The sequence below is a fragment of the Photobacterium sp. 53610 genome, assembly GCF_036409375.1.
GTDB lineage: Bacteria > Pseudomonadota > Gammaproteobacteria > Enterobacterales > Vibrionaceae > Photobacterium.
The window spans coordinates 115,343-169,605 of the sequence record NZ_JAXOFS010000006.1; the positions used below are offsets into that span (position 1 = coordinate 115,343).

Here is a 54,263-nt window from a genome sequence, read left to right on the forward strand (position 1 = left end):
TGGATATCCAGTCCACGGGCAGCAACTTCTGTGGCAACCATCACCCGGGCCTTGCCTGTGGTGAATTCTTCCAGTGCACGGCGGCGGGCACTTTGCGCTTTATCCCCATGGCAAATCACGGCTTTGATGCCGTCCAGTTTCAGTTCCTGGACCAGCTCATTGGCTGTTTCTTTGTAGTTGACGAAAACCAGAACCTGCTGCCAGTTCTTTTTACCGATCAGTTCAGACAGTAATTCGCGTTTCCGATCTTCATCAACCGGGTAGACAACATGCGCAACGGTTTCTGCGGTTGAGTTTTCCGGAGTCACCGAAATACGTTTTGGCTTTTGCAGAATTTCTCCGGCCAGCTTGTTCATCATGCCGGAGAAGGTCGCGGAGAATAGCATCGTTTGCGGATGTCCCTGGATGCCGCTCATCATGGTGCGAATATCGCCGATAAAGCCCATATCCAGCATCCGGTCGGCTTCGTCGAACACCAGAAACTCCAGGTTCGCCAGAGACACATTACCCAGCTCGATATGTTCCAGCAGGCGGCCAGGTGTGGCAACCAGGATATCGACACCAGTTTCCAGCTGTTTTTCCTGACTGGACATTTTTTTTCCGCCAAAAACAGCAAGTACTTTTAAGTCGAGGTACTGACTGTAATCAGAAATATTGCGTGCAATCTGTTCTGCCAGTTCACGGGTTGGCGCAAGCACCAGTGCCCGGGTACTGAATCCTTTACGTGGTTTCGGCTGGTCCGCAATGCGCTGAATGATTGGCAGAGAAAAGGCAGCCGTTTTGCCCGTACCAGTCTGGGCATTCGCCAGAATATCTTCGCCGCGACGGGCAGCAGGAATCGCTTTCTGCTGAATAGGGGTCATTTTTTCATAACCGCACTCATCCAGTGCGCGAACAATTTCCGGAGCAAAATTTTGTGAAGCAAAAGACATCTTAGATTCCTACAGACGGTATACCGAACGAAACAACCTTCAGGTTAGATGATTCCGTTTGGTATGACAGACCAAAACCGGGGATTATAGAGCAATAATTATCGTCTGTGGCAGCAGATTTGCGTATTGGCTGAAAATTTAAGCGGAAGTCGTGAAAACTGGCCGGGCATCCCCCGGCCATCATCAGGCTTGCAGCAGCAGAGGAGGATTGTCTGTAATGATGATATCAACGCCCCATTGATAAAACTGATCAACGAGCTCTGGCTGATTCATGGTCCAGATATGCAGATCCAGCCCCGCTTGTTTAATCTGGTTCGCCAGCGGAGCATTCAGTAAATGGTAATCCAGATGCACGCTGAAGAGTTCAAGCTGATCGGCTAAAGCAAAGAGATTCTTGGGCAGCTTCTCGCAAATCAATCCTCTGCGAATATGCGGCATCAGTTTCTGACAATGTGATACGGCATCTGCAGAAAAACTGGAAAGCACCAGTTCATCGGCTGAAATACCATTGCTGGCAATGGTATGTGCGACTTGCTGAACCAGAAGTTCAGTTTCATGGTCGTCGTGAACTTTGATTTCAAGGTTCAGATTCAACCCGTACTCATGGCAGGCATTGAGCGCTTCGTCCAGCGTCAGAATCCGCTCATGGGTAAACTGAGGTCCAAACCAGCTGCCGGCATCCAGCGCTTTCAGTTGGGCAAGATCGAGTTCCCGCACTTTTCCGCGGCCATCGGTGCAGCGGTTTACTTTTGCGTCATGGAACATGACCGGAATAAGGTCAGCACACAGTTGGGTATCCATTTCAACCCACTGAATGTGACTTCTGGCTGCTTCCTGCAGCCCGGCAAGTGTATTTTCTGGAGCCAGCGCAGCGGCTCCGCGATGTCCGGAAATCATAAGTATTCTGTACCGTTGAAATCAATAAGGCCGGAGAAACAGGATCATTGAACCTGAAGTATGCGCCTGAAATATAACAGTTCGATGACGAAATGGAAGTGCGTGTCTCAGCGCCCGACCGTGGCGCTGCCCACATAGCTTCCCAGTTTGACAAAGTATCGCTGGTTACAACTGCTGCACTGAAATTTGTGGCTGTTTTTGTGGACAATTTTGTCGAAAAAAGACCGGCGAATTCGCTGAGGCACACTTTTGCTTTTGCAGTGAGGGCACATAAGCATCACCTTTTTTATGAAACGATGGTCGCATTTTAGGTGACCAATTGAGATTTTCTGAGAGATGAATCACAAAACATTATTGCATATTAAGCATGATGTTATTTAAATACCTGCATACCGAGCAACAACGAGCAACAAATAGTATTCAGGTTGTCAAAAGAGCGTCAGGCATTATCAAGATCTGTGAAAGCGAGTCAGGAAGTGTGATACGATGCGCCCACTTGATGACTGCGGCAGCCTGCACCCTGTGAACAGCGGTTCCCCGGCTTGCGCAATAATGATGAAAAAAAGAGGAATTTCAGTATGAAGCTGACTGTGCTGGATCAGGCATTGTTTGACCACTTGTATCGTGACATTCGAGAGTTTCGCACGACGTTTGATCTGGACATTGAGAGCCCGTCGACTCTGAATGAGCAAATGGATCAGCTGCATACTTCACTGGCAGTGGAAGAGCTGACCGAACTTGCGGAAGCCGATTCTCTGGTTGAGCAGGCTGATGCAATTGTGGATTCAGTTTATGTACTGATGGGTCGTCTGGTGCATCTGGGCCATGCACAGCTCGAAGAAAACCTCGGTGTCAGTTATATGATTGATTTGCTGCTTCAGATTGCACAGCGTCTGAATATTGCATTTGTACCATGCTGGGATGAAGTTCATGCCAGTAACATGAGTAAAGTCTGCCGGAATGAGCAGGAATTTTCTGAAACTCAGGCTTACTATGCCAAGCAGGGCGTTGAGATTACGGGCAGTCAGAAAGGGGATTACATCATTGCGAAGTGCGCAAAAGATGTTGAACTTGAAGATAAAGTGATCAGAAAAGGTAAGGTATTGAAATCTGTATACTATCGCCCGGCTGATCTGGTGAAAATTGTAACTAACTAATCACACTTTTTCATTATTCCTTGATCCCTGCGGCATTGCGGGGATCGTCTGAAAGACTCCTGCTGGACAGGCTTCGCACTGTTGACCGAACGCTTTACACTACCTTTTTTAATCTGATGAATGTTGCTTATGCTCCGACGAAATGCCGCTGATCCTCAGCACTCAGGCGCGCTGTCGCGACAGCTTTTTTCCATGACCTGGCCGATGATGTTCGGCGTCCTTTCCCTGATGAGTTTTCAGCTTGTCGACAGTGCCTTTATCGGCCAGTTAGGCGTTCTGCCACTGGCGGCTCAGGGTTTCACTCTGCCGATGCAGATGATCATCATCGGCCTTCAGGTCGGATTGGGCATTGCGACAACAGCGGTGATTTCCCGGGTGCACGGCAGCGGGGATGAGAGACGTGCCCGGCAACTGGGCGGTCTGGTTGTCCTGACTGGCGCTGCCATTGTTGCTTTGATAGGGGTTTGCATCTGGCTGTTGCGTGGCCCGATTCTGACACTACTGAGCGCCCCAAGTGATGTATGGCCTTTGATTGACGCCTACTGGCCCTCATGGCTGATCAGCAGCTGGTTTGGCGCCATGGTGTATTTTGCATACAGTTTGTGCCGGGCGAATGGCAATACTGTGCTGCCCGGTATCATGATGGTTGTGACCAGTGTGCTGAATATGATTCTGGATCCCATTTTCATTTTCACCCTGGATTTGGGGCTGGTCGGAGCGGCACTGGCAACGATCGTGGCATTTGGGATCGGCATGCTGGTGATGTTTCCGGCTGTGATTCGCCGTCATTGGATGACGTTCAACTGGTGCGGGCTGAATATTCTCAGTTCCGTCAAAGAACTCATTCACATTATGGCACCGGCCATGCTCAGCCAGTTGATGCCGCCACTGGCTTCCATGCTGGCGACAAAACTGGTGGCTGGTTTTGGAGCCGCGGCGGTTGCTGCCTGGGCTCTGGGCTCCCGACTGGAATTCTTTTCGATTGTTGTGGTTCTGGCGTTAACCATGTCTTTGCCGCCCATGGTTGGCAGGTCTCTGGGTCGTCAGGATATGCCTGCCATCACCACGCTGATCAGACTGGCGGTGAAGTTCGTCTTCATCTGGCAGCTAGGGATTGCAGCTGTTCTCCTTGCCCTGTGTTTCTGGTTACCGACATTACTCAGCAGTGACCCATCAGTCCGTGAAATACTTACGCTTCATCTTCAGTGGGTGCCCGTGAGTTTGGGGCCTCTGGGGGTCTGTATGCTGATGGTTTCCGTCAGTAATGCGCTGGGCATGCCAATGCGTGCGCTGGTGATTTCCTGCCTGCGGCTGTTTGCCTGTTTTCTGCCGTTGATCTGGCTGGGAGCATCAATGGGCGGTATCAAAGGTCTGTTTATTGGTGCGATGTTTGGTAATCTTGCCGCCGGTATTATGGCCTGGCTCTGCTTCCAGCAGGGCATGCAGCGGGTGGTGGCGAAGTTCACACCGCGGGTGATGGCAGAATCAAACGGATAAAAACGAATCTAACCTGGAGTAATCATGAGCGGTATTTTTCCGGCAAACAGACAGCGTTTTCAAGGGATCAGTTATCTGGATATCGGACAGGGGCCAGTGCTGGTTCTGGGGCATGCTTTTCTTTGGGACAGCGGGATGTGGGCACATCAGCTCGAGCGTCTCAGCCAGCATTTCCGCTGTATTGTGCCGGACTTTTGGGGGCATGGTGAGTCAGAACCGGCGCCTGCGGCCAGTGCGACTTTAGCCGGTTATGCGCAGGTGGTGTGCGGGCTGCTGGATCATCTTGAAATTGAAACGGTTGGTTTGATTGGCCACTCAATGGGTGGCGGCTGGGCCATTGAACTTGGTGTTCAGGTACCGGCCAGAGTCAGGGCACTCGTCCTGATGGACAGTTTCGCCGGCCTGGAACCGGAAGTCGCGAACCTGAGATATCAGGCGATGCTGCGTGAGGCCGGGGACAATTTAAGTTTCAGTTCCGCAATGATTGATACATGGACATCATTGCAGTTCGGTCATGATGCAGAAAATTTACATCCAGAGCTTGTTGCATCGTTTCGCCGCAGGCTGGAAAGCTGTCAGGGAGCGCAGGTGACTGCTTTAGCGCAGGCGGGGAGAATGTGGTTTGGCCGCCGGGACAGCTTTGAGGATGCAGAAATGTTTGCGCTCCCTTGCCTGCTGATGGTCGGAGCTGAAGATCGCATTCGCACTGTGCTGGAGTCTAATCTCATGCATGACGGAATGACAGGCAGTCAGCTTCAGGTCATTCCCCGTGCCGGGCATTTATGTCCGCTGGAGCAGCCTGAAATCGTGACAGAAGGGCTGTTGAACTTTTGTCAGAAAGTCATGGCATAACAAGATCATACAAAGGAATGAACATGCTAGGGATGGTCATCCGGCTTTTTCCGCTTTGGGCCGTTTTGTTGTCGGGATATGCCATGGTATATCCGGCTTTTTTTATTGAGATGAAAACGGCAATTGTGCCCTTGCTGACGGTTGTGATGCTGACCATGGGGTTAACGCTGAAGCCGTCAGACTTTCTGGATGTGGTGAAGAAAAAGCGGGCGGTGAGTGTCGGTGTGTTGCTTCAGTTCACTGTCATGCCCATGGTGGCTATCGTGGTCAGTCTGGCGCTAGGGTTTAATCCTGAACAGACCGTGGGCATGGTGCTGGTGGGCAGTGTTGCCGGGGGAACCGCATCCAATGTTATCTGCTATCTTGCGAAAGGCGATGTCGCGCTTTCGATCTCCATGACCGCGATTTCAACTTTACTGGGGGTGTTTCTGACGCCTGTGCTGACCGGCGCTCTGGCCGGGCTGAGTGTTGAAGTTCCCATGGGGGCGATGCTGCTGAGTCTGGTGAAAATTGTCCTTTTGCCTGTTTTGGGCGGGGTGCTGCTGAACCGTTATGCTTCAGGTGTCACGACCCGGCTGGCTCCGGCGCTTCCTTTGCTGTCTGTATTTGCAATTGTGGTGATTATTGCGATTGTGGTGGCACTGAATGCAGGCAGTCTGGTACATGTCGGACCGGTGATGGCACTGGCTGTCGTTCTTCACAACAGCATTGGTCTCGCTGCTGGTTATTTCGCTTGCCGCCTGCTGGGTTTTAATGAAACCATCAGCCGGACGATTGCGATTGAAGTGGGGCTACAGAATTCTGGTCTGGCAACAGCATTGGCCATGAAGTTTTTCAGTCCGGTTGCAGCGATTCCGGGAACCCTGTTCTCTATCTGGCACAATATTTCCGGTTCTCTGCTGGCGGCATACTGGTCGAAAAGCAGGGCGGATAAATCTGCCGGGCAACTCGCAGGTTAAAATTGCGGGATAAAAGAAGACGGGCATCGCGGATAATGTGGCAAATGGCAGGATAAATCTCTCCGTTGTGCACTGACATCGTCAGTGCACTCTGTTTCCTTTCTCGTACTGTTCGTCATTTCGTTATTCGCAATGCTTTCCAGCCATGAATTCCGCCTTCTATTTTATGTTGTGATGTACGAATGCGTACAGATGACAGCTGGTACTCTGAAATCAGATAGGGTAGAAAGACATCCTGTATCGATAATCTATGTGACAGTGTCACTATTCAATGTGGGGAAGATCTGGAAATGCAATCGACACATCGCGCTCTGATGGTTCAGGGGACAACTTCAGATGCAGGAAAAAGTGTATTGGTTGCCGGTTTATGCCGGGTTCTGGCCAGAAAAGGGATTCAGGTCGCGCCATTCAAACCACAGAATATGGCGCTGAACAGCGCTGTGACGGCTGATGGCGGGGAAATTGGCCGAGCGCAGGCGGTACAGGCGTTTGCCTGTGGGATTGAGCCTACGGTGGATATGAATCCGGTCCTGTTGAAACCAAACACGGATACCGGCGCCCAGGTCATTGTTCAGGGCAAAGCCGTACAAGACATGGATGCTATCGGCTATCAGGGTTACAAAAAGTTTGTGCTTCCCTCGATTCTCGATTCGTTTTCCCGTTTACAGCAAGATTTTGACACCGTCCTGATTGAGGGGGCGGGCAGTCCGGCAGAAATTAATCTGCGTGAAAATGATGTGGCAAACATGGGGTTTGCTGAAGTGGCGGATGTGCCAGTCATCATTGTGGCGGATATTGATCGCGGCGGGGTTTTCGCGCATTTGTACGGGACGCTGGCATTGCTATCTGGGTCAGAACAGGCGCGGGTGAAAGGCTTCGTGATTAACCGCTTCCGGGGGGATATTTCGCTGCTGCAGTCCGGACTGGACTGGCTGGAGGAGAAGACCGGGAAACCGGTGCTGGGTGTTTTACCTTATTTACACGGTTTAATGCTTGAAGCTGAAGATGCCATTACGGTCGAACAGGTGACTAAGGTTGCCAGGCCGTTGCAGGTTGTTGTTCCGGTACTGACTCGGATCAGCAACCATACTGATTTTGATGTGCTGCGGATGCACCCGCAGGTGAATGTGCATCTGGTGGGCAAAGGGCAGCCTTTACCAGCGGCTGATCTGATAATTCTTCCCGGCACAAAAAGTGTCCGGAGTGATCTGGCTTACCTGCGTGAACAGGGCTGGGATCGGCAGATTGAACGCCATTTGCGTCTGGGCGGCAAAGTAATGGGGATCTGCGGGGGTTATCAGATGCTGGGTAAACTGGTTGCAGATCCCAACGGACTTGAAGGCGATGCGGGTCAGAGCCCGGGGCTGGGGTATTTACCGGTTCAGACAGTGCTGGAGCCGGAAAAACAGCTGAAGCAATCCCGGGGAACGTTAACGTTGCCGGGGCAGGCGCCGGTTCGAGTGTGTGGTTACGAGATTCATGCCGGGGTAACTTCGGGTGTCAGCGCTGATGCTGCCCCTGTCCTGCTGGAGACGCAATCAGGACCTGTGAATGAGGGGGCTGTGGGTCTACAGGGACAGGTCTTCGGAACTTATCTGCATGGCGTATTTGATTTGCCGGAAGCCTGCAATGCGATCCTGACCTGGGCCGGGCTGTCTGACAGCCAGACACCGGATATGGCGCAAATCAAGGCAGAGAATATTGAAAGGCTGGCTGATGCCATTGAATCGCATATGAATTTGGCCGCAATCTGGCCGGAGTGGCAATCTGTTTTTGAATCAGCAGAAAAGTAAATTAAATCAATCTGCTGCATATGCGTGAAAGCTTAGTAAATCATGAGGATGAACAGAGAAAAATCTGCACAGAATTCCAGGTTTGTATGATCAGTCGTCTGGGACATACAAAATCAGGCTGAAAGTCAGCGACTCAGGCTGTAATTCATTTTCAATTACCGTTTGCACATGCCGGTTGAAGGCGATAAGTTAAATGGCTGTTGGAGTAGATGATCGGCCTGATACTGACCATATCAGGCCAGCACATGTTAATTGGAAGTAAGCAGTATGCATAAAACAGACGACGTAAGAATTAAAGAAATTAAAGAATTATTACCGCCAGTGGCTGTGCTGGAGAAATATCCGGCAACTGAAAATGCGTCTGAGACCGTATTTCAGGCCCGTCGAGCGATTCATGATATTTTGAATGACGAAGATGACCGCCTGCTTGTCGTTGTCGGTCCGTGTTCAATTCACGATCCAAAAGCTGCGCTTGAATATGGCTCCCGCCTGAAGGAACTTCGCGAAGAACTGAAAGATCGTCTGGAAATTGTGATGCGGGTTTATTTTGAAAAACCACGCACCACGGTCGGCTGGAAAGGTTTAATCAACGACCCATACATGGATGACAGCTTCCAGCTGAACGATGGCCTGCGGATGGGACGTAAACTGCTGCTTGATCTGACCGATATGGGCATGCCGACGGCGGGTGAGTTTCTGGATATGATCACGCCACAGTATATGGGCGACCTTATCAGCTGGGGTGCGATTGGTGCCCGGACGACTGAGTCTCAGGTGCACCGCGAGCTGGCTTCTGGTCTTTCCTGTCCGGTTGGCTTCAAGAACGGAACGGACGGAAATATTAAAATTGCCACGGATGCGATTGGCTCTGCCAGCGCGCCGCACCATTTCCTGTCAGTGACGAAGTTTGGCCACTCTGCGATTGTTTCAACAGCTGGTAATGAAGATTGCCATATTATTCTGCGGGGCGGGAAAGAACCGAATTACAGCGCATCGCATGTTAATGCTGTGATTGAACAGTTGGAACAGGCAGGTCACCGCCAGAAAGTGATGATCGATTTCAGCCATGCCAACAGCCTGAAACAATACAAACGTCAGATGCTGGTTGCTGAAGATGTCGGCGAGCAAATTGCTCAGGGTAATCAGGCAATCTTCGGCGTCATGATTGAAAGCCATCTGGTGGAAGGTCGTCAGGATATTGTTGACGGAAAAGTCGAGACTTACGGCCAGAGTATTACCGATGCCTGTATTGGCTGGGAAGATACTGAGCAAGTTCTGCGTGAACTGGCTGATAAAGTGGCGCAGCGTCGTCAGAGAGCCTGATCTGATTTTGTGATTGTAAAGCGAGGAATTGACCGGTTCCTCGCTTTTTTATTGTTGTCAGCCCCGCGATGGCGGGTATTGTGCAAACATTTCTCCGACCTGTTCCTGAATAAAACTCTGCCGTGCTGACGGCGTCATGCTTTCTGACAGTTGCCGACGGGAAATCGAACGCCAGATCACTTTATTTGTTTTATTATCAATCAGCTCGACGATCAGTTTGCCGTAGGTATATTCACGAAAACGTACCGGCGTTGAATAGGCAATACTGCTGTATCGGTAACCCACACCAAATCCGACGGATGTGCCGTATGAATCGAAATCCGTCATTTCCCGGATGTAAGGATTTACGGTCAGATCAGCCTTTCCCTCACCCTCAGCGGGTTGCAATCCTTTATAACGTAACTCTCGTTTGATGGTTTCTTCCAGTCGATCCTTATCAAGGCTGACAATCGAGGATTGAGGCACTTCGGCGAACTGATAAGTGTGATACTGGCTGAAGTCCACGCTGGCATTGTAATCAGTCGCAACTTTAGCGCTGCATCCGCCCAGCAGAATCAGGAAACAGGGAACAAGGCTCAGTAAGGCTCGCATATCATTTGTCCTCGTTGTCCGAAGGTTATTTGAACGGTACCCGCCGGATATCCGTACAGTTATCGTTTGTTTTGAGTATAGCGTTTCCGCCGATTCTATAATCAAGGCACTGAGACAGTCGTGACAGGAGTAACGCATGAGATGCGCTTTCGTTTGCCTTGGCGTGGCACTGTTCATGGCTGGGATACTGGCGCATCAGCTGTTTGCGGCTGATGAACGGCACCATCACCCGTCGATGGATATCATCAGCCTTTCCCGTGATTTCATCCGGCAGACGACTGTCATACAGCTAAGTTCCCCAAAAGAGTCACCACAAGAATCCATGCGAGAGTCCTGGCGAGAGTCACTCCGGGCAGATGCGCCCGAAGATTCCCTCATCCCTGGAGTGCTGATTCATCCGGTGGAGGGTTATATTGAGTTTGAGCGTGCCTGGTGTTTTTCAACGCGATACTCAGATGAAGACTATCAGGCGCAGATAAGCGTACTCTGCCATCGGCTGGATGGGCGAATGCGAGGGGAGTGGTGTGCGGAAAACGTATCAGAGAATGCGCTTTTCAGTGCATCGTTCGGGACAGAGGGCTCAGCGTGTCAGGCTGGCGGCATCATTGCTGTGATTCATGCGTATCGGCCATTGTACTCATCACAGGACAAAAAATGGCAGTCATTTGCAACCATCATGGGTTATCAATAATCGCATTGGGCTCAGAAGCTGAGTTTGTGAAATACCGGGATGTTTTTTTTCATTCTGTCTGTACACTTAACTGGACTGACCAGACATTTCACAAGGATGTAACATGACAAACTGGCAACGCCTGAAAATCACAGAAAGTGAGGGGATTGTAACGGTAGCACTGAACCGGCCGGAAAAGCTGAATGCACTGGATATTCTGATGTTCCAGGAGCTGGATAAAGTCAGCCGCTTGCTTCGGACACGCAAAGACATCCGGGCCGTGATTTTGACCGGAGAAGGCGGAAATTTCAGCAGCGGGCTGGATGTGAAAAGTGTGGCAACTTCGCCGAAAAAGGTACTTGGTTTGCTGAAAAAATGGCTGCCGGGGAATGCGAACCTTGCGCAGCGTGTGTCCAGAAACTGGCGATTGATTCCTGTGCCGGTTATTGCGGTGATTGAAGGACGTTGTTATGGGGGCGGTACACAGATTGTACTGGGAGCCGATTTTCGGTTCACGACCCCGGACGCAGAGCTTTCGATTATGGAAGTCCGCTGGGGGCTGGTGCCCGACATGGCCGGTTTGTTGTCGCTGCGTGAACTGGTTGCCAAGGATGTCGCCATGAAGCTGACCATGACCGGAGAAATTATTTCCGGGGAACGGGCACAGCAGTTAGGTCTGGTGACAGAAATCCACAATGATCCCTTGAGTGCAGCGCAGACATTTGCGTATCAGCTGTGTCAGGCATCCCCGGATGCCATTGCAGCCATTAAGTCCACGACAAACAAGAGCTGGGTCCGGAGCGAACGAGCTTTGCTTGCCAAAGAAACCTTCAGTCAGCTACGGCTGATCCTGGGGAAAAATTTCAAAATTGCCGGTATTCGTCAGCGCAATAATCCTGACAGGGCTTATCAGAAGCGCCAGTCTTTTTGGTAAATCAACAACTTTTCCTTATCTTGTGATATCAACAGGCTTATACTTTTTAAATGAAGATATGGAGGAAAGCCTGTTGGATCAAAGTGATAAAGATGCCATCAATTTTATTGGCGCTGTCGTTGTTGTCTGTTTTGTTGTACATGTCCTGAATATGCTGATGGGCGGATATCTGATGGATTACGGTCTTCTGCCCAGACATGTCACACATTCTATTGGTCTGGTGGCTTATCCGTTCATTCATGGTTCCTGGGCGCATTTATTCAGCAATATTGTATCTTTTGCGGCGCTGGGATATCTGGTGTCGCGTTCAGGTGTTTCCCGGTTAATGGCCGTATTTCTGATCAGCTGGGCCATCAGCGGAGCCGGCGTCTGGTTATTCGGACGAATGCACTATCATATTGGTTTAAGTGGCATTATTTACGGGCTCTGGGCTTATTTACTGGTGTACGCATTATTACGCCGAAGCATTAAGTCGATTGTCATTGCGATCATTGTGATGTTTTTTTACGGTTCGATGCTCGCGGGGATCATTCCGGCACACAGCTGGATCAGTTACGAAAGCCACTTGTTTGGTGTGATCGGTGGTGCATTTGCAGGTTATGTGTTTGCCAGACGTGATAAACAACGTGCGCTGGCAAATGTAGAACAATGAGGGGAAAAGATATGTTGATTACTTTTCACAGCAAAGCCAGTGCCAACATTACGATGTTTGGTCATGTCGCGAAACAGCTGCTGCATATGATGGGGTATTGCGAAAACGTCCCGGGCATTATTGATGTCGAAGACGTGCCCAAAGCCCTTGAAAACCTGCAGAAATCGCTGGTGGTGGCAAAGGCACAGGAAGACGCGCAACATGCCGCGGAAGCGGACAAAGAAAAGGATCCCTGGGATGATGCTGAGCCTGATATCAGTATGCTGACACGGGCGAGACCTCTGATCGAAATGCTCGAGGCAGCGATCGAGGAAGAATGCACTGTGATGTGGGAATCAGACAGCTAAGCGATTCAGTGGCTAAGCATTCAACGGCTAAGCATTTAACGGTATAGCTACTCAATGACATAGCTACTCAACGACATGAAGCGGAGCAAAGGGATCGTCATCCGGATCATTTCGCCAGAGATATTCGGCATCGATTGCCACTTTCCGGGCCGCTTCTTCGCCAACGAGGAAAGTGATCAGTCCCAGCGTCATATCAAGTCCTGCCGCCGTACCGGATGAAGTAAAGGTATTTTCATCCTGTACCCATCGGGCGACAGGGCGCCAGAGTACACGGCTGTTCAGTTCACTTACCCAGTGATACTGATGTTTATTTGTCGTTGCTGATTTCCCATCCAGTAATCCAGTCTGTGCCAGCAGCGCGGAGCCGGTACAGACAGCACAATGGATCCGGGTCTTTCTGCCCTGATGCCGCAGCCACTGAATGAGCTGCGCATTTCCCAGCCCGGCTTTGACACCACTTCCGCCCGGCACCAGGAGCACATCACAGAACATGTCATCTTTGAAGCTGGCATCCGCAACGACTTGTACCCCTTGCTGACTGGCAACAGCTAAACCATTTTGTGAGATCAGGGTAATACTGACATCATCTTCAAGTCCGCATAACAGGGTAATCGGCCCACTGACATCAAGCAGGTTAAAACCGGGAAATAAGGGAATCACTATACTGAGTTCGCGCTGTTTGTCAGGGGCAAGGGCTTTTGTCATTACTTTGCTTCTTTCATTCAGGGTTTACTTACCGTAAAGCATAGTTCTTCAGCCGCTTATTCAAAAAATTCGGTTCGTGAACCGCGTGATATTCGTTAAGCTGAGACTGACTTTTGAGCCAACTATACAGAAGACGAAGATGGTCCGACTCTCGATTCGAAGCTATTCTCTGGAAATGCGTGCTCACGCGCATGACTATCATCAGCTGGTGTTTCCTCTGGCAGGAAACATCACCATGGAAATGTCTGATTTCAGGGGAAAGGTTGGGCCAGGGCAGTGTATTGTCATTCCGGCAACAAGTCGCCACGGGTTTAAAGCGGATGAAAAAAGCCGTTTTCTGGTGGCAGACACAGAGCGCCTGCCAGCAGAGATGTTGCAATTGCCAAGACCGCTTTTTACGGTTTCTCCGGAGTTAGCCGCGTATTGTCATTTTCTGGATTTACAACTGTCTCGGTCTGCACAGCCGGAACTGGTGCAAAGTCTGTCGGTCTTGTTTACCGGCTTATTGGCGGATCAGAAGATGAATGTCGTTCGTGACCTTCGTATTGCCCGGGTTGTTGAAGCGCTGAACCGGGATATCAGTCTGTCTCCGCCACTGAGCGAACTGGCTGCTTTGGCCTGCCTGAGCCTGAGTCAGTATAAGGCATTGTTTAAGGCACAGCTCGGGATGACAACGGGTCAGTATCTGCAACAGCAACGGATGCAGAAAGCCAGAGCACTGTTGTCTCATTCTGATTTGCCTGTTTCGCATATCGCAGAGCAGGTTGGCTTCAGCGACCTGTCTGCGTTCAGCCGCCGCTTTTCTGCGCACTGGGGCGAGACACCGCGACAGATCCGTCACCGTTAGGCCTGCAGATACTTCTGATTCAACTCCGGCTTTTCAAAAGAGTGAATCGGCTTTTGGGCAAAACCTGAAATACCTGTCTGCGTTATGCTGTTGGCAGTTAACAACATAGAAATCAATACGGAGTGGTGATGTTGATTGAATGGCAGGATTTTGAAAAAGTCGATTTACGGGTAGGGCAGATCGTCGCAGTAGAAGCATTCCCTGAAGCCAGAAGGCCCGCATATAAGCTTTTTCTGGACTTCGGTCCGGATATTGGTCAGCGAAAAAGCAGTGCTCAGATTACAGACTTGTATGAGGCAAACGAATTGATTGGCAAGAAAGTCATGGCAGTCGTGAATTTTCCGGCCAAGCAGATTGGCCCGTTTATGTCGGAATGTCTGGTCACCGGTTTTTATCGGGACGATGGTGCTGTGGTTCTGGCAGTGCCGGATCAGGACATTCCGGTTGGCGCGCGGCTGGGCTGATGTGCGTTGCCGTTCGGCGGGCAAAGCTGCCCGCTGATGGTGGAAACTTACTGAGAATGAATATGGCCAAGGTAAAGCTGTGTGTCGTATTCAAATGCGATGCGCCCGTTGACCTGATAAGTCTGATGTAATTGAGTGAGTGAACGGATAAGTTGAGTGTAATGGGCGGAGCCTTCCTGAGGGCAGTATGAAACCGAACGGACCCGGCCAATCAGTGCCTCCAGATCCATGCTTTGGCTGTTGTCAAAGGAAAGGCGTTTCATTTCACCCGCCGCAAAGAACTGACTGATACCGTTATCGCTCAGGCTCATGTGGTTCACCCGGGCATAATCTGGACTGAATTGCCGAAGCATGGCGTCGTATTCTTGCTGAAGTGGTGATGTCAGCCGACGCCTGTTCCAGATCAGAGCCAGATAAGCATTCGGTTTTGCAATGCGCTGAAATTCAAGCCGGGTTTCTTCGTTACAAAACCAGTGAAAGGATTGGGCGGCAGTAATGAGGTCAACCGAGTGATCCGGTAAGCTGATTTGTTCCGCTGGCGCTTTGAGGCTGGTGTAACCGGGTTCTCCGGACAATAACTCGTCCGCAGCCTGTCGCATGGCATCATTGGGTTCAACAGCACAGACCTGAAGCCCCCTGTCCAGTAAGAGGCGGGTGAGGATCCCTGTACCGGCTCCGATATCTGTAACTGTAGACCGTTGTTCTACCCCTGTGATTGTCAGAAGTGCTGTGATCATCTCCTGAGGATATCCGGGGCGGTACTTCTGGTAATCGTCTGCTCTGTCTGAAAAGCGTTCTGTCGGTTGCGTCATTCTTCTCGTCCCTGATTGATTCTCATGTTACTGATTCAACTGTAGTATTTGCTCCGGACGGTCAAACAGATATTCAGGGTGTTCGAGTTCCAGTTCTTTCTGCGAGCCATAACCCCAGAGTACCCCGGCCGATTGCAGGCCATTGTGATGGGCTGCGCTCATATCTACGGCCCGGTCACCAATCATGACGGCGTGCTGGGTAATGGTGTACCGCTGCCGCAGCCCTTCCAGTTGTTGCCACTTTTCAATGCCGATATCACCGCCGTTAATGAATTCGAAACAGCTGTCCAGTTCAAATAACGTCAGGATTTTTTTTGCAAAGTCGGCACGCTTGGAAGTACAGATCCCCATTCGGACGCCCTGATCGTGCAGGGTCAGCAGCGTTTCTTTGACGCCGTCATAGAGGGTATTTTCGGCATATCCCATGTCTGCGTACCGCTCACGATATTTAGCGACCAGGCTGGCGATAAATGGTTTCTCGTGCGTTTGCGTCAGTGCGATGAAGGTTTTATCCAGCGGCGGGCCAATGTGAGCCGCAATTGTTGCTTCCGGCAGCTCGGGCAGATCATGATGGGATAAGGCGTAATTGAATGATTTGACGATTCCCTCCCTGGGGTCACTGATCGTACCGTCCAGGTCGAACACCAGATGGTCGTGTTTCATGTTCATCTCCTTGATAGGTCTGTTAAGAACCGGATGTATTTAGTCCCAACATGAGGGTCAGGCCAAATAAGGTCCAGTCATTGATAATATGAGCGCCTGTGGATACCCAAATACTTTTGGTTTTTATGTAAGCCAGTGATAAACAGAGTCTGGCTGTTCCAATCACCAGCAGACACTGTACGAGATTCCAGTCATAGGTTGGTAAATGGGCCAGACCAAAGCACACCGCAGTGATAAACCATGCCAGGATCACGGACTGGCTCCGCGATAGTGCGCCATGCGTGTAAAAGGCATACATCAGCGCAAGAAAAGGCAGGATGGTAAAAACTTCTTCTCCAAACAACTGGGGCAGCGTTTTGAGAAAAAACAGAAATCGTTCAAAGGTGCCGGCATCTGCCAGGTGAGTCATCGCCTGATTGGGGTTGGCACCGTAGAGTTTCAGCACAAGCAGCCCAACCACCACACTGACGATGACGTTGAGGAAGCCGATGAGGAGCATCCACTTCAGATGATTACGGGTCACAGGCCGGAAAATAGCACGCCAGTGCGTTGGTGTGATTTTGGACAGACAGAACAGAGGTATGGCGAAAAACAGGATTGCAGGGATAAATTGTCCGAAGGGTGTCGAGAATAAAGGCAAAGGCGCGATGAGCACAGCAAAACCGGCTAACACGGACAGTAGGATCATCCCCCATAATACCGGCCGGATCGCTGTCGGCTGGTTATTGTAAAAAGGAAAATCATCTTTGGATGAGCCATTGAAAGCCTGATTCATCGCTGTCCTTCTTATGAGTTTGAGTGCGCATGATTGTAGATGAAAAGAGAATACTGGTCATGAATCCGTGTAATGGGCTACAGTGGCAATACATTTGATTCATCAGGATATTCTCATGCCTCTTCTCGACTGCGTGGAAGTGAACCCCAGAGTAAAACCAACAGCGTCGGTCATCTGGTTACACGGGCTCGGCTCGAACGGACACGATTTTGAAGCCATACTGCCTGAATTAAAGTTACCTGCAAATGCACCGGTTCGCTTTATTTTTCCACATGCCCCTTCAATGCCTGTGACAGTGAACGGCGGCATGGTGATGCCTGCCTGGTACGATATTCTGGAAATGGGCATCGGTCGTAAACTGGACAAAGCCCAGTTGCTTGAATCATCACAAAAGATAGCCGGATTGATTGATCGCGAGCGTGCCCGTGGGATTGCCAGTAACAGAATCATCCTGGCCGGATTTTCTCAGGGCGGCGCAGTGGCATATCAGACCGCGTTGACGTATCCGCACCCGCTGGCAGGTCTGCTGGCTCTGTCGACGTATTTCCCAACGTCCAGACGCATTGAAGTTTCACCTGCCAATCAGCATCTGCCTATCGAAGTGATGCATGGCAGTTATGATCCGGTTGTATTGCCGTCGTTAGGGAAAGATGCAGTTGATGATTTGGAAGCGCTTGGATTTCATCCGCACTGGCGTCTGTACCCGATGGAGCATCAGGTATGCATGCAGCAAGTCAAAGACATCGCGGCCTGGCTGAAGCATACCCTGCAGATTCAATAAAGATTGATGTAGCACCGGCTGTCGCTATGGCAGCCGGATTATTTTCCTGCCACTTTGCCAGCCAGTAATCCTTGCAGCTTGTAGATGTTGGTTTTGCTGCCAAATTCCATACCTAATGGCTCATGCTGGCCCGAGACCCAGATTTTCAGCTCTGCATCCAAATCAAAATTCCCGGTTGATTCCACCAGGAACATGGTGATGGATTTGTACGGAATTGAACGGTACTCCACTTTCCGGCCTGTCATCCCTTGTTTATCGATCAGGATCAGGCGTCGGTCAGTCAGGATCAGCATGTCCCGAATTAGTTTATAGGCCAGCTCGATCTCCTCACCGGGGCCGAGGATGGCACTGAGTTCTTCAGTGGCTTCCTGATTTTCCATTTCACCTGCATTACCAAGTAGCTTATCCAGAAGTCCCATGTCATTTTCCTTAAATATCAGTGTGCTCACGCGAGGTGAGGAATATGTGACGTGGTTTAAACAATACGCGCCTTTGTCAGAAGATGCCAGAGTTGCGAATTGACAGAAAGGCATTTGACTGTATATTTAAACAGTATTTTAGTGCTTGGATTTGACGTTTCATGGAGGAGGCTCATTGGCTGATTTTTCGGTTTCGATGCTCTCGGTGCTGGGCCTGAGCAGCATCGCGATTCTGACCTCAGTGATCGCCGCCATCCTGGGTTTTGGCGGTGGGATGCTGCTGATTGCGTTTATGCCGCTGTTTCTGCCGGCTGCTGCAGTCATTCCGGTCCATGGTGTCACGCAAATGGTCAGCAACGTCAGCCGGGCTGTTTTCTCCTGGCGTGAAGTTGCATGGTATTTGTTGCCGGCCTACTTCATTGGTGCAGCAACAGGTACCTTGCTGGTTGGGTTGACTGTGGTGCATTTAGCCACCAATTACCTGCCGCTGTTTATCGGCAGTTATATTTTGCTCAATGTCTGGCACAAAGGATTCATGGGCTGGATCAGCCGGTTTGAGTCTATGTTTATGGCAGGTTTTGTCTTGAGCGCTTTGGGGTTGCTGGTTGGGGCTCCCGGGCCTGTGTTTCATCCGATGGTGATGAAAAAACTCGGGAATAAGCATCAGCTGGTGGCAACGACGGCCATGATGATGACTATTGCGCATGGCCTGAAACTGCTGATGTTTGGCTGGATTGGATTTGCTTATCTTGAGCAGTGGCCATTGCTGCTCGTCCTGATGCTTTCGGCCATTCTGGGTTCCTGGCTGGGAACCCATGTTCGCCGACGAACAGATGATGAGATGTGGATTGTTGCCATGAAAATCTTACTGAGTGCACTGGCAGTCCACATGATGATCTCAGTGGCTACTGAGCTCTGATCACAAGCAGTGACTGCAAGTTGATGACATAAACTTGGAATGACATGAATAAGGGAGAGAACACATGGAAAAGGAAACTTTGGCTGCCGCCTGGCTGGCCTATGTTGAGGTGACGGGTCCGTATGGCGAGAATTATGAGCCGGCTTTACAGACCCTGTTTTCCTGGACAGGTCAGCACGGAGTTGAAGACGGTCAGTGTATTTTTGTTTATCTGGATGACGTCGAAACGACCCCTGCGCAGAAATGCCGGACCCGGGTGGGGATGACTGTTCCTGAAGGAACGGTAACGGGTGGTGCAGTTGCGCTGATGCATTTACCGGGGGGTGAATATGCAACCCTGCGGGAAAAAGTCACAGATAAGTCTCAGTACGGCGCTTACTGGCAGCAACTGAATCAGGAATTAGCGGCTGTTTCCTCGCTGAGTTTTGATGGAGAAAGACCTTGCTTTGAGCTTTATCACAGTGTGGATGAAGAAAAGGATATCTGTGATACCAGCTTTTGCATGCCGGTGAAATAGAATTCGCAGCAAACAGACTCTTATGTTGTGCCTGTATTCAGTCTGTTTGCTGCAAAGGTAGTGCGAGGTTAATCCTCTGATAAATCAAGATATTCCTGTAACTCTGAGAGCTGCCGGATGCGTTCGGCAGCTAATATCCCAAGCCAGTCTTCCTGCGTCAGGTTTGGATTCAGTGATGTCAGCAAAGCTGCCGTCTGATCGCGATAACTACGCCAGGCTCGCTGCACGCTCTCAAGATCTTCAGCGCTGACCTCAAGATTGATATCTTCAATGGGTTCAGCTTTTAATCGTTGCGTCAGGTTGCTGAAAGTCTGTTCCAGCGTTAAATCTGCTTCCTCCAGGGCCGGAATATCTTCAGGTTCTGAACCAGACAGTGTGTCGATAATTTGTGAGAGATACCTGTCATTTTGTACAGAAACGGACTCAATCCGAAAAGCGGAATGGCTGCTCCCGCTGTGTAATTCTTCATGCCTTGCTTTGTGTTCAAAAAAATCATTCGCCATTTGAACCGCATTTTTGATGGCAGTTTGTTGCGAAGGTGAAAGGTGGCGGATGGCCCCTTCCTGACGATTATTTCTGGCCAGTTGTTGTTCGCCGGCAAAGCGATTGGTACAAAAGGCGGTGCCAACTCCGCTGGTCACGTACTGACATAAGTCGAATTGAAACGGTTTCTGATGCTGCCAGTGATCGTAGGCATCCAGAACGGCATATTTCACTTCAGCCGGGGCAAAACCGCCCTGACAGATCAATTGCAGTGTCTGTTCATTTTTTGGTTGTTGCAGGTATCGGGTATTGCGGGATATCTGTTCCGCCACTTCCCATATCTGATAAAGCGAATCGTCTGAAACAGCTTTGTTGTAGGCCATTCTGTCGGCTTCTGTCAGGTTTTCTGGTTTCAGATTTCCGGCTTGTGCGCACAGTTGTTTCGTGCCGGGATCGAGATTGACATTTACCGGCGACTGATTGGCCAGAGAAATAAATAGTGTGATCAGGGAAAGGGCTGAAGCCTTCACAGAGAAACCTTTAATGGCGTGTCCTGACATAGTCGGGTGTATGGTGAATCGGAAAGTGTGCCGATACGATCGCAGGTTGTTCGTGAAAGAACAAGGGGTATGAAGCAATAATCCGGCCTGTTGCGAGTTATCTCGTCAAAGATAGCTGAAACAGGCCAGAAGCCCAATTGTTAGCGTGGCTGAGTCAGCAGTCGCTCAATGCTCTGAGTCAGTTTTTTATCGTCCGGTTTGGTGGTGCTGGCGAAGACGGTCACGACTTTGCCCTGACGATCGACCAGATATTTATAGAAATTCCATTTTGGTGTGACACCTGAGTCTTCGGCGAGTTGCCGGAAGACCGGATTCGCGTCACTGCCACGCACTGCGCTCCGGGTCATCATCGGAAAAGTAACGCCGTAGTCCAGGTAGCATACTTTGGCGGTATTTTTTTCAGTGCCTCTGTCCTGAAAAAAGTCATTGGAAGGAAAGCCGATGACAGCAAACCCTTGATCTTTATAGGTCTTGTAAAGTGCTTCTAAACCTTCAAATTGCGGCGTGAATCCACATTGACTGGCCGTGTTGACCAGAAGTAATACCTGTCCCTGATATTGCTGACACAAGTTAACGGTATCCGTACTGTTGAGTTTGCCAATTTCATAATTCAGCAACGGGGGGCAGTCTGAACGAGCTGCCTGAGCCGGAACAACGGCCATCAGTGACGAGGCGAAAAGCGTTGCTTTAATGAGATATCTGGCAATTGAGCGTTGCATATGCATTTCCTGTCCATAGCGGCCAATTCAGATTGATGACCATTCATATCAGTATTGTGTTCAATTTAAGCACTGAATGATAGTCACGGAGTAAATTCAGCAGATTTTTCTGATGTGGCTGTCTGATTCACAGGCAGTTTGTGCGTGATTCACTGTGAAGCGGGTGTGCCTTGACTGCGCCAAGAATGAAGACTGGTATTTTTCGTGTAAGGGACTCATACGGAATGTCTACGCTGTTCGGGGACATAAAATTCTCACTTTGTGCTCAATGCAGATGAAATTTATCGATTTTTTTGTTTAAAACGACGCTTGTGTTTTAATCCGCCTCTAAACAAAAGTTTAGCTCATTCAATAAAACAGAATTCCTTTTAAAGGTGCGCATTAGCGCACTTTTTTGCTTTTAATTTGTTAAAGATTGTCATGATATTGATCAATTTATTTAACATTTGTATGTAAAAAAATGCTCGAGTTGGCAAATACTCAAGGCGTGCAATGAGGCGTAATGCACATCATGTTTCCCAAATTGAGCAGATGAATAATTAAGAAGAATGACGATGATGAAGAAACATCCAATCTACCTTTCGTTGGCAGCAGTCCTCATGACAGGCTCTGCGCAAGCGGCACTAAACGATTATGCCATTGTACTGGTGCATGGCTTCCAGCCTGACCAGTTAAAATCGAAACCCGACCGGGATCAGGTTGGTGTGGAAGGTGCAGAATACTGGCAGGATTTTTGGCTTGCCCATGCAGATGCCCGGATCGACTGGCCGTCTCATGAGCGGATCGAAGGGAAAATTGCCACCGATTACCTGTGGCCGAAACTTAAGGAACTCTCACAAAAAGGGACGTGTAAGCCCGGGTGTGTTTTTGTCACCCATTCCACGGGTGATCTGGTTACACGCTATTTAATTGATAATCAGGCGAACTGGCTGACAAATGCGGGGCTGGAACCTTTAAATATTGTTGCAACGTATGACTTTGCCGGTGCCGGCGGCGGCTCTGAGTTAGGTGACCTGGTCGTGAATGTCGCCGAAGGCGGCGGAGCCTGGAACACAACGCTACGCTATGCGCTCTCGCTCTGGCTTGGTGAGTTACCGGACAGTCAAAATACCGGGGTGCTCAACGATCTGCGTGTTGCAAATGCCCGTCAGCTTGCAGCACTCCCCGACAGCCGGGTGCCGCGATTACGTTTTGCAGGGGACAGCAGTGACTACCTGGGGGCGACATCAGGTTTCCTGCCGGGCAATGATGATGGCGTGGTTGCCAGCCATTCGTCCTGCGGAGCCAGCGAAGCCGGGGATTTCAGCAGCTGTTCAGTGCATGTGGCCTACAGCGGCAAGCTGGCAACCCAGTCGAAAGGCGTGAGCCGTTTCATGCCTTATCACTATCCGCTGCTTATGGGTGAGGACTACAGTCATCGGGGAGTGATCAGTTCTCAGCATGAGGGGGAGGTAACGACCGCCGCAGCTCAGGCCACTTTATTGGACGGCAAAGAGATTCGGGTGAACTCGACGGATGAATGGTACTGGCTCAATGGCCACTACTATCGTTACGTCGATGGTTCAGACTCGAAAACGATCTCTGAAATTGCATACAACTTTTAATCATGTCTTTTTCTGGCTTTGGTTCTGACCAAAGCCTTTTTTCGTGAATCGTGACTATGAAGAAAAGGAAAATCGCTGCCGCACTGACCGGGGGCTGCGTGCTGTTATGGGGAGCTGCGGCGTTGTGGCCGGAAAAACAATTTCAGACTCAGATCACTCCGGATGAAACACCTGAGCGTACGCCGGAAAAGATGAAGCAGGAAGCAGGACCCCAGGGGGAAACCATGAACCGGGGTGCGATTTCGGAGAATCATGAACACAGCGAATTGAGCACTGAACCAGAGTTGCGGTTGCCGGTTGAAATGAAAACCCAGTTTGCGGTCTTATCGAAGGTTTATGCGGCTGAGCTGGCCTATCCGGCATATTCCCGGCCGATCACGGCGCAAGACAAACAATGGCTGGAACCCAACCGGTATATGCCGGTGAAGGCTCCGGTGCTGGACGGCGAGGATTCAGCGGCAATAGTGCTGAAAAAGTACCGGCATTTTTTTCCTGAGGATATCCGGCTCAGTATTCAGAGTGGTTTACCTGTGGCCGCCATGACGGTGGAACTGTTTGATCTGCAGACACATCAGCGGTTGACCGGGAAGAAGACTTTGGGGAATCAGGTTGTTTTTCCGTCTGAGGAGCACTGGCCGAATGAAATCAGAGCGAAAGCCACCGTGGATTTTTCGACCGGGACAGACATTCTGACCGCAGACTTTCAATTTTTTGTGCCCGTTGCTGAAGTGACCCAGGTGGCCAAGCCTGTCATTTCCGGGGCCAACGTCGAAATTCCTGTCATGTTAACCGTGAAGAAAGCCGGGATTTACCGGATTCGGGCCAACCTGTTTACGGCCAGCGGTCAGCCGGTTGCTGTGTTAACAGCAAAGCAAATACTGGCTGTAGGGGAACAGACAATGACTCTGCAGGCTTATCATCAGGTGTTTGCAAGTGCTGATGAATTTGAGCTTCGGACGTTTCAGGTCGAAAAAATGTCCGGTTTTCCCGGTGAGAAAAGCCAGTATGGTATCAGTCAGCAGCCGGGCTGGCCTTTGGGCTACATTGACACCTCGCTGCTGTCGGATGAGCCTTATGTACCAACAAAAGCAGAACAGCAGCGGATGAGTTTTCTGGAAAGTGCTGCGTCAGGTTAATGCCTGTTGTGACACATCACTGAGTATCCAGTCGAACAGTAGCGTCAGGGAAGGGTTCGGTGCGGTGTTTGGCCGAACCAGATAATAACACTTTCCTGACGGTACACGCTGCGGGTAAGGCAGGATCAACCGGCCTGCATTCAGGTCCTGCTGCGCCAGCGTCACATCACCCACCGCAATGCCAAATCCCTGGATTGCGGCACTGACGGCCAGATCGAGCGTAGCGAAACGCTGGTTCTGGACCGCAACTTGTCCCTGATACCCGATATGTTCGAGCCACAATTTCCAGTCAGAGTGCTGAGGGGTTGCATGCAGCCAGGTGTATTTGTGCAATGCGTCCAGTTCGACGGGGAGTGACTCCCGGCCGAACAGCGAAGGGGAGCACATGGGGGATAAATACTCATCAAAGAGTCTGAATGCTTTCGTGTCTTTCTGCGGGGGCTGCTCTGCATAACAGATCGCCGCGTCAAAAGGCTCAGAGGCAAAACTGACACTGTGCATGATGGCGGAAGTCAGCTCCACATCAATCTCCGGATGCGCCTGCTGGAATGACATCAGTTTGGGTAACAGCCAGGCGGTGATACAGCTTGGTGCTTTGAGCTTGATCTGTTGCTTCTCATTCGAGACCTGATCAACGGCTTTTTGCAATTGAGTCAGGACTTGCTGGACCAGCGGCAGAAATTCAAGTCCTTTGGGCGTCAGGGTGAGGCCGCGGGCATGCCGCTGAAAAAGGCGGACTCTGAGCTGTTCTTCCAGGGTCTGGATCTGTCTGCTGACCGCACCCTGAGTTACGTTCAGGTGTTTTGCCGCCGCAGTAAAGTTTAAGTGTTCTGCTGTGATCAGAAAGGCGTGGAGCTCTCGGGTTGAAGGCAATCTCATCGGTGACACCATTTTCGGTTGAGCCATGCATTTTTATCATGGCTAGTATGCCGACTTTTCGATTCTTATTTCAAATTATTTTGTTTAATTTATGTAAAAGAAAGATATAAAGATGCTCAGGTTGAATTTTTAATCAAAATAAAGCACTTGAGTTTGCTATTCATGCATTACGAAGAGGTGTGCTGTGATGTCGTTAGCTACGAAACTAGTTCCAGAGGTGGTAAAAAATCTCATACCCTATCAATCTGCAAGACGCATTGGCGGTCAGGGACATATCTGGTTGAATGCCAATGAACTCGAGCAGAGTGAGCGCTATGGTGAATCAGCAAGTTACAATCGTTACCCTGATTTTCTGCCTCAGATCATTGAGCAGGCTTACCTGGAATATAGTGACAGCGCTTTCTTCGGCGCCCCTGCGTTGCAGTGTGAAACGCTGGCCGTGCGCGGGGCGGATGAAGCCATTGATTTACTGATTCGTACTTTTTGTCAGCCGGGACACGATCAAATCGTGATATGTCCGCCGACTTATGCCATGTATGAGTTTTGTGCGGATTCAATTGCGGTGAAGACGGTGAAGGTACCGCTGACGGATGATTTTGGTCTGGACGTGGCAGCCGTTCAACCGCACCTGAAAAACAGTAAAATTCTGTTTCTGTGTTCACCGAATAATCCAACAGGTAATGTAATCCCGCAGGAAGACATTGTCGCTCTGCTTGAAGCTGGCAAGGACTCCACGCTGGTGGTCGTTGATGAGGCATATATCGAGTTTGCCCCTCAGACCAGTGTGTCGCACCTGATTGCAGACTATCCCAATCTGATTGTGATTCGTACACTGTCAAAAGCTTTTGGTCTGGCATCGATTCGGGTCGGTTTTGTGCTGGCAGACAAGAGTGTGATGGATTATGTGGCCCGGTTAATTCCGCCATATCCGATTGCGGATCCAAGTGCCCTGATTGCCAGAAAAGCGTTGCAGGAAGAGGGTCTTGCAGCCATGTGCAGACAGGCCGACACCTTGATTACAACAAGAAACTGGTTTGCAGAAGCCGTATCTGCCTTACCTTTTGTGGCGCAGGTTTATCCGTCTTCGACCAACTTTGTGTTGGTCAGGTTTAACACGGATGACTGCCTTTACGATTATTTGCTGCAAAAGGGCATTGTGACACGTAATCAGGCTCATGATCCACGATTGGCTCGCTGTGTGCGGATTTCAATCGGAACGCAGGCCAGTATGGCGGAAACACTTCAGGCGTTAAAAGATTATCCATTTGATCCAACAAAGATAACGACGGTGTAAGAGGGAATGAGAATGAAAAAACAACTGGGAATGGGCCTGATCCTGGCGACAGCGCTGATCAGCAATGTTCAGGCAGCAGACAGACCCGTGCGTCTGGCATCTGACTTTACTTATCCGCCATTTAACTACAAAGACGAGCAAGGTACACCGAAAGGGTTTGATATCGAAATCGCGGATGCACTGTGTCAGGAAGCGCAGCTGGAATGTGTGTGGGTGTCACAAAGCTGGGATGGATTGATTCCTTCATTACTGGCCCGTAAGTCAGATGCCATCATGGCTTCAATGCGCATTACGGAAGAGCGTAAAAAGCGCGTCCTGTTTACCGATAAGTATTACCAGACACCTGCCCGTTTTGTGGCCAGACAAGATGCGGCACTCCGTATTGATAAAGCCGGGCTGGACGGGAAACGGATCGGGGTTCAGTTAGGGACGATTCACGATCGTTACGTGACTGATATGTACGGCGATGTTGCGAAAATTCAGCGATATACCGGACAGGATGAAGTCTATTTAGATCTGGCGTCGGGCCGGTTGGATGCCGCTTTTGGTAATTCCGATCAGTTGGCACTGGCGTTTCTGGATAAGGAGCAAGGGAAAGGCTTCGAATTTGTGGGCGCCGCTGTGACGGATAAAGCTTATATCGGTGAAGGGACGGCACTGGCATTACGGAAAACCGATAAACAGCTGGCCGAGAAATTTAACAAAGCGATTCAGACGATTCGTGAGAACGGAACCTATGATCGGATTGCCGGCAAATACTTTAAATTCGACATTTATGGCGAATAATCGATCAGGCTGATTGTCTTTTTTATACCGGAGCAGATACGCGGGTCAGATGACCGGCGTTTCTGCTTTCTGTGCTTCACTGCTGTTCACACAGCGCAGTGTCCGGAAAACTTGCCATTGTCTTTATCTGAGCTGTTCGTACTCAGCGTTGAATCTGCTTGATTTATTTTTTTGATGTCGTAGTGTTGCTCCCTCTGTTTCATATTGTTTTGTGAGGTCTCATGCATTACCCATCTCCATTGCAACCCGGCAGTACGGTTGCGGTGACAGCATTCTCCGCGGGTGTTCCGGCAGCTTGTCATGAACGTTTGGATCTGGTGATTCAGGGCCTGCGGGACCGCGGGTTTAAAGTGCTGGAGGGGCAATGCCTGCGTGACAGTGACGAGCATGTCAGTGCGCCTGCAGCAGTCCGTGCGAATGAGTTCATGAACTTTTTACTGGATGACCGGGTCGATGCGATTTTTCCGCCCTGGGGCGGGGAACTGGCGATGGAGATTCTGCCGCTGCTGGACTGGGATCTGCTGCGACACGCCAAACCCAAATGGCTCGTCGGATTTTCAGATATCAGCACCATTTCTGCAGTACTGACGGCCCGGTGCGGCTGGGCCAGTTTGCACAGTGCTAATCTGATGCAGCTTCATCCGACGCAGGATGACGTGCTGAACAGTGCGGTTTTTTCGTTGCTGGGCTTACCTGCAGGAGAATCCCTTACCTTAACTCAGTCAGATTACTATGAGGCCGCCGCACCAGATTATTCGAAGGTGCCAGACGCGACACTGTCACTGACCCAACCGACACGATGGCAGGTATTGTCGTCAGGACAGACTGCAGGGGCGGTGCAATTCTCCGGGCGCTTGATCGGCGGATGCCTGGATACATTCGGTCTGCTGTCCGGCACGTCTTATCTGGATATCCAACAGATGAAATCAGCGTATGCTCATGACGGACTGATCCTGTTTCTGGAAAATGGTGAATTGTCCCCGACGGCGATGGCCCGGTTGTTGTTATCCATGAAATTCAATGGCGTCTTTGATGCGGTTGACGGCGTGCTGTTTGGACGGGACGGTCTGGCTCAGGCGCATGATAAAGCGATTTCACACGCCCAGGTCATTGCCAAAGTGCTGGGGGATTTACCGGTGCCGATCTTGACGGATACGGATATTGGACATGTGGCACCGAACTTGCCGCTGGTGAATGGGGCGTACGCCGAAGTGATGCTGTCTGACGGAAAGGGGCAGGTCATTCAAACATTCAGGTAACTCATACTGTGGCAAGTGATTGATACGAATTGGCTTGCCAGAACGTCTATACTCTCAGGAAATGCGCCTCGGCGACCGCAATCGCTTCGGATAAGTACTGAGTTATGAGAGATGACAATACGGCAGTGCTGTATCAGCATGTGCGTTCAGCGCTGTCAGATGAGCAAGGCTATGCCCGTCACCTGGATGAGAAAGCGGCACATCTGCTGGCGTTGCACTCTGCTGTGATTGCGGGCTTCACCATTCTGGTTTTCATGGCATCTTCACTCTTTCTGCCGCCACAACATGCGATTGGCTGGTTGGCCGGCATCTTCGTTTTGCTGACTTATGTGGGGTTGATATCCGCCTGGAGCCTCCTTTTTCGTCTGCTTCGGCCATCCGACGCCTACGGTGTTGAATTGCCGGAAACCTGGCTTGAAGACATGAAACAGCAGGGGGCGAATCAGAATGCACATCTGGCAATCGTTCGGTGTTACTCCGTCTGGCAAAAGCTGAATCAGAACAATCAGCAGAAAAATGCGCTGCTGAAAAAGGCATATCATGAGATTGTTTTCTCCGCCTGGTTAATTGCAATCGCGCTGTTGTTTCTGCTGGCAGCAAAATACTTAGGAACGGACTGATAAACACGCGGGTTGAGTGAAATGTTTTCGATCCTCAGGCGGCGCCTTAGTGATACAGTGTGCGAATGTGACAGATTGTGTGAGCATCAGGAGGGAAGATGCAATTCGTTCACTGTTCTTTTGAAAGACACGGCGCAGCCATTCAGGCAATTTTCAACGATGCGATTTGTAATACCACGGCTTTATATGAATATCAGCCTCGCTCCATGGAAGTCATTCAGACTTGGTTTGCGACTAAAACAGCGAATGAATTTCCGGTGATCGGAATAGAAAATGAAACCGGTGAACTCATGGGATTTGCTAGCTACGGTACATTCAGGGCCTGGGCAGCTTTTAAATATTCTGTTGAACACTCGGTTTATATTCATCCGGAACATCAGGGGAAAGGATTAGGCAAAATGCTGATGGAAGCGTTAATCCAATCTGCCCGGGCACAGAATTATCATGTCATGGTTGGCGGCATTGACGCCTCGAATACAGGCAGTATTGCTTTACACAAGAAATTAGGCTTTGAATATTCAGGTACCATCAAGCAGGCAGCCTATAAATTTGACCGTTGGCTGGATTTGGATTTTTATCAGCTGACGCTCGACACTCCGCTTAAACCAGTTTCTGGTTGATGTAATTTTTGGGAAGGACATTGGATGTTATTTAATAACCCTTACAGCTTAGAAAAGGCCGAGCGCCTGATTCATATTTTAAACCTCACGCCAGACAGTAAAGTGCTTGATATCGGATGCGGTGATGGTGAATTTCTGCTCCGTTTGAGTCAGGCGACAGGGGCCCAATGTTTCGGGGTAGATATTTCCGGTGAAAATATTGCGGCGGCAGCAGCCAAAGCAACTCAGTTAGGCCTGACTGAGCGTGTTCGTTTTGAAGTTGCAGATGTGAACCAGCGTCAGTTTGGCGCTGAGTTCGACGTCATTATTTGTCTAGGGGCTGTCTATGCGTTTGCTTCAGGTCAGGCAGCTTACCCGGAAGCATTGACTCAAATGCAACGCTGGCTGAAACCCCATGGTCAGATTCTTGTCGGTGAAGGCTACTGGAAAAAAACACCAGCTCAGGCTTATCTGGACTTTATTGGTGAGCCCGTGGGCATTTATCACAGCCATCAGGGTAATGTTGAAGTGGCAGAGTCTCACGGTTTCATCGTGACCTATACTGCCACCAGTAATCAGGATGAATGGGATCATTTTGAAGGCAGTTTTCGTGTAAAAGCAGAGCGTGCTGCCATGGCCAATCCGGAAGATAAAGAAGCAATAAAAAAGCGTGATGCGGTGAGAGCATGGAATACTTATTACCATCGCTATGGCCGTGAAACGATGGGTTTTGGTTTTTACCTGATGTTCAAAGTTCAGGATGAAAGGTGAGGCGTGAGCAACCTGCCAGACTTTGGATATGCTGCATTTTGAACTGAATGCAATGAGATGGCCGCCGTGAGGCGGTCTTCATCGTTTCGAGATAGGAAGTGGCTTGATCGAACGTGAAGTGAAAACGGTGATAAGGAGACTGTCATGGAACACAAAGGCACGAAACGCGCTCTGGTGGTCGAAGGTGGTGCGATGCGCGGGATATTTGCGACGGGTGTGCTGGATGGGTTTCTGGAAAAAGGTTACCGGCCGTTTGATTTCTGCATTGGTGTTTCAGCCGGTTCAACGAATCTGGCTGCGTGGCTGGCAAACCAGCATGGACGTAATTATCGGGTGATTACCGACTATTCCTGCCGACCTGAGTTTATCAGTCTGCGCAGGTTCGTACGGGGCGGGCACTGGCTGGATCTGGACTGGCTGTGGAAGATTACCATCAACGAAATTCGTTTGGATCTGGATGCGTTCGCGGCACAGCCTGTCCCGTTATATGTGGTGACCACTCAAGTCACAACGGGTGAAGCGGTTTATACCCGGGCAACTGCGGGAAATCTGGAGCAGCTCCTAAAGGCGTCTTGTTCGGTGCCGGTTGCCTATCGGGATTTTCCTGAACTGAATGGTATTGCCATGACCGATGGCGGTGTGGCTGATTCGATTCCAGTCATGAAAGCTTATGAGATGGGTGCCCGCGAGATTACCGTGATCCTGTCACGTCCACTTGGATACAGAAAGAAAGCCAGTAAGGCCTCCTGGCTGGTGCGTCGCATGCTGGCTGATACGCCGCATCTGGCTCACGTAATGATGAATCGTGCTGAAAGTTATAATCAGGCCATTGATTTTATCGAGAACCCGCCGGCTGATTGTAAAATCCGGGTGATCGCTCCGCCTGCAGAATTTGATGTCGGGCGAATCACAACGGATAAGAAGCGGCTGGATGCCGGTTATCAGATGGGACTGGCTGCAACGGCTGTGGTGGAATCCGCCTGAGTTTATCTGGCTTCAATGAAGTGAAGGCGTTGAATCAACAGGGAAGACAATGATTTTTGAAAATTTTGCACCGGCAACGCTGGCTCAGCAATTCAGCCTGACACCGCAGGCAGCGGAATGTCTGTCCGCTTATCTGGTGTCATTGCCGGAGGCTCAGATTCCGCTGATCCCAAGTGTGAGTGCTGATTACTTTTGTGCGGATAAAGAAAATGCCGACATCTGTGCCGAACTGGTTCGGATGGGTCAGAAACAAGCGACGTGCAGTATGAAATACTGGTACCTCACCGGAGATGAACAGGGCCCTGAGCCGATGCCTCAGACAGGCCATTTACTGGTGGTGACGAACTGGGATGGAGAGCCGGTCGCAATTACTCAGGTTACCTCAGTGTCAGAAGCCAGGTTTAAAGATGTCACCGCTGACTTTGCGGCCGCAGAAGGCGAGGGCGATCAGTCATTAAGCTGGTGGCGGAAGGCGCACTGGCAGTTTTTCAGTACAGAATGTGAAGCTTTTGGCATCGAGATGTCGGAAGAGATCCCTCTGGTGCTGGAACGGTTTAAGACCGTTTGGGCGAAAGCGGCAGCCTGAATGCGATGAAAATGAATTGAGGCATTTCTCTTGCCATTTTTCATTTGTCTTGTTGTCATCTGACCTGATTTCAGGGACTTGAGCGCCTGCTCTGCTATCTTTAATCACATTGACGATTCAGTGATGGCAGAGCGGGACATGAAAACATACTGGCTCAATCGCTGGGAAACAATCCGAAACAGCTTTTGGTTTGTTCCGGCGATGCTTCTGGTGATCGCTGTCGGTTTGGCCCGCATTGCCGTGACGCTGGATCACCAACTGACTCAATTTCCTTTTGCTTTTCCCGATATTGGTTTTACCGGCGGGGCAGAAGGTGCCCGGAGTGTGCTGTCAACGATCGCCGGTTCCATGGTGACTGTCGCCGGGGTAGCGTTTTCGATCACCATTGTTGCCCTGACACTGGCGTCTTCTCAGTTTGGTCCCAGACTGTTGAGGAACTTTATGCGCGATCCCGGGAATCAGTATGTGCTGGGTACTTTTATTGCGACCTTCATCTATTGCCTGCTGGTCCTGAGCAGCGTCACCAGTAATCACGATAATGCCTTTGTTCCCCGGCTGGCGGTCAACATCTCACTGTTGCTGGCTTTGCTGAATGTGGGGGTTCTGATTTTTTTCATCCATCATGTCGCGACATCAATTCAGGCGGATCATGTAGTGAATGGTGTTTATGAAGAACTGAATCAGCATATCGCACAGTTTTTCCCGGATGAACTGGGTGCGCACCCGGCACGTGATCAGACAACAGGCCAACCGTTGACCGGTCTGTTTCACCGGATCGTCCCGGCTAATCATGAAGGTTATTTACAGGCGGTGGACAGAGCATCACTGCGCCGTTTGTCTGAACAGCTGGACTGTCAGATTGCCCTGAGTCATCGTGCCGGAAGTTTTGTGATCAAAGGCAGTTCACTGGCTGTCGTGTTGTCGGATACGGAACTGGACGAGTCGCTGGATTCGGAGCTGCAGTCGTGTTTCATCATCGGCAAACTCAGAACGCCGGAACAGGATCCGGAATTTGCCATCCATCAACTGGTGGAAGTCGCCGTCCGGGCGTTATCACCGGGGATAAATGATCCCTTTACCGCGATGACCTGTATCGATCGGTTAAGTGCTGTGCTCTGCACGCTGACCGGGCGCGCTTTTCATCCTGTCAGCTGGTATCGCGATGACGGGCGGCTGCAGCTGGTGGAACAGCCACTGGACTATTCCGGTATGCTGAATGCGTCTTTTGATCAAATCAGACAGCACAGTCAGACCGATGTTGCTGTGTCTATCCGTTTGCTGGAAGGTCTGTCCCGGATTGCCAGTCACTGCCGGACAGCTGAACAGCAAGAAGCTGTTCTGCGTCAGGCGGATATGATTGTCCGGACACGCCGGGAAAGTCTCTCCGAAGCTGAAGATATCGCTGATGTGGAGCAGCGATATCAGGCCCTGAAAGATGAATTGCGTCAGCTTGGCTGAAGGCTGACATCTTTATATTCTTGATTCGTCCTGATGATTCGTCAGCGTTGACCGGGAAGTGAAAGTTTTCCGGATGAGCTTGTTGTTCGTGGTGAGGTAGAAAGTAGCCCGAGAGGATAAACTCGAACTATATATCTTTCTAAAAAGATACTTGATAAAGAGCATGTGCAGCGCTATATTATCTTTTATGAAAGATATTTTCTTGAAAGTCACCTGAGGGAAGGGAAATGAATTATCTGATTGCGCTATCCGTTCCAATGCTATGGGGCAGTACCTATGCCGCCGTCGGTCTGTTTCTGCAGGATATGTCACCTTATTGGGTGGCTGTCTGGCGTGCATTGCCTGCAGGTTTAGTCCTGCTCATGCTTCGTCCGAAGCTGCCGCCACTCAACTGGGGCCGCATGACACTCCTGAGCTTTTGCAATATTGCTGCTTTTTTTGTTCTGCTTTTTATTGCAGCCTATCGCCTGCCAGGCTCGGTGGCCGGTACTTTGGGCGCCACAATGCCACTGCAGCTGATGTTGTTACAGTGGGTTGGAGAAGGAAAAAGACCTGATCCCCGTTCTGTTTTGCTGGCAGTGGTGGGTCTGATTGGGGTGGGTTTGTTGCTGAATCCGTCTGCTGATCTGGACCCGATTGGGACCCTCGCAGCCTTAGCCGGGACGGCACTGGTGGCTCAGTCGGCTATCTGGATGAAGCGATGGCCAGTCAATGACGCCTTGAGTTTTGCTGCATGGCAGCTTGTGCTGGGAGGCATCATGCTCATTCCTTTCGCTTGGTTTGTTGCTGGCGCACCGGTGGCTTTGTCTGTAGACGCGCTCCCCGGACTGTTATGGCTGGTTTTGCTGAATACCGCATTTGGTTACTGGGCTTGGGTCCGCTCCGTGAAAATACTGGGTCCGAATGTGATGTCGATGCTCTCACTGGTGAATCCGGTTACTGCCGTCATGCTGGGAATCGGTCTGGTCGGTGAAAGTTTAGGGCTTTTGCAATGGGCAGGGATTGGCTTGATTCTGGTCGCACTGTTGCTGATGAAAAAAACGTCCGGCAAGGGCCGGAAAATGAACCATGAAATGAATCATCAAGAAGGAATTGATCTGAATGAGCAAAGCAAAAATTCTGTTTCTGTCCGGTAGCAGCCGAAAGGGCTCACTGAATCAGCAACTGGCCAGACAGGCATACCGGATGGCCGCTGAAATGGATGCTGAGGTGACGCTGATTGATTTAGCCGATTATCCGATGCCACTCTATGACGGCGATCTGGAGTCTGCTGAGGGGATTCCTGGGACAGTCAAAGCGCTTCGGGACATTTTTATGGCACACAACGGAATATGTATTGCATCACCGGAATATAACGGCAGTTTTTCTCCGTTACTGAAAAATACCATCGACTGGCTTTCCCGCCCGGATGGGGATGTGCCGGCACTGGCAGCCTATCATTCGAAAACGGCTTATCTGCTCAGTACGTCGCCGGGTTCACTGGGGGGAATCCGGGGGCTGGTGATGTTGCGCATGCTGTTGAGCAATATCGGGGTGATGGTGATGCCGGATCAGCTGGCGATTCCAGCTGCGAATCAGGCCTTCAATGGGCAGGGTGAACTGACAGATAACCGTCAGGCAGAACTGCTTCAGACGCAACTCAGAAGGTTCGTGGCCCATCTGAACCGATAAAGAGAAGAAGATGAATTTGAAAAAAGCGGCTGTTGCCGCTTTTTTCAGTTGAGTCCGAGCTGTCTTCTGAACTCTGATTCCGTGGCATAATCCTGAGAGTCAGCACGGTCCAGAAAGACAATGCCATTGAGGTGGTCAAATTCATGCTGGAAGATCCGGGCAATGAAACCGGTCAATTCACATTGTATTTTCTGGCCGTCCAGTTGCTCATATCCCACTTTGATTGTGGTCGAGCGGGGCACCAGTGCCCGCATGCCCGGAATACTCAGGCAACCTTCCCAGTCTTTTTCAATGTCCTCACTCATCCAGTAAATTTCCGGATTCAGCATGAGGGTGGGTTCCATCGCGGGGGCGAGCGGATAGCGTGCATTGGGCGAGGAAGCCACAATAAAGGCACGAACGGATTCACTGACCTGAGGCGCTGCGATCCCCACGCCCTGATGAGACAGCATCAGGTCCTGCAGTTCGCTGAAAAAGGGAGCATATTCTTTCCACTGAGCCGAAGTTAACGCTTTGGCCTGCTGGCGTAAAATTGGATTTCCGAGCTGTGCAATCTTCATCCTGTGTCTCCCTTTTGTGCTGATATGGGCGTTATATCGCTAATGGTCAGTCACTGCAAGCGGCTACTCACTGACTTTTTTCAGCGCAACGGCATTCATACAATATCTTAAGCCGCTGGGAGCTGGTCCGTCAGGGAAAACATGACCCAGATGGGCATCGCAGACAGAGCAGGTTGTCTCAATACGTTGCATCCCATGCGACGTGTCCAGATGATAGCTGATGGCATTTGCTTTGACGGGTTGGGTAAAGGAAGGCCAGCCTGAGCCAGAGTCAAATTTTTCACCGGCATCGAACAGCATGTTCCCGCAACAGACGCAGGCATACTCACCCGGTTCAAACAGTTCACACATTTCTGAGCCAAATGGCCGCTCCGTTCCTTTCAGGCGGGTGACATAATACGCGTCTTCGCTGAGTATCTGACGCCATTCTTCCTCGCTTTTTTCAACACGGCGGTCAGCGGGCAGATTACCTTTTGCCGCATGTTCAATGACGTTTTCCCAAGTGAGCATGGTGTTCTCCGAATAACAGGGTTTGGTTATACATAGGGGGGAATGCCCGGAATTTCAAGCATTGTGTTTCATTTGGAACAGACCGGCCCCCGGGCTGAAAATAACCTTGTTTTTCCTGTGTGTTTCACGGCGGAAGTCTTCGCTATAATGCCGCGCTCAATGATCTAAGCTCTTATCACAATGCTCTGGATTTACGATCCAGCCCGCACTGAGGAAAAACGATGTCTCAATATGTAGTTTGTGCAATGTACAAGTTTGTTGCACTGGAAGATTTTGAAGCCCTGCGCCAGCCGCTGCAGAATCTGATGGAAGAAAAAGAAATCCGCGGAACCCTGCTGCTGGCAAGAGAAGGGATCAATGGTACGGTTGCCGCCAAGCGTGAAGCCATTGATGCACTGCTGGCCTGGTTCAAAGCAGATGGCCGTCTCGCAGACATCGTCTATAAAGAATCTTTTGACGAACATCAGCCATTCAATCGTTCAAAAGTGAAGCTGAAGAAAGAAATCGTCACCATGGGTGTTGAAGGGATTGACCCGCGCCACGTGGTGGGCACTTATGTAAAACCCCAAGACTGGAACGACCTGATTGCTGATCCTGAAGTCTTTGTGGTCGATACCCGCAATGACTATGAGATCGAAGTCGGCACGTTCAAGCATGCGGTGAACCCGAAAACTGAAACGTTCCGTGAGTTTCCGGATTACGTGAAAGAGAACATGGACCCAGCCAAACACAAGAAAGTTGCCATGTTCTGTACTGGGGGGATTCGTTGTGAAAAATCAACGGCCTATATGAAAGAACAAGGCTTCGAAGAGGTTTACCACCTGGAAGGCGGTATTCTGAAGTATCTGGAAGAAGTGCCGGCTGAAGAAAGCCTGTGGGAAGGTGAGTGCTACGTCTTTGACGGCCGGGTCACCGTGAACCACCAGCTTGAAAAAGGCTCTTATGACCTGTGTAATGCCTGCCGTCTGCCTATCACTGAACAGGACAAGCAAAGTGCACTCTTCGAGCAAGGCGTGAGTTGTCCGAAATGTTTTGACAAACATACGGAAGAACAGAAAGCCCGTTTCCGTGAGCGTGAAAAGCAGGTTCAGCTGGCTCAGGAGCGTGGTGAAGAGCACGTAGGTGGTGATGCGATGAAAACCATCGAATCACGCCGCCAGCAAAAGCTTGAGCGGAAGAAGCAGCAACGCGAACAGCGTTAATTCGCTGTCACTGTCTTTCGTCTGAAAACAAGAACATCCCTGGTCAGTCTGGCCGGGGATTTTTTTCGCCTGCGTTTGCTGTCTTTGTTCGTTCTGCGTTCTCTGCTGCCTGAAATTTCAAATGGCTATCTCGGTTCAGTCCGGTGAATGGCTGAAATTCCGGCGGGGCACGAAACCTTTCTTCCGCCGTGTGGGTCCAACTGATTAAACAGCGGAGGAGATGTCGGATGGAATCAGTCGGCTTAGGCGGAAGTTGCCATTGGTGCACGGAGGCAATTTTCCGGTCATTGAAGGGCGTTCGTGAGGTGGAGCAGGGCTGGTTGTCTGCGCAGGGGCTGGAAGGGATGTCAGAAGGTATCCTGGTCCGTTTTGAGCCTGCAAGTATCGACCTGTATACCCTGATCCAAATTCATCTGCATACCCATAGCTGTACCTCGGATCATGCGCTACGTCACCGGTACCGTTCCGCAATTTATGCGTTCAGCCCTGAGCAGCAGCGCGCCTCGCAGATTTGCCTGAAAGCACTTCAGTCTGAATTTGACCAGCATGTTCTGACGGAGGCTTTACGTATCGACACATTTGAACCTTCGCGGCAGGCACTGCAGGATTACTTTTACCGCAATCCGCAGCGGCCATTTTGTCAGGCACGTATCAGTCCCAAGCTGAACTATTTGCTGAAACAGTTTGGTGCCTATGTTGATGGCAATAAACGGGATGTCATTCAGCAGTCGACGATTGATCCGGATTCTGAGCTGGCTGTCAGTCCAGATACTTCGTCAGCAACTGACTGAGCCAGTCCATGAAAATCTGGACCCTTTTCGCCATGTGGCGGCGGTGCGGGTAAAGCAAATAGACTGGTAACGGCGCAGAGCTGTGCTGGGAAAGTACCTGAACCAGTCTGCCCTGTTCTGTCAGATGCCGTACGCCCATAGCGGGAACCTGGATCAGACCGATGCCGGCAAGACAAGCGGCAGTATACGACTCTGCATTGTTCACGGTTAAAGCCCCTTTCATACTGACTTCCCGGGTGATTCCGTTTTCCTCATATTCCCAGCAGTCCGTCTCACTGCCGATAACCTGATGGTAGTGGATCAGCTGGTGGTGGCTGAGATCCCCGACCTGTCGGGGAATCCCATGTTTTTTCAGATAAGCCGGGCTGGCGCAGGTGATGAGGGGCATTTCCCCCAGCTTTCGGGCGATGAGCGAAGAGTCTTCGAGTTTTCCCGCACGTAACACGCAGTCAAAGCCTTCTCTGATGATATCAACCCGGCGATCGGTGCTGCTCAGTTCCAGCGAGATGCCCGGATGACTTGCCAGGAAATCTGGCAAATGCGGGATCACCACGTTTTTGGCGGTGCCCGTCGGCATATCCACCCGAATACGGCCAGAAAGCTGTTCCCCGGTCTGACGGAACAGGTTGTCCAGTTCATCAAACTCTGACAACAGGTCGAGACACCGTTCGTAGTAGACCTTTCCGTCCTGAGTCAGAGTGACTTTGCGCGTTGTACGATGAAGCAGTCGTGTTCCAGACTGCGTTTCAAGCAGCCGGATATAGTTGGAAACACTGGCTTTGGGTAAATGCAGTTCATCTGCCGCACGGGTGAAGCTGGCAAGTTCAGCGACGCGGATGAAGGCACGCATGGCACTGAGTCGGTCCATGGTGTATCCCTATTGTTCGTATTTAATAAACAGTGTAATCATTTTTATCATGTTTATCTCTTTCTGAATGACTAATAGACTGAGTTCAGACATTCAAATACTGAGTTCAGAGCAACTGAAAGAGGATGGAAAGATGGCACAACGTATCGCAATCATCACAGGCGGCAGTCGGGGGCTGGGAAAAAATACGGCGTTAGCGATGGCGCGAAAGGGGATCGATATCATTGTGACTTACCGGAACAAGGAGAGTGAGGCTGCATCTGTCGTCAGCGAAATCCAGGCACTGGGTCGTAATGCTGTCGCACTGCAGCTGGATGTGGAACGCAGTCAGGATTTCCCTGCTTTTGCAGAGCAGGTGAAAGGAACCCTGAATCAGCACTGGCAGCGTGATAGCTTCGATATTCTGGTGAATAATGCCGGAATTGGCATTCATGCTTCATTGATGGAAACGACCGAAGCTCAGTTTGATCAGTTATTCAATATTCATCTGAAAGGGGTCTTTTTTCTGACGCAGGCTCTTGTGCCTCTGCTCGAAGACGACAGCCGGGTCGTGAATATTTCAACCGGGCTGACGCGGTTTTGTATTTCGGGCTACGGTGCCTATTCAGCGATGAAAGGTGCAATTGAAGTCTACACCCGCTATCTGGCCAAAGAGCTGGGTTCCCGGGGGATTCGCGTGAATGTTGTTGCTCCGGGAGCCATTGAGACTGATTTTGGCGGGGGAACGGTTCGTGATGTCAGTGAGGTCAATGATTATCTGGCGGCACAGACGGCTCTGGGCAGAGTGGGACTGCCAGATGATATTGGCGGGATGATTGCTATGCTGGTTGAAGAGGAAAATGGCTGGGTCACAGCGCAACGTATTGAAGCATCCGGCGGCATGTTTTTGTAAAGCGGAGTCATTCAGAGGGCGGGGCTTTGTCTCCGCTTTCGAACATTTTGATAAATAATTAAATAAACGATTGACCTCAAGCTAAGTTGAGGTTTTATCGTGGCGCCATGAACTTCGGATTATGGAGCAAAGCAATGGAAAAATTAGTTCATCAGTACCTGAAGACCCTGGATCTGCCCTCACCGCAACATACCCTGGCGTGGGTACAGTCGTTGCAGTCAGCTCATCTGGCACGGTATCCGTTCTCCAGCACCAATGTCATTCTGGGCCGGGAGCTCAGCCTGGAACCTGAAGCGTTATTTGAACGACTTGTGACAGAACGCCGTGGCGGTTATTGCTTCGAGCACAACAAACTGATTTACCTGACCCTGAAACAGCTGGGGTTTGATGTCCGGCCGCTGATTGGCCGGGTGATGCTGAATGGAAATCCTGAGAATGGCCGTTCACACCGTCTGACTTTGCTGACGCTGAACGACGGTCGGTATCTGATTGATGGCGGGTTTGGGGTGATGACGCCGCGCCGGATCATTTCGCTGGATGAATACGAGGCTCAGCCGGGTGTGCGCTATGACTACTATCTGGAACGGGATGGCCGGGGTGGCCTGATGGTCCTTGCCAAAAGCGGTGAGGAAACTCAGATTCTGTATCGCTTTGACTTTGCTGAATACCTGGAATCAGACTGTAATATCAGTCATTTTTACAGTCACCAGGCCCCGGATGCCGCATTTGTGAATCATCTGGTGGTGTCACGCATTCTGGAAGGACGCCGCTACCTGATTCGTAACCTGACCTTTTTTGAATACGATGATGTAACCCGCGATGACAAAGAAGTTAGTATCAGTGACGGCACCATGCTGCACCATTTACTGACGACTCAGTTTAAGCTGCCGGTGTCTGAGCAGGAAGCGGCAACCTTATATGCACATCAGTCCGTAAAATTACGTCAGTTGCAGCGATAAAGCGGAGCTGGAGAAGGAAACCGGATTCGGTGCTGGTTTTCCAATACAGAATATTTAGAATGATCGTTTATAAATATTCATCACGAAAACCAGGAGATATTCTGTGGATGCAATTCTCTACTACGTGCACGATCCCATGTGCAGCTGGTGCTGGGGTTATCGGCCTGCCTTCCAGCGATTGAGGGCGCAATTACCACAGCATATTGAGGTGAGGTTTGTATTGGGCGGACTGGCACCAGACAGTGATCAGCCCATGCCGGAAGAGATGCAGCAGATGCTGCAACACACCTGGCGCCGCATCGAAGGGCAACTGGGTACTCCATTTAACCATGACTTCTGGACGCATTGTCGGCCCCGGCGTTCGACCTATCCGGCTTGCCGGGCGGTGATCGCGGCTGAGCTGCAAGGGCAGGGGGAAGCCATGACTGAGGCGATTCAAAAAGCCTATTATCTCCGGGCTATGAATCCTTCCGATGTGGACACGCATGAGCAGCTTGCGGAAGAACTGGGATTAAATACCGCCAAGTTTGCTCAGGACCTGACCAGTGAAGCCGTCCAGGCATTACTGGAACAGCAGCTCGCGCTGACCGCAGCACTGGGTGTCTCAGGTTTTCCCTCGTTGGTGTTGGAAGTGAATGGTCAGCGCTGGCCGGTTGCTTTGGCCTATCAAAATGAACTGACCACACTCAATGACATCAGCGCTAAGCTGCATTGGGTAAAAACGAAAGCAACCATAGCTGGATGGTTTTCTCAATAGTCTGATGCAAGCGGGATGCAGGGGGGATATCCCCCCAATCGTTTCAGAATCGGTAAGCCATTCCGAGGGTGTAGAGGGTTTGGGTTTCGTCGTAAAAGTCGATATTTGAAGACTGTTCATCAACCCCGGCCCTGGCGATGATACTGGCATTCCGCCACTGGAAGGGAGCCAGATAGATCATGGCTGCTGACAGACCATAGCGATTATCTTCCCGGGTTTTGGCAAAGATCGGATGCGTGTCTTCATAATCCACTTTGGCGGTACTGGCACCCAGCATAAAGATAAAACGCTGAAAACGATGTTTGGCAGACAGTTCAACACCATAGCGATTGTTCGCGACAGCTTGGCCTTCAGCTTTGTCTTTGATGTAATGCAATTTCCAGTCAATGCCGAACCCGCTGTTGAAATCAATGCTCTGACTGAGTGCGGTATAATACAGATCTCCCTCGCGCTTTAATGCTTCCTTCGTGGCAGCATCATACGCCGATCCGCTTTGCTCGTTCTCGACCCGGCGTTTTCCGCCTGCAAACTCAAACGACACATTGCTGCCGCCGATATGGTTGTACTCGAACACACCTCCCCGAATCGTCCGGTCGGTTTCAGTTCGGGGAGAACCGGTCAGGAATGGATCTTCCCAGACTTCGTTCTCCAGAAAACCCGGAATGACACCCAGTCCGATGCTGGAACCATCATTCAGGTAATAATTGACGCCGGCCTGCAGGTAGAAACTGCTGGCCATACCGCCCAGTGCGGTCTTGAAGTAGAGGGCGGTGGCAGGAGACAGGCCCAATTGCAGATCCCACATGGGCAAAGGCAGTGTCTTTTCTTCTTTCGTACCCGAATCATTCAGTGAGTTCAGCACGGAGGGCTGTTCTGTGCTCAGGTTAGAGTCATTTTGCATCCAGGTGAGGTGGAGACTGACATTGCCTGAGAATCCAGGCTGGACTGCTTGCTTTGCTGAAGCCGAAAATGCAGCCAGCGCTCCCAGCATGAGCGCTGCCTGACAAAATGTACGTTGCATCGTCACTTCCTGTGATAAGTCTCAGTGATTGTTACTTATTTTTTTTCGTTTTTTGGGCTTTTTCATTTTGTACAGATCAAGCCGACGGTGCTTTAGGTTAGTGACAGAGCCTTCGTTATGCAATAGTTTTAGCTTGGACAGATCAACATCTGCGAAGATAATCATCTCAGTGTTCGCATCGGCTTCCGTGATGATGGCATCGTGGGGGAAATAGACGTCAGAAGGGGAAAATACCGCTGACTGTGCATACTGGATGTCGACATTGTCGACCCGGGGCAGGTTACCCACACTACCGCCCAGCGCCACGTAACACTCGTTTTCGATCGCTCTGGCCTGACCGCAGATTCGCACGCGCAGATAACCGTTTTTGGTATCCGTCCAAAAGGGAACGAACAGAATCTGTACACCCTGATCCGCCAGAAGCCGGCCCAGTTCAGGGAATTCTACGTCGTAGCAAATCAGGATTCCGATCCGTCCGGCATCAGTTTCAAAGACTTTGACTTTATCGCCCCCGTCAATCACCCAGTCTCTGACTTCATGCGGAGTAATATGGATTTTATACTGCTCATCAATATCTCCGTCCCGGTGCAGCAGATAGGAGATGTTGTAGAGCTTGTCGTTTTTCAGACAGGGCATACTGCCTGCAATGATGTTGATGTTATAGGTGACAGCCAGTTGTGAAAACCGGTGACGAATTTCATCCGAAAACTGACTGAGGAAACGAATGGCCTCGACAGAATCTTTGTCTCTAGCCAGTCCCATGAGCGGTGCATTAAAAAACTCCGGGAACAGGGCGAAATCCGATTGGTATTTCGACAGCGAAGACACAAAAAATTCAGCCTGATTCATCAGGTCGTCGACCGAAACGACCCGACGCATGTGCCACTGCACAATCCCCAGGCGGATCAGTGTTTTTTCCGTCTGATGCACGGAGATATCTTCTTCGTAGAAGATATTGTCCCACTCCAGCAATGTTGCGTAGCCTCTGGACTTGGCATCTTCCGGAAGATAACGGTTCATCAGACGTTTGACATCAAAATCATTTGCCAGCTGAAAAGAGAGGATGGGATCGTGAATTTCCCGCCGTTTTACCTTCTCAATATATTCAGACACGGGCATATCGTCTGAATATTTGTGGTATCCGGGAATGCGGCCGCCCGCCAGAATTGCTTTCAGGTTATTGGCCCTGCACAGTTCTTTCCGGGCTTCATATAAACGACGTCCTAATCTCAGTCCCCGGTAATCCGGGTGCACAAACACATCCAGTCCGTATAAAGCATCACCATTGGGGTTGTGGCAGGCCACATCGTTGGCATCCACAATATCGAGGTACGTATGATTGAGCGAATAGCGGTTATAACTGACTTTGATTGTCAGAGCGGCGGCAATCAGCCTGCCTTTGTCTTCAATACAGATTTGCCCGTCAGGAAACTGTTTGATGAGCTGCTGAATGGTGGACTTGGGCCAAGCACCCCCGACATCCGGAAAGACCAGATCCATGAGTGTCGCCAGCTCTTTGTAGTCGGTGAGTTCTATCGGACGAAGGTTCAGTAATGTTGTATTATTCTCTTCCATAACTGATTGTTTTTCATTGTTGAAACCAATGCTATAAAGTATGGAACAATCATTGCGATTCGCCAGAAAACACATGATTGACACAATCTGAACAGAGTTTGATTGATCGACCTGGTTCATTCGATCAGACTTTTACTGATGACATAAGGCTTGGAGGAAATATGAAAGCCCGTATGATTCAACGTTACGCTTCTGTCGCTGCATTCTTCTTGTTCCTGGGATTGGCTCCGGTCTCAGTGAGTGCCGCTGAGCAAGAGAAAGAAAAAGCAACCACGTCTGCCGAAGAAATCAGCCAGGAAACCCAGCAATTGCTGTTGTCGCTGAAAGACTATTCGATTGAGCAGAAAGATGAAGCCATGAAGGCGACCAAAGACGGTCTGGACACGCTGGACGCGCATATTGAGGAGCTTCAGGCCAAAATTGATAAAGACTGGGACAATATGGATCAGGCGGCCCGGGAAAAAGCGCGCAACAGCCTGAAACTGATGCAGGAACAGCGTGTGAAGCTTGCCGAATGGTATGGCAGCATGAAAAGCAGTTCTGCCGGGGCATGGGAACATGTCAAAGAAGGTTTTTCAGGCGCTTACGACAGCCTGAGTGAAGCCTGGCAGAAAGCCAGTGAAGAGTTCAGTGACGAAGAAGAAAAAGAGTAGTCACGGCCTCTCCTACGTGAAAAATCGCCCCTGATTCCTGAACGATGAGCCAGGGGCGGCTTGCCTGAAACATCATTTCAACGGCTTGTTCTGAAAGCGGGCGGTACCTCCAGATACTGCACATGTTCAATGAACGCCTTCATTCTTGCCGATAGCATGGTCCGGTCCCGGTACATCATCCAAATCGACTTTGCTTCACCAGCCCAGTCCGGTAACAGGCGGGTCAGACCTGCCCGGGTTAACGCATCGGTTTCAAAGTAGTAAGCGGGCATCCAGGTGATGCCCAGACCTTCTGCTGCTGCGTCGCGGGCAACATGGATGTCGTTCACTGTCAGGGCTGTTTCTTCAAGCGGCAGGTTGAAGCGTTCACCGCTTTTGCCGTTTGTCATCAACCACGAGGGGGTATGACCGGCCGCGATCAGCTTATGGCTGCTTAATTGCCGCGGATGGAGAATGGGATCGTGCTGACTTAAATACATTTGCGACGCACAAAGCACAAAAGGGGTTTGCCACAGCTTCTTCGCAATCCATTCACTGTCTGCCAGTTCACCAGCTCTGAAGGCCACATCAAATTCTTTCATCACCAGATTTTCGAGCTCATTGCTGAGGACCAGTTCCAGCTGGACTTCAGGGTAACGCTTCATAAAGTCGTAAAAACAGCGTTTGAGCCATTCCTGTGTCATGTTGACTGGCGCTGTGATGCGAATTTTACCGGTTAACCTTTGTTTCTGATGGTCTGTCTGAACCTGTGCCTGTTCCAGTTCATGGATCAGCGGCTGACAGAGCGAAAAATAAGTTTTGCCTTCTTTGGTCAGCGAGAAATAGTGCGCGCTGCGGTTCAGCAAGCGGCACTGGAGCTGAGTTTCAAGGTTTTTGATCCTGCGGCTGAGTGTTGCCAGCGGAATGCCTGTGATCTCGGCCGCCTGAGTCAGGCTCTGACAGGCAGCGGCTTTAACGAACAGCCGCATGTCATCCAGGGAATAATTACTTCTCATATATGGGATTAAACTTCCGAATAATCACCATTAACTACCATATGTGAAATCGATAATCTACGCCAACCCTGAACTGATGTGGATAAATACAGATGCAATCTCAAACTTTTGCCTGGCTGATGGTGTTTTCAGCTGTCTTTCTGTGGGGCAGTAATTTTCATGCGATCACCGGGCTGAATCATTCCCCGACGCCGCTCAGTGCCGCCGCTTTTCGTTTTCTGCTGGCCGCGGCCATTCTTTTATTGTTGCGTGCCTTCCGGAAAAAGCCGGAATCGCTTCTGACGTTCAGTCAGCAGCTCAAACTCATTATTCTGGGAGGGATTGGCGTTTTCATTTTTAATTCAGCCATGTTTATTGGCCTGACGATGACGAGTGCGTTGAATGGCGCACTGATTATGGGGGCAACCCCGGCTGTCGGATTAATTCTGTCTCGGTTGGTTTTTGGCAGTCGTATCCGAAACTGGCAGTGGTTTGGATTACTCATTGGCTTTATCGGTGTGTATCTGGTTGTGACTAAGGGGCAGGTTCTGGGTGTCGTGTTATCCGCAGGGGATAGTTTCATTGCCATCTCATGTCTGTCGGGCTGTTTATTTACCGTACTGGTGAAGCGATGGCTGCCGGAAGTTCCGGCGGGGCAACTGACACGATGGACGATCACCTCAGGCGCGCTGATGATAGGCGTATTTGCCTGGCTCAGAGAAGATGTGGTGTCACAGGTGATGCAGTTAAATATTCAGTCCGGCTTGTTGCTGGTGTATATGGCGGTGGCAGGGACGGTGATGGCTTACTACAGCTGGCTTCACGGGAATCTGTGTCTGGGGCCGGAGAAAACCACACTGGCGTTTAACCTGGTTCCTGTTTGTACTTTGCTGATTGGCATGGCACTGGGACAGTTCCCGGCCCCCGTGCAGGTGCTGGGCATGGTGACGGTGCTTGTCGGGATGTTGTTTACTTCACTGGTGCCGTTTATCCGTCAGAAGGGGCAGACGGCTTAAGTGAGAAAACGATAGTCAATCAAAGGGGACAGGCCGCATTGCAAACGGCCTGTCCCCGAACCTTCCTCAGGAAACCCGGGCATCAGGCTCATTTGCCTGCTTCAACATGCCTGCGGTTTCAATAAATTCAATAATCGTTTCCAGCCCCTGTTTTTCTTTCAGATTGGTAAATACATAGGGCTTGTTCGGACGCATCCGCTGTGTGTCTGCTTCCATGACCTCAAGCGATGCGCCGACATAAGGGGCAAGGTCAATTTTGTTGATCACCAGCAGATCTGAACGGGTGATCCCTGGACCTCCTTTTCTGGGAATTTTTTCACCCTCGGCCACATCAATGACGTAGATGGTCAGATCGGCCAGCTCCGGGCTGAAGGTAGCACTCAGGTTGTCACCGCCGCTTTCAACAAAAACCACGTCCAGATTTTTGTGTCTTTTGGCCAGTTCTTCTACCGCGGCCAGGTTCATCGAGGCATCTTCACGAATGGCCGTATGGGGGCAGCCGCCGGTCTCAACGCCAAGAATACGGTCGGCATCCAGCGCTTCGGCCCGGGTCAGGATTTTTGCATCTTCCTGGGTGTAAATGTCATTGGTGACGACCGCAATGTTGTAGGTATCGCGAATCGCCTTACACAGGACCTCCAGCAGTGCGGTTTTACCTGAACCGACCGGGCCGCCGATACCAATGCGCAAAGGTTGATTGTAATCCATGTTCTCGTCTCCTCAGGAACGGAATAAGCGTGTGTATTGGGTTTCATGCTGACTGGAAGCAATCGCCTGCGCTGGTGCAAAGCTGCAGACGGCGTCATCCGGAATCAGGGCGGATCGGGCAACAGCATCGGTCAGCACCGTCGCGAGATCGAGCAACAGTTGCTGACCGGCAGTCTGGCCGAGCGGAATCAGTTTGACGCCTGCCATGGTGGTATTTTCCAGCCAGCTCCACAGATATCCCCGGCAGAGGGCGTCTATCTCAATGCCCCAGTGTGTAGCTGCCAGTGCAAAGCCGGAAAGCTGATTGTCTTCCACCAGTCCCGCATGCGTTGGCAACGGAATGTTCAGTTGTTGCAGCAGGGTGGCCGTTGCCTTTCCTCGCTGTTTTTCTTCCAGTCTCAGTTCTCTGGTTTCCCGGCTGGCATACAACCATTGATTCCAGCGGGAGACTTCCGGCAGATCCTCCGATTTCCAGGCCCGATAAAGTCGCCGGAGCACGGGGAGTTCGAGTGTCACCAGACTTTGATTGAGCATGTCTTTCAGCCAGTTCCCCAGCGAGGTTTTGTCAGAGACCCAGCCGTGTTCAACTGCCCACTCCAGTCCCTGCGAATAAGTAAAAGCGCCAATCGGCAGGGAAGGGCTGATGAGCTGAAAAAGCCGGAACTCGGCCGTTGGATCGTGCATCTTCACGAAGCCAGTGCCAGCATCACGCCACTGAATGCCAGGACCGGGCTCAGCCAGCGTGCCGGGACTGCACGACCGATCAGGTGGCCGGTGATGAGCAGTCCGGTGGCGCTGACCAGCATTCCCGGTGCGAAAGCCAATAACGCGGATGCCGGTGCTTCAACCCCATGCGCCCAGCCGTGTGCCAGTAACATCACCACCGAGAGGACAGCACCGACGGTTGCCAGATGGCTGCGTCCGGAAGCTTTGAATCCCAGTGCGGCGGCGGCCACAAACACTGACCCCAGAATCAGGCTCTCCATCCCGGTAAAAGCCCCGGTCAGGGCGCCGAATGACAGGCCAAGCAGAATACTCAGCAGCGCGCTGACGATCAGGGAAAGCTGTTTCTTCAGTCCCGGCGTTTGAGCCGAAATGAAACCGACCCCGAGCAGCATGGCGAGATGATCCAATCCGGTGAGGGGATGTGTCACGCCCGCCATGAAAGAATCAACGATGGCGCCGGTTTCCTGACCGTGGCCGACATGGGCGAAAGCGGGGACTGCCACTAAGGCGCCAAGAGTAAAAATGACAAGACGGTGCTGATTTGAAAGCTGGCTCATGTGAAGTTCCTTTTCTGATTTTGGTTGTGTTGAACAAGGTGCTGCGGGCAGCGCAATTTAGTGTTCGTGTTCAGGGTGGTGATGATGGCTGTGGCCACCGTGCTGGCCGCCATAAGCACCGGATTCCGGCTCAAACGGTGCCTGTTCTACCGTGACGATGCCGCCAAGGCCATGAACCATGTCATCCAGCACATGATCATGCTGATACCGCAGCCAGCCCGGCTGGATTTGCAGCGGAACATGCCGGTTGCCCAGGTGATAAGATAGGCGTGCCAGCAGGTGAGGGTCGGCGCAGTACACGGTCGAGACCAACTCCGGCGCAGCGAGGACAGTCACCGCAATCCCGTTGTCATTGGTGAGTAAATCACCGTCCCGGAGAATGTAGCCGCGGGGCAGGAAGAGTCCGGCGTTTCGGCCATCATCTAGCGTGACTTTCAGACGGCTTTTTATCCGGGCATCTATCGGCAGACTCAGCGTCACATCAAAGTGGCTGTCCGGCCGTTCAGCAGCCGGGATGAAGCGGGTTAATTCAATCATGGTTGCATCCTGCAATGTTTGTCAGAGGAAGAGGGTGTCAGAATAAGAAATAGCGTTGTGCCATCGGTAATTCGGTGGCGGGTTCACACACCAGTAATTCGCCATCAGCGCGGACCTGATACGTCTGGGAATCGACCTCAATCTTCGGCAGCCAGTCGTTGAGTTTCATGTCTGCTTTACGGAGGGTGCGGCAGCCTTTGACCACGCCAATCTTGCTTTGCAGCCCCAGTGAATGTGCGACGCCTTCTTTATAGGCTTGCTGAGACAGGAACAGCATGGACGTCTGCTGGCTGGCTTTGCCGAAGCTGCCGAACATCGGGCGGTAATGCACGGGCTGTGGTGTCGGGATGGAGGCGTTGGGATCGCCCATCGGTGCGGCGGCAATCATTCCGCCTTTGAGAATGGCGCTTGGCTTGATGCCGAAGAATGCCGGTTTCCAGAGCACGAGATCCGCTAGCTTGCCGACTTCCACCGAGCCGACTTCATGGCTGATGCCATGCGTAATGGCCGGGTTGATGGTGTATTTGGCAATGTAGCGTTTCAGGCGAAAGTTATCATGCTGCGCGGGATCTTCTTTCAGGCTGCCGCGCTGGACTTTCATCTTATGGGCGGTCTGCCAGGTGCGGATGATCACTTCGCCCACACGCCCCATGGCTTGTGAGTCAGAAGAAATCATCGAAAAGGCGCCCAGATCATGCAGGATATCTTCGGCTGCAATGGTTTCCCGGCGGATACGGGACTCCGCAAAGGCGATATCTTCCGCAATCGACGGATTGAGATGATGACACACCATCAGCATGTCGAGGTGCTCATCTACGGTGTTGATGGTGTAAGGCCGGGTTGGATTCGTTGAGGAAGGCAGCACGTTGGCAATCCCGGCCGCACGGATGATATCGGGCGCATGACCACCGCCGGCCCCTTCGGTGTGATAGGTGTGAATGACACGATCGCCGATTGCAGCCAGCGTGGATTCCACAAAGCCGGACTCATTCAGGGTATCGGTATGAATCGCGACCTGCACATCGGTTTGTTCAGCCACGCTCAGACAGCAGTCGATGGATGCAGGTGTGGTGCCCCAGTCTTCGTGCAGTTTGAGACCGATTGCGCCTGCGGCAACTTGCTCGTGCAGTGCTTCCGGCAGACTGCCGTTTCCTTTGCCCAGCAGGCCAAAATTCATGGGAAAGCTGTCCAGAGATTCCAGCATCCGGTGGATGTTCCACGGACCCGGGGTACAGGTGGTCGCATTGGTGCCGGTTGCCGGGCCGGTTCCGCCGCCAATCATGGTCGTGATGCCGGACATCAGCGCTTCTTCAATTTGCTGGGGGCAGATGAAGTGAATATGCGCATCTATGCCCCCGGCCGTCAGGATCTGGCCTTCACCGGCAATGATTTCTGTGCCGGGGCCGATGATGATGTCGACATTGGGTTGAATATCCGGGTTTCCGGCTTTGCCGATGGCCTGAATCCGGCCATGTTTGACGGCGATATCGGCTTTGACGATTCCCCAGTAGTCGAGAATCACGGCATTGGTGATCACCAGATCCGGGGTCTGCGAGGACGGGCGCTGGCTCTGGCCCATGCCGTCACGGATCACCTTACCCCCGCCAAATTTCACTTCATCACCGTAAACGGTGAAGTCTTTTTCGACTTCCAGCCACAGTTCAGTATCTGCGAGCCGCAGTTTGTCACCTGTTGTCGGGCCGAACATCTCCCCGTAAGCTTGTCGGGACATCCTTGCCATATTCAGTTCTCTCCCTGCGGTTTATTGGACACTTCAACGGACAATGCAGCATCCAGTTCACCCATGACTTTGCCCTGAAAACCAAACACTTTGCGATCACCGGCAAAAGCAACCAGCTCTACAGTGCGGCGCTGACCCGGTTCAAAGCGTACGGCTGTTCCGGCGGCGATATTGAGGCGAAATCCCCGGGCTTTTTCCCGATCAAACTGAAGGGATTCATTTGCTTCGTAAAAATGGTAGTGCGAGCCGATTTGTACCGGACGATCACCGAGATTGGCGACGCTGATGGTGCAGGTTTCCCGCCCGGCATTGAGGGTAATTTCACCTGCTGCAGTCCGGAGTTCACCGGGGATCAGCGGGGTTGTCGTTGGGTGTCTGTCCTTCGTCATGATGGTGTCTGTCCTGAAAATAGTCCTGAGAAAATGTGGCTTAAACAATCGGCTCGTGAACGGTGACCAGCTTGGTGCCGTCCGGAAACGTGGCTTCGACCTGCACGTCGTGGATCATGGCGGCGACACCGTCCATGACATCGTCCTGGGTCAGAATGGTGCGTCCGTAATCCATCAGTTCGGCCACGGTTTGGCCTTCACGGGCGCCTTCCAGGATGGCGGCACTGATGAGTGCAACGGCTTCAGGGTAATTCAGCTTCAGCCCTTTGGCTTTACGGCGTTCTGCCAGCAGTCCCGCAGTGAATATCAGTAACTTGTCTTTTTCTCTGGGTGTCAGTTCCATTTGATGTCCTTGATTCCATTAAGTGGCCCAGATTCGGGGCGGCAGCGGCCAGGTGCCATACCAGTGCGCACGGGTGTGCTGCCAGATCCGGGTGAACAGTTGGAACAGCGGCTCTGTGCCCTGCGCCAGTGCACGGACGGCGATCAGGCCGTCGATTTCCGTCACGCCTGCGATGGTATTGCTTTGATTCCCGGCCAGTTTCTGTTGATTTAGCAAATCCTGTACCACGGTGAGCAAACCTTCGGTATCTCCGGCTATCAACAAGGTGGCATTCATGGCGAAATCCCGCAGACTGGCGGCTCTGGCAAGATCGGCGCTTTGTGTCTCAAGGTTCATTCCTTCTGCAAGCATTAAGGTCTCACCAAGAAAAACCCGGCAATTTCCAAAGACATGCCCCACATTGAAGCACTCATTCAGTGCAGGCCGCCCAAAACAGTGCATCTCCCAGCCGATAAAGCGTCCGCCCGGTGCAATGTGAATATCGGTGCTGAATCTGACCTGCGCCCCGGGAAAATGAATGTTTTCCTGCGGCAGCCATTCCAGTACGGCGTCCGGCGCGACACGGAGCAGCTGACGCTGGCGGGCATACTGTCCGGCTGAACGGTAAAATTTGGTTGCACCGGGGGTGGTCACCAGCGCGTGCGCCCCTTCGTTGACCTGAGCCTGGATGGTGAGCTGATCACCGCCCACGACGCCGCCCGGTGGGTGAAGCAGATAGGTATGGCAAACCGGGCCTTCGGGATAGAGGGGGCGCTGCACCGCAAGCGGCCCTTTCTGACTGCGTTCCCTGAGGACGGTCTTATCGCCCCGATCTGCAAAGCCGAGGCGGATCTCTGCCTGCCAGACCGATTGGTTTTCTGACAATATTGTTGTCCCCGTCAGATTGGCCTCCGAAAGGTGAGTGCTGGCGGTCATACGGTGAGGTACTCCTTGATCTGTGTGTCACTCAGGCTGTCTATCGCGCCGCTGGCGACGTTTCGTCCGCGATCGAGCAGGCAGAAGCGGTCTGCGGTTTTGCGCGCAAAGGGGAGTTTCTGTTCAACTAATAGCACAGTCAGACCCAACTCGTGGTTCAGCTTGCGAATAATGTCGCCTATCTCCTGAACAATATTGGGCTGGATGCCTTCTGTGGGTTCATCCAGCAGCAGGAGTTTCGGATCGAGCACCAGCGCACGGGCGATCGCCAGCTGTTGCTGCTGGCCGCCGGACAGGTCACCGCCCCGGCGATGCTGTATCTCTTTCAGGACCGGGAACAGATCGTTAATAAAGTCCGGAATCTTCCGGTCGCCGCGGGGCCGGACAGGCAGGCCGATTTGCAGGTTTTCTTCCACTGTCAGCAGGGGAAAGATTTGTCGTCCCTGCGGGACATAGCCGATCCCCAGTCTGGGACGGGCCTCAACAGGCAGTGGCAGCAGTGCTTTTCCGTGGAAGGTGATCTGTCCGCTCTGGATTTTGTTCAGCCCCATAATGCATTGCAGCAGGGTGGTTTTTCCCACGCCATTACGGCCCATCAGGACCGTGCACTGACCTTCAGGAACAGAGAGGTTCAGATCCCAGAGGGTATGACTTTCGCCATAAAATTGATTTAAGCAGTGTATCTCTAACATCATGCTTCCTTTTGCTTCGTCCGGTCACTGGCCCAAATACACTTCACGGACCTTGTCGTTGTTCTGAATTTCGGTCATGTTGCCCTCAGCCAGGACATGCCCCTGATGCAGAACGGTGACTGTGCTGGCGATGGAACGAACGAAGTCCATGTCATGTTCTACGACGATCACTGCGTGCTGACCTGCCAGCGCTGTCAGCAGTTCTGCCGTGCGGTCCATTTCCTGATGCGTCATGCCCGCCACGGGTTCATCAATCAGCAGCAGTCTGGGTTGCTGCATCAGCAGCATGCCAATTTCCAGCCATTGCTTCTGACCGTGAGAAAGGTTGCCGGAGATTTGCTGGTGGTGATCCGCCAGACCTGTCAGTGCCATCACCTGTTCAATCCGGTCACATTGCTCACCGGACAGACGCGCTCGGAAGGTTTGCCAGACGCTTCGGGGGCCAGCCATCGCCAGTTCCAGATTGGTCCGGACAGACAGGCACTCGAAGACTGTCGGTTTCTGAAATTTGCGTCCGACACCAGCCGAAGCGATGGCCGCTTCATCCATGTTGAGCAGGTTGAGATTGGAACCCAGCCAGACTTGTCCGGTGTCAGGGCGGGTTTTCCCTGTGATGATGTCCATCATGGTGGTTTTACCGGCCCCGTTTGGGCCGATGATGCAGCGCAGTTCACCTTCTTTGATGTACAGGTTGAGATCGTCAATTGCTTTGAAACCGTCAAAGGTGACTGAGACGCCTTCGACGTACAACAGCATATTGTGGCGGGTCTGAATGGCCGGATGCTGTTGCGGCTTCAGAAAGCCGAACACTTCATCACGACGGAGGAAAGGCTGAAGCGGATTGTGTGCCAGCAGCCTGTCCAGACGGGAGGTCTCGGTGGCAGGGATGGTGGACATTGTCATGCAGAAACCTCCCAGCGTTGCAGCAGACCGGCCAGCCCTTTGGGCAGGAAAATGGTGGC

General features: G+C 51.3%; 62 protein-coding genes and 1 pseudogene (2 of these 63 running past the window's edge). 35 read left to right on the top strand and 28 right to left on the bottom strand.

What is annotated here, in order from left to right; translation table 11 throughout:
* On the bottom strand, window positions 1-932 hold the 5' portion of the coding sequence (locus SPK40_RS15880; protein ID WP_330961121.1) for a DEAD/DEAH box helicase. It extends 361 nt beyond the left edge of the window; 932 of the gene's 1,293 nt are visible here — the first part of the coding sequence; its start codon is at window positions 930-932; its stop codon lies beyond the left edge, outside the window.
* A gap of 183 nt (window positions 933-1,115) precedes the next feature.
* Complete coding sequence (locus SPK40_RS15885) at window positions 1,116-1,829, bottom strand: glycerophosphodiester phosphodiesterase family protein (protein ID WP_248142681.1); 714 nt, start codon at window positions 1,827-1,829, stop codon at window positions 1,116-1,118.
* A 578-nt stretch (window positions 1,830-2,407) separates the two neighbouring features.
* On the opposite strand from SPK40_RS15885, the gene SPK40_RS15890 reads away from it, so the two are divergent.
* The 6 genes from SPK40_RS15890 (at window position 2,408) to aroG (ending at window position 9,410) form a co-directional block, all read left to right on the top strand.
* Window positions 2,408-2,986 (top strand): nucleoside triphosphate pyrophosphohydrolase family protein, encoded by a 579-nt coding sequence (locus SPK40_RS15890; protein ID WP_330961122.1) that lies wholly within the window; start codon window positions 2,408-2,410, stop codon window positions 2,984-2,986.
* Between the two features lie 129 nt (window positions 2,987-3,115).
* Window positions 3,116-4,483 (top strand): MATE family efflux transporter, encoded by a 1,368-nt coding sequence (locus SPK40_RS15895; RefSeq protein WP_330961123.1) that lies wholly within the window; start codon window positions 3,116-3,118, stop codon window positions 4,481-4,483.
* Between the two features lie 24 nt (window positions 4,484-4,507).
* Entirely contained in the window at window positions 4,508-5,335 is an 828-nt protein-coding gene (locus SPK40_RS15900; RefSeq protein ID WP_330961124.1) for an alpha/beta fold hydrolase, read from the top strand.
* Between the two features lie 23 nt (window positions 5,336-5,358).
* Complete coding sequence (locus SPK40_RS15905) at window positions 5,359-6,294, top strand: bile acid:sodium symporter family protein (protein WP_248142677.1); 936 nt, start codon at window positions 5,359-5,361, stop codon at window positions 6,292-6,294.
* Between the two features lie 290 nt (window positions 6,295-6,584).
* Window positions 6,585-8,087, top strand: a complete 1,503-nt coding sequence (locus SPK40_RS15910) for a cobyric acid synthase (RefSeq protein WP_248142676.1) — start codon at window positions 6,585-6,587, stop codon at window positions 8,085-8,087.
* Between the two features lie 267 nt (window positions 8,088-8,354).
* The gene (aroG, locus tag SPK40_RS15915; protein WP_248142675.1) at window positions 8,355-9,410 is read left to right on the top strand and encodes a 3-deoxy-7-phosphoheptulonate synthase AroG; all 1,056 of its coding nucleotides are present in this window, start codon (window positions 8,355-8,357) and stop codon (window positions 9,408-9,410) included.
* A gap of 57 nt (window positions 9,411-9,467) precedes the next feature.
* Here aroG and SPK40_RS15920 read toward each other — a convergent pair whose 3' ends face one another.
* Window positions 9,468-10,001: a DUF4136 domain-containing protein gene (locus SPK40_RS15920; protein ID WP_248142674.1), complete on the bottom strand. Its 534-nt coding sequence runs from the start codon at window positions 9,999-10,001 to the stop codon at window positions 9,468-9,470.
* Window positions 10,002-10,137: 136 nt separating this feature from the next.
* Here SPK40_RS15920 and SPK40_RS15925 point away from each other — a divergent pair, with 136 nt between their 5' ends.
* The 4 genes from SPK40_RS15925 (at window position 10,138) to SPK40_RS15940 (ending at window position 12,604) form a co-directional block, all read left to right on the top strand.
* Window positions 10,138-10,692 carry a hypothetical protein gene (locus SPK40_RS15925; protein ID WP_330961125.1) on the top strand — a complete coding sequence of 185 codons (555 nt, stop codon included), beginning with the start codon at window positions 10,138-10,140 and terminating at the stop codon, window positions 10,690-10,692.
* Window positions 10,693-10,795: 103 nt separating this feature from the next.
* Window positions 10,796-11,605, top strand: a complete 810-nt coding sequence (locus tag SPK40_RS15930; protein WP_330961126.1) for a crotonase/enoyl-CoA hydratase family protein — start codon at window positions 10,796-10,798, stop codon at window positions 11,603-11,605.
* 73 nt (window positions 11,606-11,678) lie between these two features.
* On the top strand, window positions 11,679-12,257 hold the full coding sequence (locus tag SPK40_RS15935) for a rhomboid family intramembrane serine protease (protein ID WP_248142671.1): 579 nt from the start codon (window positions 11,679-11,681) through the stop codon (window positions 12,255-12,257).
* 11 nt (window positions 12,258-12,268) lie between these two features.
* Window positions 12,269-12,604, top strand: coding sequence for a DUF1840 domain-containing protein (locus SPK40_RS15940; RefSeq protein WP_248142670.1), 336 nt, complete (start codon window positions 12,269-12,271; stop codon window positions 12,602-12,604).
* Window positions 12,605-12,667: 63 nt separating this feature from the next.
* Here SPK40_RS15940 and SPK40_RS15945 read toward each other — a convergent pair whose 3' ends face one another.
* Window positions 12,668-13,309, bottom strand: a complete 642-nt coding sequence (locus SPK40_RS15945; protein ID WP_248142669.1) for a DJ-1/PfpI family protein — start codon at window positions 13,307-13,309, stop codon at window positions 12,668-12,670.
* 139 nt (window positions 13,310-13,448) lie between these two features.
* Here SPK40_RS15945 and SPK40_RS15950 point away from each other — a divergent pair, with 139 nt between their 5' ends.
* Both SPK40_RS15950 and SPK40_RS15955 read left to right on the top strand, forming a co-directional pair.
* Complete coding sequence (locus tag SPK40_RS15950; RefSeq protein WP_330961127.1) at window positions 13,449-14,156, top strand: AraC family transcriptional regulator; 708 nt, start codon at window positions 13,449-13,451, stop codon at window positions 14,154-14,156.
* A 128-nt stretch (window positions 14,157-14,284) separates the two neighbouring features.
* Complete coding sequence (locus SPK40_RS15955) at window positions 14,285-14,620, top strand: tRNA-binding protein (protein WP_371929422.1); 336 nt, start codon at window positions 14,285-14,287, stop codon at window positions 14,618-14,620.
* A gap of 47 nt (window positions 14,621-14,667) precedes the next feature.
* Here the strand turns inward: SPK40_RS15955 and SPK40_RS15960 are convergent, their stop codons facing one another.
* The 3 genes from SPK40_RS15960 to SPK40_RS15970 are packed head-to-tail and all read right to left on the bottom strand — an operon-like array spanning window position 14,668 to window position 16,870.
* Window positions 14,668-15,432 carry a class I SAM-dependent methyltransferase gene (locus SPK40_RS15960; protein WP_330961128.1) on the bottom strand — a complete coding sequence of 255 codons (765 nt, stop codon included), beginning with the start codon at window positions 15,430-15,432 and terminating at the stop codon, window positions 14,668-14,670.
* Between the two features lie 27 nt (window positions 15,433-15,459).
* Window positions 15,460-16,095, bottom strand: a complete 636-nt coding sequence (locus tag SPK40_RS15965) for an HAD hydrolase-like protein (RefSeq protein ID WP_248142665.1) — start codon at window positions 16,093-16,095, stop codon at window positions 15,460-15,462.
* A 22-nt stretch (window positions 16,096-16,117) separates the two neighbouring features.
* Window positions 16,118-16,870: a CPBP family intramembrane glutamic endopeptidase gene (locus tag SPK40_RS15970; RefSeq protein WP_330961129.1), complete on the bottom strand. Its 753-nt coding sequence runs from the start codon at window positions 16,868-16,870 to the stop codon at window positions 16,118-16,120.
* Between the two features lie 115 nt (window positions 16,871-16,985).
* Between SPK40_RS15970 and SPK40_RS15975 the strand changes: the two genes are divergently transcribed.
* Window positions 16,986-17,651, top strand: coding sequence for an alpha/beta hydrolase (locus SPK40_RS15975; RefSeq protein WP_248142663.1), 666 nt, complete (start codon window positions 16,986-16,988; stop codon window positions 17,649-17,651).
* 38 nt (window positions 17,652-17,689) lie between these two features.
* Here the strand turns inward: SPK40_RS15975 and SPK40_RS15980 are convergent, their stop codons facing one another.
* The gene (locus SPK40_RS15980) at window positions 17,690-18,070 is read right to left on the bottom strand and encodes a PH domain-containing protein (RefSeq protein ID WP_248142662.1); all 381 of its coding nucleotides are present in this window, start codon (window positions 18,068-18,070) and stop codon (window positions 17,690-17,692) included.
* Window positions 18,071-18,245: 175 nt separating this feature from the next.
* Here SPK40_RS15980 and SPK40_RS15985 point away from each other — a divergent pair, with 175 nt between their 5' ends.
* A complete protein-coding gene (locus SPK40_RS15985; RefSeq protein ID WP_248142661.1) occupies window positions 18,246-18,989 on the top strand; it encodes a sulfite exporter TauE/SafE family protein in 744 nt (247 codons plus the stop codon).
* Between the two features lie 64 nt (window positions 18,990-19,053).
* The gene (locus SPK40_RS15990; RefSeq protein WP_330961130.1) at window positions 19,054-19,506 is read left to right on the top strand and encodes an AraC family transcriptional regulator; all 453 of its coding nucleotides are present in this window, start codon (window positions 19,054-19,056) and stop codon (window positions 19,504-19,506) included.
* A 68-nt stretch (window positions 19,507-19,574) separates the two neighbouring features.
* Here the strand turns inward: SPK40_RS15990 and SPK40_RS15995 are convergent, their stop codons facing one another.
* Both SPK40_RS15995 and SPK40_RS16000 read right to left on the bottom strand, forming a co-directional pair.
* On the bottom strand, window positions 19,575-20,519 hold the full coding sequence (locus SPK40_RS15995; protein ID WP_330961131.1) for a lysozyme inhibitor LprI family protein: 945 nt from the start codon (window positions 20,517-20,519) through the stop codon (window positions 19,575-19,577).
* Between the two features lie 170 nt (window positions 20,520-20,689).
* Window positions 20,690-21,268: a glutathione peroxidase gene (locus SPK40_RS16000; protein WP_248142657.1), complete on the bottom strand. Its 579-nt coding sequence runs from the start codon at window positions 21,266-21,268 to the stop codon at window positions 20,690-20,692.
* Window positions 21,269-21,825: 557 nt separating this feature from the next.
* On the opposite strand from SPK40_RS16000, the gene SPK40_RS16005 reads away from it, so the two are divergent.
* Both SPK40_RS16005 and SPK40_RS16010 read left to right on the top strand, forming a co-directional pair.
* Window positions 21,826-22,872 carry a hypothetical protein gene (locus SPK40_RS16005; protein WP_330961193.1) on the top strand — a complete coding sequence of 349 codons (1,047 nt, stop codon included), beginning with the start codon at window positions 21,826-21,828 and terminating at the stop codon, window positions 22,870-22,872.
* A gap of 56 nt (window positions 22,873-22,928) precedes the next feature.
* Window positions 22,929-24,008: a hypothetical protein gene (locus SPK40_RS16010; RefSeq protein ID WP_330961132.1), complete on the top strand. Its 1,080-nt coding sequence runs from the start codon at window positions 22,929-22,931 to the stop codon at window positions 24,006-24,008.
* On the opposite strand, the gene SPK40_RS16015 is transcribed toward SPK40_RS16010, so the two are convergent.
* Window positions 24,000-24,914 carry a LysR substrate-binding domain-containing protein gene (locus tag SPK40_RS16015; RefSeq protein ID WP_330961133.1) on the bottom strand — a complete coding sequence of 305 codons (915 nt, stop codon included), beginning with the start codon at window positions 24,912-24,914 and terminating at the stop codon, window positions 24,000-24,002. The genes SPK40_RS16010 and SPK40_RS16015 overlap by 9 nt on opposite strands.
* Before the next feature lie 160 nt (window positions 24,915-25,074).
* On the opposite strand from SPK40_RS16015, the gene hisC reads away from it, so the two are divergent.
* From hisC to SPK40_RS16070, 11 genes and pseudogenes are all read left to right on the top strand, one after another.
* Entirely contained in the window at window positions 25,075-26,181 is a 1,107-nt protein-coding gene (hisC, locus tag SPK40_RS16020; protein WP_330961134.1) for a histidinol-phosphate transaminase, read from the top strand.
* Window positions 26,182-26,211: 30 nt separating this feature from the next.
* Entirely contained in the window at window positions 26,212-26,967 is a 756-nt protein-coding gene (locus SPK40_RS16025; protein ID WP_442957585.1) for an ABC transporter substrate-binding protein, read from the top strand.
* A gap of 221 nt (window positions 26,968-27,188) precedes the next feature.
* Window positions 27,189-28,226 (top strand): S66 family peptidase, encoded by a 1,038-nt coding sequence (locus SPK40_RS16030; protein WP_330961136.1) that lies wholly within the window; start codon window positions 27,189-27,191, stop codon window positions 28,224-28,226.
* Window positions 28,227-28,330: 104 nt separating this feature from the next.
* Window positions 28,331-28,846, top strand: coding sequence for a hypothetical protein (locus SPK40_RS16035; RefSeq protein ID WP_248142651.1), 516 nt, complete (start codon window positions 28,331-28,333; stop codon window positions 28,844-28,846).
* A 98-nt stretch (window positions 28,847-28,944) separates the two neighbouring features.
* On the top strand, window positions 28,945-29,466 hold the full coding sequence (locus SPK40_RS16040; protein ID WP_330961137.1) for a GNAT family N-acetyltransferase: 522 nt from the start codon (window positions 28,945-28,947) through the stop codon (window positions 29,464-29,466).
* 12 nt (window positions 29,467-29,478) lie between these two features.
* Window positions 29,479-30,216, top strand: a pseudogene (locus SPK40_RS16045) (SAM-dependent methyltransferase); the annotation flags it as partial.
* 144 nt (window positions 30,217-30,360) lie between these two features.
* A complete protein-coding gene (locus SPK40_RS16050) occupies window positions 30,361-31,200 on the top strand; it encodes a patatin-like phospholipase family protein (RefSeq protein WP_330961138.1) in 840 nt (279 codons plus the stop codon).
* Between the two features lie 49 nt (window positions 31,201-31,249).
* Window positions 31,250-31,786: an ASCH domain-containing protein gene (locus SPK40_RS16055; RefSeq protein ID WP_330961139.1), complete on the top strand. Its 537-nt coding sequence runs from the start codon at window positions 31,250-31,252 to the stop codon at window positions 31,784-31,786.
* A gap of 138 nt (window positions 31,787-31,924) precedes the next feature.
* Window positions 31,925-33,244, top strand: coding sequence for a DUF2254 domain-containing protein (locus tag SPK40_RS16060; RefSeq protein WP_330961140.1), 1,320 nt, complete (start codon window positions 31,925-31,927; stop codon window positions 33,242-33,244).
* 227 nt (window positions 33,245-33,471) lie between these two features.
* Window positions 33,472-34,380, top strand: coding sequence for a DMT family transporter (locus SPK40_RS16065; protein ID WP_330961141.1), 909 nt, complete (start codon window positions 33,472-33,474; stop codon window positions 34,378-34,380).
* Window positions 34,346-34,915 (top strand): NADPH-dependent FMN reductase, encoded by a 570-nt coding sequence (locus SPK40_RS16070; RefSeq protein ID WP_330961142.1) that lies wholly within the window; start codon window positions 34,346-34,348, stop codon window positions 34,913-34,915. Before SPK40_RS16065 ends, SPK40_RS16070 begins: the two co-directional genes overlap by 35 nt.
* 44 nt (window positions 34,916-34,959) lie before the next feature.
* Here the strand turns inward: SPK40_RS16070 and def are convergent, their stop codons facing one another.
* Complete coding sequence (gene def, locus SPK40_RS16075; RefSeq protein WP_248142643.1) at window positions 34,960-35,475, bottom strand: peptide deformylase; 516 nt, start codon at window positions 35,473-35,475, stop codon at window positions 34,960-34,962.
* A 63-nt stretch (window positions 35,476-35,538) separates the two neighbouring features.
* Window positions 35,539-35,985 (bottom strand): peptide-methionine (R)-S-oxide reductase MsrB, encoded by a 447-nt coding sequence (gene msrB, locus SPK40_RS16080; RefSeq protein WP_330961143.1) that lies wholly within the window; start codon window positions 35,983-35,985, stop codon window positions 35,539-35,541.
* A gap of 221 nt (window positions 35,986-36,206) precedes the next feature.
* Between msrB and trhO the strand changes: the two genes are divergently transcribed.
* Entirely contained in the window at window positions 36,207-37,187 is a 981-nt protein-coding gene (trhO, locus tag SPK40_RS16085; protein ID WP_330961144.1) for an oxygen-dependent tRNA uridine(34) hydroxylase TrhO, read from the top strand.
* A gap of 227 nt (window positions 37,188-37,414) precedes the next feature.
* A complete protein-coding gene (locus SPK40_RS16090; protein ID WP_248142640.1) occupies window positions 37,415-37,978 on the top strand; it encodes a peptide-methionine (S)-S-oxide reductase in 564 nt (187 codons plus the stop codon).
* Here the strand turns inward: SPK40_RS16090 and SPK40_RS16095 are convergent.
* Window positions 37,947-38,846 (bottom strand): LysR family transcriptional regulator, encoded by a 900-nt coding sequence (locus SPK40_RS16095; RefSeq protein ID WP_330961145.1) that lies wholly within the window; start codon window positions 38,844-38,846, stop codon window positions 37,947-37,949. The genes SPK40_RS16090 and SPK40_RS16095 overlap by 32 nt on opposite strands.
* A gap of 133 nt (window positions 38,847-38,979) precedes the next feature.
* Between SPK40_RS16095 and SPK40_RS16100 the strand changes: the two genes are divergently transcribed.
* The 3 genes from SPK40_RS16100 to SPK40_RS16110 all read left to right on the top strand — a co-directional run bounded on the left by SPK40_RS16100 (window position 38,980) and on the right by SPK40_RS16110 (window position 41,454).
* Window positions 38,980-39,738: an SDR family NAD(P)-dependent oxidoreductase gene (locus tag SPK40_RS16100; protein WP_330961146.1), complete on the top strand. Its 759-nt coding sequence runs from the start codon at window positions 38,980-38,982 to the stop codon at window positions 39,736-39,738.
* Window positions 39,739-39,872: 134 nt separating this feature from the next.
* Window positions 39,873-40,697, top strand: a complete 825-nt coding sequence (locus SPK40_RS16105) for an arylamine N-acetyltransferase family protein (RefSeq protein WP_330961147.1) — start codon at window positions 39,873-39,875, stop codon at window positions 40,695-40,697.
* A 103-nt stretch (window positions 40,698-40,800) separates the two neighbouring features.
* Window positions 40,801-41,454 carry a DsbA family protein gene (locus SPK40_RS16110; protein WP_330961148.1) on the top strand — a complete coding sequence of 218 codons (654 nt, stop codon included), beginning with the start codon at window positions 40,801-40,803 and terminating at the stop codon, window positions 41,452-41,454.
* Between the two features lie 43 nt (window positions 41,455-41,497).
* On the opposite strand, the gene SPK40_RS16115 is transcribed toward SPK40_RS16110, so the two are convergent.
* Window positions 41,498-42,475 carry a DUF2860 family protein gene (locus tag SPK40_RS16115; protein ID WP_330961149.1) on the bottom strand — a complete coding sequence of 326 codons (978 nt, stop codon included), beginning with the start codon at window positions 42,473-42,475 and terminating at the stop codon, window positions 41,498-41,500.
* A 21-nt stretch (window positions 42,476-42,496) separates the two neighbouring features.
* Window positions 42,497-44,050: a bifunctional GNAT family N-acetyltransferase/carbon-nitrogen hydrolase family protein gene (locus SPK40_RS16120; protein WP_248142634.1), complete on the bottom strand. Its 1,554-nt coding sequence runs from the start codon at window positions 44,048-44,050 to the stop codon at window positions 42,497-42,499.
* Window positions 44,051-44,211: 161 nt separating this feature from the next.
* Here SPK40_RS16120 and SPK40_RS16125 point away from each other — a divergent pair, with 161 nt between their 5' ends.
* Window positions 44,212-44,703, top strand: coding sequence for a hypothetical protein (locus tag SPK40_RS16125; RefSeq protein ID WP_330961150.1), 492 nt, complete (start codon window positions 44,212-44,214; stop codon window positions 44,701-44,703).
* Between the two features lie 77 nt (window positions 44,704-44,780).
* Here SPK40_RS16125 and SPK40_RS16130 read toward each other — a convergent pair whose 3' ends face one another.
* Window positions 44,781-45,698 (bottom strand): LysR family transcriptional regulator, encoded by a 918-nt coding sequence (locus SPK40_RS16130; protein ID WP_330961151.1) that lies wholly within the window; start codon window positions 45,696-45,698, stop codon window positions 44,781-44,783.
* Window positions 45,699-45,790: 92 nt separating this feature from the next.
* Here SPK40_RS16130 and SPK40_RS16135 point away from each other — a divergent pair, with 92 nt between their 5' ends.
* On the top strand, window positions 45,791-46,693 hold the full coding sequence (locus tag SPK40_RS16135) for a DMT family transporter (RefSeq protein WP_330961152.1): 903 nt from the start codon (window positions 45,791-45,793) through the stop codon (window positions 46,691-46,693).
* Window positions 46,694-46,759: 66 nt separating this feature from the next.
* Here the strand turns inward: SPK40_RS16135 and ureG are convergent, their stop codons facing one another.
* The 11 genes in view from ureG to urtC are tightly spaced (at most 57 nt apart) and all read right to left on the bottom strand, a layout consistent with a single transcriptional unit that may run on beyond the window.
* Entirely contained in the window at window positions 46,760-47,401 is a 642-nt protein-coding gene (gene ureG, locus SPK40_RS16140; protein WP_330961153.1) for an urease accessory protein UreG, read from the bottom strand.
* 12 nt (window positions 47,402-47,413) lie between these two features.
* Window positions 47,414-48,085: an urease accessory protein UreF gene (locus tag SPK40_RS16145; RefSeq protein WP_330961154.1), complete on the bottom strand. Its 672-nt coding sequence runs from the start codon at window positions 48,083-48,085 to the stop codon at window positions 47,414-47,416.
* A gap of 2 nt (window positions 48,086-48,087) precedes the next feature.
* Window positions 48,088-48,684, bottom strand: a complete 597-nt coding sequence (locus tag SPK40_RS16150) for a HupE/UreJ family protein (RefSeq protein WP_330961155.1) — start codon at window positions 48,682-48,684, stop codon at window positions 48,088-48,090.
* Window positions 48,685-48,741: 57 nt separating this feature from the next.
* A complete protein-coding gene (gene ureE / locus SPK40_RS16155) occupies window positions 48,742-49,221 on the bottom strand; it encodes an urease accessory protein UreE (protein WP_330961156.1) in 480 nt (159 codons plus the stop codon).
* A gap of 37 nt (window positions 49,222-49,258) precedes the next feature.
* Window positions 49,259-50,962, bottom strand: coding sequence for an urease subunit alpha (gene ureC / locus SPK40_RS16160; protein WP_330961157.1), 1,704 nt, complete (start codon window positions 50,960-50,962; stop codon window positions 49,259-49,261).
* 2 nt (window positions 50,963-50,964) lie between these two features.
* A complete protein-coding gene (locus SPK40_RS16165; RefSeq protein WP_330961158.1) occupies window positions 50,965-51,351 on the bottom strand; it encodes an urease subunit beta in 387 nt (128 codons plus the stop codon).
* Window positions 51,352-51,391: 40 nt separating this feature from the next.
* Complete coding sequence (gene ureA / locus SPK40_RS16170; protein ID WP_248142624.1) at window positions 51,392-51,694, bottom strand: urease subunit gamma; 303 nt, start codon at window positions 51,692-51,694, stop codon at window positions 51,392-51,394.
* A gap of 18 nt (window positions 51,695-51,712) precedes the next feature.
* On the bottom strand, window positions 51,713-52,609 hold the full coding sequence (locus SPK40_RS16175; RefSeq protein ID WP_330961159.1) for an urease accessory protein UreD: 897 nt from the start codon (window positions 52,607-52,609) through the stop codon (window positions 51,713-51,715).
* Window positions 52,606-53,301 carry an urea ABC transporter ATP-binding subunit UrtE gene (urtE, locus tag SPK40_RS16180; RefSeq protein ID WP_330961194.1) on the bottom strand — a complete coding sequence of 232 codons (696 nt, stop codon included), beginning with the start codon at window positions 53,299-53,301 and terminating at the stop codon, window positions 52,606-52,608. The genes SPK40_RS16175 and urtE overlap by 4 nt, the downstream gene beginning before the upstream one ends.
* Window positions 53,302-53,325: 24 nt before the next feature.
* Window positions 53,326-54,198 (bottom strand): urea ABC transporter ATP-binding protein UrtD, encoded by an 873-nt coding sequence (urtD, locus tag SPK40_RS16185; protein WP_330961195.1) that lies wholly within the window; start codon window positions 54,196-54,198, stop codon window positions 53,326-53,328.
* A 2-nt stretch (window positions 54,199-54,200) separates the two neighbouring features.
* A protein-coding gene (urtC, locus tag SPK40_RS16190) for an urea ABC transporter permease subunit UrtC (RefSeq protein ID WP_442957586.1) crosses the window boundary here: on the bottom strand, window positions 54,201-54,263 show its end. The gene runs 954 nt beyond the window's last position; only the last 63 of its 1,017 coding nucleotides appear in the window; its start codon lies off the right edge, out of view; its stop codon occupies window positions 54,201-54,203.

Excerpts from the sequence above, each read along its gene's own strand:
- SPK40_RS16000 (WP_248142657.1), bottom strand. The coding sequence starts at position 21,268 with ATGCAACGCTCAATTGCCAGATATCTCATTAAAGCAACGCTTTTCGCC.
- SPK40_RS15910 (WP_248142676.1), top strand. The coding sequence starts at position 6,585 with ATGCAATCGACACATCGCGCTCTGATGGTTCAGGGGACAACTTCAGAT.
- SPK40_RS16115 (WP_330961149.1), bottom strand. The coding sequence starts at position 42,475 with ATGCAACGTACATTTTGTCAGGCAGCGCTCATGCTGGGAGCGCTGGCT.
- SPK40_RS15900 (WP_330961124.1), top strand. The coding sequence starts at position 4,508 with ATGAGCGGTATTTTTCCGGCAAACAGACAGCGTTTTCAAGGGATCAGT.
- SPK40_RS16040 (WP_330961137.1), top strand. The coding sequence starts at position 28,945 with ATGCAATTCGTTCACTGTTCTTTTGAAAGACACGGCGCAGCCATTCAG.
- SPK40_RS16060 (WP_330961140.1), top strand. The coding sequence starts at position 31,925 with ATGAAAACATACTGGCTCAATCGCTGGGAAACAATCCGAAACAGCTTT.
- trhO (WP_330961144.1), top strand. The coding sequence starts at position 36,207 with ATGTCTCAATATGTAGTTTGTGCAATGTACAAGTTTGTTGCACTGGAA.
- SPK40_RS16150 (WP_330961155.1), bottom strand. The coding sequence starts at position 48,684 with ATGAGCCAGCTTTCAAATCAGCACCGTCTTGTCATTTTTACTCTTGGC.
- SPK40_RS15925 (WP_330961125.1), top strand. The coding sequence starts at position 10,138 with ATGAGATGCGCTTTCGTTTGCCTTGGCGTGGCACTGTTCATGGCTGGG.
- SPK40_RS15885 (WP_248142681.1), bottom strand. The coding sequence starts at position 1,829 with ATGATTTCCGGACATCGCGGAGCCGCTGCGCTGGCTCCAGAAAATACA.
- SPK40_RS16145 (WP_330961154.1), bottom strand. The coding sequence starts at position 48,085 with ATGCACGATCCAACGGCCGAGTTCCGGCTTTTTCAGCTCATCAGCCCT.
- SPK40_RS15955 (WP_371929422.1), top strand. The coding sequence starts at position 14,285 with ATGTTGATTGAATGGCAGGATTTTGAAAAAGTCGATTTACGGGTAGGG.
- SPK40_RS15970 (WP_330961129.1), bottom strand. The coding sequence starts at position 16,870 with ATGAATCAGGCTTTCAATGGCTCATCCAAAGATGATTTTCCTTTTTAC.
- def (WP_248142643.1), bottom strand. The coding sequence starts at position 35,475 with ATGAAGATTGCACAGCTCGGAAATCCAATTTTACGCCAGCAGGCCAAA.
- ureE (WP_330961156.1), bottom strand. The coding sequence starts at position 49,221 with ATGATTGAATTAACCCGCTTCATCCCGGCTGCTGAACGGCCGGACAGC.
- SPK40_RS16030 (WP_330961136.1), top strand. The coding sequence starts at position 27,189 with ATGCATTACCCATCTCCATTGCAACCCGGCAGTACGGTTGCGGTGACA.
- SPK40_RS16025 (WP_442957585.1), top strand. The coding sequence starts at position 26,212 with ATGGGCCTGATCCTGGCGACAGCGCTGATCAGCAATGTTCAGGCAGCA.
- SPK40_RS16105 (WP_330961147.1), top strand. The coding sequence starts at position 39,873 with ATGGAAAAATTAGTTCATCAGTACCTGAAGACCCTGGATCTGCCCTCA.
- SPK40_RS16130 (WP_330961151.1), bottom strand. The coding sequence starts at position 45,698 with ATGAGAAGTAATTATTCCCTGGATGACATGCGGCTGTTCGTTAAAGCC.
- ureG (WP_330961153.1), bottom strand. The coding sequence starts at position 47,401 with ATGGATTACAATCAACCTTTGCGCATTGGTATCGGCGGCCCGGTCGGT.
- hisC (WP_330961134.1), top strand. The coding sequence starts at position 25,075 with ATGTCGTTAGCTACGAAACTAGTTCCAGAGGTGGTAAAAAATCTCATA.
- SPK40_RS15980 (WP_248142662.1), bottom strand. The coding sequence starts at position 18,070 with ATGGGACTTCTGGATAAGCTACTTGGTAATGCAGGTGAAATGGAAAAT.
- SPK40_RS15890 (WP_330961122.1), top strand. The coding sequence starts at position 2,408 with ATGAAGCTGACTGTGCTGGATCAGGCATTGTTTGACCACTTGTATCGT.
- SPK40_RS15990 (WP_330961130.1), top strand. The coding sequence starts at position 19,054 with ATGGAAAAGGAAACTTTGGCTGCCGCCTGGCTGGCCTATGTTGAGGTG.
- SPK40_RS16005 (WP_330961193.1), top strand. The coding sequence starts at position 21,826 with ATGAAGAAACATCCAATCTACCTTTCGTTGGCAGCAGTCCTCATGACA.
- ureA (WP_248142624.1), bottom strand. The coding sequence starts at position 51,694 with ATGGAACTGACACCCAGAGAAAAAGACAAGTTACTGATATTCACTGCG.
- SPK40_RS16120 (WP_248142634.1), bottom strand. The coding sequence starts at position 44,050 with ATGGAAGAGAATAATACAACATTACTGAACCTTCGTCCGATAGAACTC.
- SPK40_RS16100 (WP_330961146.1), top strand. The coding sequence starts at position 38,980 with ATGGCACAACGTATCGCAATCATCACAGGCGGCAGTCGGGGGCTGGGA.
- SPK40_RS16050 (WP_330961138.1), top strand. The coding sequence starts at position 30,361 with ATGGAACACAAAGGCACGAAACGCGCTCTGGTGGTCGAAGGTGGTGCG.
- SPK40_RS16175 (WP_330961159.1), bottom strand. The coding sequence starts at position 52,609 with ATGACCGCCAGCACTCACCTTTCGGAGGCCAATCTGACGGGGACAACA.
- SPK40_RS15940 (WP_248142670.1), top strand. The coding sequence starts at position 12,269 with ATGTTGATTACTTTTCACAGCAAAGCCAGTGCCAACATTACGATGTTT.
- SPK40_RS16090 (WP_248142640.1), top strand. The coding sequence starts at position 37,415 with ATGGAATCAGTCGGCTTAGGCGGAAGTTGCCATTGGTGCACGGAGGCA.
- SPK40_RS16135 (WP_330961152.1), top strand. The coding sequence starts at position 45,791 with ATGCAATCTCAAACTTTTGCCTGGCTGATGGTGTTTTCAGCTGTCTTT.
- SPK40_RS16065 (WP_330961141.1), top strand. The coding sequence starts at position 33,472 with ATGAATTATCTGATTGCGCTATCCGTTCCAATGCTATGGGGCAGTACC.
- aroG (WP_248142675.1), top strand. The coding sequence starts at position 8,355 with ATGCATAAAACAGACGACGTAAGAATTAAAGAAATTAAAGAATTATTA.
- urtD (WP_330961195.1), bottom strand. The coding sequence starts at position 54,198 with ATGTCCACCATCCCTGCCACCGAGACCTCCCGTCTGGACAGGCTGCTG.
- SPK40_RS16035 (WP_248142651.1), top strand. The coding sequence starts at position 28,331 with ATGAGAGATGACAATACGGCAGTGCTGTATCAGCATGTGCGTTCAGCG.
- SPK40_RS15950 (WP_330961127.1), top strand. The coding sequence starts at position 13,449 with ATGGTCCGACTCTCGATTCGAAGCTATTCTCTGGAAATGCGTGCTCAC.
- SPK40_RS16095 (WP_330961145.1), bottom strand. The coding sequence starts at position 38,846 with ATGGACCGACTCAGTGCCATGCGTGCCTTCATCCGCGTCGCTGAACTT.
- SPK40_RS16010 (WP_330961132.1), top strand. The coding sequence starts at position 22,929 with ATGAAGAAAAGGAAAATCGCTGCCGCACTGACCGGGGGCTGCGTGCTG.
- msrB (WP_330961143.1), bottom strand. The coding sequence starts at position 35,985 with ATGCTCACTTGGGAAAACGTCATTGAACATGCGGCAAAAGGTAATCTG.
- SPK40_RS16165 (WP_330961158.1), bottom strand. The coding sequence starts at position 51,351 with ATGACGAAGGACAGACACCCAACGACAACCCCGCTGATCCCCGGTGAA.
- SPK40_RS15920 (WP_248142674.1), bottom strand. The coding sequence starts at position 10,001 with ATGCGAGCCTTACTGAGCCTTGTTCCCTGTTTCCTGATTCTGCTGGGC.
- SPK40_RS15905 (WP_248142677.1), top strand. The coding sequence starts at position 5,359 with ATGCTAGGGATGGTCATCCGGCTTTTTCCGCTTTGGGCCGTTTTGTTG.
- urtE (WP_330961194.1), bottom strand. The coding sequence starts at position 53,301 with ATGTTAGAGATACACTGCTTAAATCAATTTTATGGCGAAAGTCATACC.
- SPK40_RS15930 (WP_330961126.1), top strand. The coding sequence starts at position 10,796 with ATGACAAACTGGCAACGCCTGAAAATCACAGAAAGTGAGGGGATTGTA.
- ureC (WP_330961157.1), bottom strand. The coding sequence starts at position 50,962 with ATGGCAAGGATGTCCCGACAAGCTTACGGGGAGATGTTCGGCCCGACA.
- SPK40_RS16055 (WP_330961139.1), top strand. The coding sequence starts at position 31,250 with ATGATTTTTGAAAATTTTGCACCGGCAACGCTGGCTCAGCAATTCAGC.
- SPK40_RS16015 (WP_330961133.1), bottom strand. The coding sequence starts at position 24,914 with ATGGCTCAACCGAAAATGGTGTCACCGATGAGATTGCCTTCAACCCGA.
- SPK40_RS15965 (WP_248142665.1), bottom strand. The coding sequence starts at position 16,095 with ATGAAACACGACCATCTGGTGTTCGACCTGGACGGTACGATCAGTGAC.
- SPK40_RS15975 (WP_248142663.1), top strand. The coding sequence starts at position 16,986 with ATGCCTCTTCTCGACTGCGTGGAAGTGAACCCCAGAGTAAAACCAACA.
- SPK40_RS16070 (WP_330961142.1), top strand. The coding sequence starts at position 34,346 with ATGAGCAAAGCAAAAATTCTGTTTCTGTCCGGTAGCAGCCGAAAGGGC.
- SPK40_RS15895 (WP_330961123.1), top strand. The coding sequence starts at position 3,116 with ATGCTCCGACGAAATGCCGCTGATCCTCAGCACTCAGGCGCGCTGTCG.
- SPK40_RS16125 (WP_330961150.1), top strand. The coding sequence starts at position 44,212 with ATGAAAGCCCGTATGATTCAACGTTACGCTTCTGTCGCTGCATTCTTC.
- SPK40_RS15960 (WP_330961128.1), bottom strand. The coding sequence starts at position 15,432 with ATGACGCAACCGACAGAACGCTTTTCAGACAGAGCAGACGATTACCAG.
- SPK40_RS15945 (WP_248142669.1), bottom strand. The coding sequence starts at position 13,309 with ATGACAAAAGCCCTTGCCCCTGACAAACAGCGCGAACTCAGTATAGTG.